At 38.2% G+C, this 55,404-nt stretch carries 75 protein-coding genes and 1 riboswitch (1 of these 76 cut by a window edge); of the genes, 10 read left to right on the forward strand and 65 right to left on the reverse strand.

What is annotated here, in order from left to right:
- Positions 1-318: 318 nt before the first annotated feature.
- From C9J29_RS24895 to C9J29_RS04335, 50 genes are all read right to left on the reverse strand, one after another.
- Positions 319-447 (reverse strand): CD1375 family protein, encoded by a 129-nt coding sequence (locus C9J29_RS24895; protein ID WP_255319024.1) that lies wholly within the window; start codon positions 445-447, stop codon positions 319-321.
- Entirely contained in the window at positions 447-782 is a 336-nt protein-coding gene (locus C9J29_RS04110) for a hypothetical protein (protein ID WP_107921660.1), read from the reverse strand. The genes C9J29_RS24895 and C9J29_RS04110 overlap by 1 nt, the downstream gene beginning before the upstream one ends.
- 50 nt (positions 783-832) lie before the next feature.
- Positions 833-2,245, reverse strand: coding sequence for a glycine-rich domain-containing protein (locus C9J29_RS24095; RefSeq protein ID WP_128472311.1), 1,413 nt, complete (start codon positions 2,243-2,245; stop codon positions 833-835).
- Positions 2,245-3,063: a putative phage tail protein gene (locus C9J29_RS04120; protein ID WP_107921662.1), complete on the reverse strand. Its 819-nt coding sequence runs from the start codon at positions 3,061-3,063 to the stop codon at positions 2,245-2,247. The genes C9J29_RS24095 and C9J29_RS04120 overlap by 1 nt, the downstream gene beginning before the upstream one ends.
- 10 nt (positions 3,064-3,073) lie before the next feature.
- A complete protein-coding gene (locus C9J29_RS04125) occupies positions 3,074-3,421 on the reverse strand; it encodes a phage tail fiber protein (RefSeq protein ID WP_107921663.1) in 348 nt (115 codons plus the stop codon).
- The gene (locus C9J29_RS04130; protein WP_107921664.1) at positions 3,418-4,458 is read right to left on the reverse strand and encodes a baseplate J/gp47 family protein; all 1,041 of its coding nucleotides are present in this window, start codon (positions 4,456-4,458) and stop codon (positions 3,418-3,420) included. The genes C9J29_RS04125 and C9J29_RS04130 overlap by 4 nt, the downstream gene beginning before the upstream one ends.
- Positions 4,459-4,905 (reverse strand): DUF2634 domain-containing protein, encoded by a 447-nt coding sequence (locus C9J29_RS04135; protein WP_107921665.1) that lies wholly within the window; start codon positions 4,903-4,905, stop codon positions 4,459-4,461.
- Positions 4,895-5,176 carry a DUF2577 family protein gene (locus C9J29_RS04140; protein WP_107921666.1) on the reverse strand — a complete coding sequence of 94 codons (282 nt, stop codon included), beginning with the start codon at positions 5,174-5,176 and terminating at the stop codon, positions 4,895-4,897. Before C9J29_RS04140 ends, C9J29_RS04135 begins: the two co-directional genes overlap by 11 nt.
- Positions 5,177-6,154 carry an XkdQ/YqbQ family protein gene (locus C9J29_RS04145; RefSeq protein WP_107921667.1) on the reverse strand — a complete coding sequence of 326 codons (978 nt, stop codon included), beginning with the start codon at positions 6,152-6,154 and terminating at the stop codon, positions 5,177-5,179.
- Positions 6,154-6,576, reverse strand: coding sequence for a hypothetical protein (locus tag C9J29_RS04150; protein WP_107921668.1), 423 nt, complete (start codon positions 6,574-6,576; stop codon positions 6,154-6,156). The genes C9J29_RS04145 and C9J29_RS04150 overlap by 1 nt, the downstream gene beginning before the upstream one ends.
- Before the next feature lie 13 nt (positions 6,577-6,589).
- Positions 6,590-8,614 carry a phage tail tape measure protein gene (locus C9J29_RS04155; protein ID WP_107921669.1) on the reverse strand — a complete coding sequence of 675 codons (2,025 nt, stop codon included), beginning with the start codon at positions 8,612-8,614 and terminating at the stop codon, positions 6,590-6,592.
- 208 nt (positions 8,615-8,822) lie between these two features.
- A complete protein-coding gene (locus C9J29_RS04165) occupies positions 8,823-9,215 on the reverse strand; it encodes a phage tail assembly chaperone (RefSeq protein WP_107921671.1) in 393 nt (130 codons plus the stop codon).
- 24 nt (positions 9,216-9,239) lie between these two features.
- Positions 9,240-9,677, reverse strand: coding sequence for a phage tail tube protein (locus C9J29_RS04170; protein ID WP_107921672.1), 438 nt, complete (start codon positions 9,675-9,677; stop codon positions 9,240-9,242).
- Between the two features lie 12 nt (positions 9,678-9,689).
- The gene (locus C9J29_RS04175) at positions 9,690-10,745 is read right to left on the reverse strand and encodes a phage tail sheath subtilisin-like domain-containing protein (RefSeq protein WP_107921673.1); all 1,056 of its coding nucleotides are present in this window, start codon (positions 10,743-10,745) and stop codon (positions 9,690-9,692) included.
- 3 nt (positions 10,746-10,748) lie between these two features.
- The gene (locus tag C9J29_RS04180; protein WP_107921674.1) at positions 10,749-11,228 is read right to left on the reverse strand and encodes a phage tail terminator family protein; all 480 of its coding nucleotides are present in this window, start codon (positions 11,226-11,228) and stop codon (positions 10,749-10,751) included.
- A complete protein-coding gene (locus tag C9J29_RS04185; protein ID WP_107921675.1) occupies positions 11,225-11,653 on the reverse strand; it encodes an HK97 gp10 family phage protein in 429 nt (142 codons plus the stop codon). The genes C9J29_RS04180 and C9J29_RS04185 overlap by 4 nt, the downstream gene beginning before the upstream one ends.
- A complete protein-coding gene (locus C9J29_RS04190; protein WP_107921676.1) occupies positions 11,650-11,979 on the reverse strand; it encodes a phage head closure protein in 330 nt (109 codons plus the stop codon). The genes C9J29_RS04185 and C9J29_RS04190 overlap by 4 nt, the downstream gene beginning before the upstream one ends.
- 9 nt (positions 11,980-11,988) lie before the next feature.
- Positions 11,989-12,279 carry a head-tail connector protein gene (locus tag C9J29_RS04195; protein ID WP_107921677.1) on the reverse strand — a complete coding sequence of 97 codons (291 nt, stop codon included), beginning with the start codon at positions 12,277-12,279 and terminating at the stop codon, positions 11,989-11,991.
- A complete protein-coding gene (locus C9J29_RS24180; RefSeq protein WP_164908756.1) occupies positions 12,269-12,424 on the reverse strand; it encodes a hypothetical protein in 156 nt (51 codons plus the stop codon). The genes C9J29_RS04195 and C9J29_RS24180 overlap by 11 nt, the downstream gene beginning before the upstream one ends.
- 37 nt (positions 12,425-12,461) lie before the next feature.
- A complete protein-coding gene (locus C9J29_RS04200) occupies positions 12,462-13,631 on the reverse strand; it encodes a phage major capsid protein (RefSeq protein WP_107921678.1) in 1,170 nt (389 codons plus the stop codon).
- 1 nt (position 13,632) lies between these two features.
- Entirely contained in the window at positions 13,633-14,238 is a 606-nt protein-coding gene (locus C9J29_RS04205; protein ID WP_107921679.1) for an HK97 family phage prohead protease, read from the reverse strand.
- Positions 14,228-15,481 carry a phage portal protein gene (locus C9J29_RS04210; protein ID WP_107921680.1) on the reverse strand — a complete coding sequence of 418 codons (1,254 nt, stop codon included), beginning with the start codon at positions 15,479-15,481 and terminating at the stop codon, positions 14,228-14,230. Before C9J29_RS04210 ends, C9J29_RS04205 begins: the two co-directional genes overlap by 11 nt.
- Positions 15,482-15,493: 12 nt before the next feature.
- Entirely contained in the window at positions 15,494-17,173 is a 1,680-nt protein-coding gene (locus tag C9J29_RS04215; RefSeq protein ID WP_107921681.1) for a terminase large subunit, read from the reverse strand.
- Positions 17,170-17,631, reverse strand: a complete 462-nt coding sequence (locus tag C9J29_RS04220) for a P27 family phage terminase small subunit (protein ID WP_107921682.1) — start codon at positions 17,629-17,631, stop codon at positions 17,170-17,172. The genes C9J29_RS04215 and C9J29_RS04220 overlap by 4 nt, the downstream gene beginning before the upstream one ends.
- Before the next feature lie 75 nt (positions 17,632-17,706).
- Positions 17,707-18,117, reverse strand: coding sequence for an HNH endonuclease (locus tag C9J29_RS25050; protein WP_309545002.1), 411 nt, complete (start codon positions 18,115-18,117; stop codon positions 17,707-17,709).
- A gap of 55 nt (positions 18,118-18,172) precedes the next feature.
- Positions 18,173-19,462: a hypothetical protein gene (locus C9J29_RS04230; protein WP_107921684.1), complete on the reverse strand. Its 1,290-nt coding sequence runs from the start codon at positions 19,460-19,462 to the stop codon at positions 18,173-18,175.
- Positions 19,463-20,029: 567 nt separating this feature from the next.
- Positions 20,030-20,431, reverse strand: a complete 402-nt coding sequence (locus C9J29_RS04235; protein ID WP_107921685.1) for a DUF1492 domain-containing protein — start codon at positions 20,429-20,431, stop codon at positions 20,030-20,032.
- Positions 20,432-20,462: 31 nt separating this feature from the next.
- Entirely contained in the window at positions 20,463-21,437 is a 975-nt protein-coding gene (locus C9J29_RS04240) for a DNA cytosine methyltransferase (RefSeq protein ID WP_107921686.1), read from the reverse strand.
- A gap of 31 nt (positions 21,438-21,468) precedes the next feature.
- Complete coding sequence (locus C9J29_RS04245) at positions 21,469-21,819, reverse strand: hypothetical protein (protein WP_107921687.1); 351 nt, start codon at positions 21,817-21,819, stop codon at positions 21,469-21,471.
- Positions 21,816-22,034 (reverse strand): hypothetical protein, encoded by a 219-nt coding sequence (locus C9J29_RS04250; RefSeq protein WP_107921688.1) that lies wholly within the window; start codon positions 22,032-22,034, stop codon positions 21,816-21,818. Before C9J29_RS04250 ends, C9J29_RS04245 begins: the two co-directional genes overlap by 4 nt.
- Positions 22,031-22,237: a hypothetical protein gene (locus C9J29_RS04255; protein WP_107921689.1), complete on the reverse strand. Its 207-nt coding sequence runs from the start codon at positions 22,235-22,237 to the stop codon at positions 22,031-22,033. The genes C9J29_RS04250 and C9J29_RS04255 overlap by 4 nt, the downstream gene beginning before the upstream one ends.
- Before the next feature lie 71 nt (positions 22,238-22,308).
- Positions 22,309-22,584, reverse strand: a complete 276-nt coding sequence (locus tag C9J29_RS04260) for a hypothetical protein (protein ID WP_107921690.1) — start codon at positions 22,582-22,584, stop codon at positions 22,309-22,311.
- A 2-nt stretch (positions 22,585-22,586) separates the two neighbouring features.
- Positions 22,587-23,153 carry a DUF1064 domain-containing protein gene (locus C9J29_RS04265; protein ID WP_107921691.1) on the reverse strand — a complete coding sequence of 189 codons (567 nt, stop codon included), beginning with the start codon at positions 23,151-23,153 and terminating at the stop codon, positions 22,587-22,589.
- A 13-nt stretch (positions 23,154-23,166) separates the two neighbouring features.
- Positions 23,167-23,673, reverse strand: coding sequence for a single-stranded DNA-binding protein (ssb, locus tag C9J29_RS04270; protein WP_107921692.1), 507 nt, complete (start codon positions 23,671-23,673; stop codon positions 23,167-23,169).
- Complete coding sequence (locus C9J29_RS04275; protein ID WP_107921693.1) at positions 23,670-24,065, reverse strand: YopX family protein; 396 nt, start codon at positions 24,063-24,065, stop codon at positions 23,670-23,672. The genes ssb and C9J29_RS04275 overlap by 4 nt, the downstream gene beginning before the upstream one ends.
- Complete coding sequence (locus C9J29_RS24185; RefSeq protein ID WP_164908755.1) at positions 24,052-24,207, reverse strand: hypothetical protein; 156 nt, start codon at positions 24,205-24,207, stop codon at positions 24,052-24,054. The genes C9J29_RS04275 and C9J29_RS24185 overlap by 14 nt, the downstream gene beginning before the upstream one ends.
- 6 nt (positions 24,208-24,213) lie before the next feature.
- Positions 24,214-24,648: a hypothetical protein gene (locus C9J29_RS04280; protein WP_107921694.1), complete on the reverse strand. Its 435-nt coding sequence runs from the start codon at positions 24,646-24,648 to the stop codon at positions 24,214-24,216.
- Entirely contained in the window at positions 24,635-25,870 is a 1,236-nt protein-coding gene (locus tag C9J29_RS04285) for a replicative DNA helicase (RefSeq protein ID WP_107921695.1), read from the reverse strand. Before C9J29_RS04285 ends, C9J29_RS04280 begins: the two co-directional genes overlap by 14 nt.
- Positions 25,870-26,715 carry a phage replisome organizer N-terminal domain-containing protein gene (locus C9J29_RS04290; RefSeq protein WP_107921696.1) on the reverse strand — a complete coding sequence of 282 codons (846 nt, stop codon included), beginning with the start codon at positions 26,713-26,715 and terminating at the stop codon, positions 25,870-25,872. Before C9J29_RS04290 ends, C9J29_RS04285 begins: the two co-directional genes overlap by 1 nt.
- Positions 26,716-26,726: 11 nt before the next feature.
- A complete protein-coding gene (locus C9J29_RS04295; protein ID WP_237068738.1) occupies positions 26,727-27,527 on the reverse strand; it encodes a PD-(D/E)XK nuclease-like domain-containing protein in 801 nt (266 codons plus the stop codon).
- Complete coding sequence (locus C9J29_RS04300; RefSeq protein ID WP_201798420.1) at positions 27,496-28,368, reverse strand: hypothetical protein; 873 nt, start codon at positions 28,366-28,368, stop codon at positions 27,496-27,498. Before C9J29_RS04300 ends, C9J29_RS04295 begins: the two co-directional genes overlap by 32 nt.
- Positions 28,361-28,960 (reverse strand): hypothetical protein, encoded by a 600-nt coding sequence (locus C9J29_RS04305; RefSeq protein WP_107921697.1) that lies wholly within the window; start codon positions 28,958-28,960, stop codon positions 28,361-28,363. The genes C9J29_RS04300 and C9J29_RS04305 overlap by 8 nt, the downstream gene beginning before the upstream one ends.
- Before the next feature lie 189 nt (positions 28,961-29,149).
- Entirely contained in the window at positions 29,150-29,290 is a 141-nt protein-coding gene (locus C9J29_RS24190) for a hypothetical protein (protein WP_164908754.1), read from the reverse strand.
- Positions 29,287-29,475 (reverse strand): hypothetical protein, encoded by a 189-nt coding sequence (locus C9J29_RS04315; protein ID WP_107921699.1) that lies wholly within the window; start codon positions 29,473-29,475, stop codon positions 29,287-29,289. The genes C9J29_RS24190 and C9J29_RS04315 overlap by 4 nt, the downstream gene beginning before the upstream one ends.
- Positions 29,476-29,488: 13 nt before the next feature.
- Positions 29,489-29,638 (reverse strand): hypothetical protein, encoded by a 150-nt coding sequence (locus C9J29_RS24195; protein WP_164908753.1) that lies wholly within the window; start codon positions 29,636-29,638, stop codon positions 29,489-29,491.
- Positions 29,598-30,089 carry a hypothetical protein gene (locus tag C9J29_RS04320; protein ID WP_107921700.1) on the reverse strand — a complete coding sequence of 164 codons (492 nt, stop codon included), beginning with the start codon at positions 30,087-30,089 and terminating at the stop codon, positions 29,598-29,600. Before C9J29_RS04320 ends, C9J29_RS24195 begins: the two co-directional genes overlap by 41 nt.
- Positions 30,073-30,432 carry a hypothetical protein gene (locus tag C9J29_RS04325; protein WP_107921701.1) on the reverse strand — a complete coding sequence of 120 codons (360 nt, stop codon included), beginning with the start codon at positions 30,430-30,432 and terminating at the stop codon, positions 30,073-30,075. The genes C9J29_RS04320 and C9J29_RS04325 overlap by 17 nt, the downstream gene beginning before the upstream one ends.
- The gene (locus C9J29_RS24900) at positions 30,429-30,563 is read right to left on the reverse strand and encodes a hypothetical protein (protein WP_255319023.1); all 135 of its coding nucleotides are present in this window, start codon (positions 30,561-30,563) and stop codon (positions 30,429-30,431) included. Before C9J29_RS24900 ends, C9J29_RS04325 begins: the two co-directional genes overlap by 4 nt.
- Positions 30,560-30,745: a MerR family transcriptional regulator gene (locus C9J29_RS04330; protein WP_107921702.1), complete on the reverse strand. Its 186-nt coding sequence runs from the start codon at positions 30,743-30,745 to the stop codon at positions 30,560-30,562. Before C9J29_RS04330 ends, C9J29_RS24900 begins: the two co-directional genes overlap by 4 nt.
- Before the next feature lie 33 nt (positions 30,746-30,778).
- Positions 30,779-30,961 (reverse strand): helix-turn-helix domain-containing protein, encoded by a 183-nt coding sequence (locus C9J29_RS04335; RefSeq protein WP_107921703.1) that lies wholly within the window; start codon positions 30,959-30,961, stop codon positions 30,779-30,781.
- Positions 30,962-31,348: 387 nt separating this feature from the next.
- Here C9J29_RS04335 and C9J29_RS04340 point away from each other — a divergent pair, with 387 nt between their 5' ends.
- From C9J29_RS04340 to C9J29_RS04360, 4 genes are all read left to right on the forward strand, one after another.
- Positions 31,349-31,774 (forward strand): helix-turn-helix domain-containing protein, encoded by a 426-nt coding sequence (locus C9J29_RS04340; RefSeq protein WP_107921704.1) that lies wholly within the window; start codon positions 31,349-31,351, stop codon positions 31,772-31,774.
- Between the two features lie 18 nt (positions 31,775-31,792).
- Complete coding sequence (locus C9J29_RS04345) at positions 31,793-32,242, forward strand: ImmA/IrrE family metallo-endopeptidase (protein WP_107921705.1); 450 nt, start codon at positions 31,793-31,795, stop codon at positions 32,240-32,242.
- Between the two features lie 80 nt (positions 32,243-32,322).
- On the forward strand, positions 32,323-33,504 hold the full coding sequence (locus tag C9J29_RS04350) for a tyrosine-type recombinase/integrase (RefSeq protein WP_107921706.1): 1,182 nt from the start codon (positions 32,323-32,325) through the stop codon (positions 33,502-33,504).
- Between the two features lie 146 nt (positions 33,505-33,650).
- Positions 33,651-34,814 (forward strand): pyridoxal phosphate-dependent aminotransferase, encoded by a 1,164-nt coding sequence (locus C9J29_RS04360; RefSeq protein WP_107921708.1) that lies wholly within the window; start codon positions 33,651-33,653, stop codon positions 34,812-34,814.
- Positions 34,815-34,862: 48 nt separating this feature from the next.
- Here the strand turns inward: C9J29_RS04360 and C9J29_RS04365 are convergent, their stop codons facing one another.
- Entirely contained in the window at positions 34,863-35,366 is a 504-nt protein-coding gene (locus tag C9J29_RS04365) for a PPC domain-containing DNA-binding protein (protein WP_107921709.1), read from the reverse strand.
- A gap of 122 nt (positions 35,367-35,488) precedes the next feature.
- A riboswitch (SAM riboswitch) is annotated at positions 35,489-35,594 on the forward strand.
- An 88-nt stretch (positions 35,595-35,682) separates the two neighbouring features.
- On the opposite strand from C9J29_RS04365, the gene C9J29_RS04370 reads away from it, so the two are divergent.
- The 6 genes from C9J29_RS04370 to C9J29_RS04395 all read left to right on the forward strand — a co-directional run bounded on the left by C9J29_RS04370 (position 35,683) and on the right by C9J29_RS04395 (position 41,449).
- The gene (locus C9J29_RS04370) at positions 35,683-36,513 is read left to right on the forward strand and encodes a MetQ/NlpA family ABC transporter substrate-binding protein (RefSeq protein ID WP_089985975.1); all 831 of its coding nucleotides are present in this window, start codon (positions 35,683-35,685) and stop codon (positions 36,511-36,513) included.
- A gap of 94 nt (positions 36,514-36,607) precedes the next feature.
- Positions 36,608-37,633 (forward strand): methionine ABC transporter ATP-binding protein, encoded by a 1,026-nt coding sequence (locus tag C9J29_RS04375; RefSeq protein WP_008176093.1) that lies wholly within the window; start codon positions 36,608-36,610, stop codon positions 37,631-37,633.
- On the forward strand, positions 37,626-38,288 hold the full coding sequence (locus C9J29_RS04380; RefSeq protein WP_008176095.1) for a methionine ABC transporter permease: 663 nt from the start codon (positions 37,626-37,628) through the stop codon (positions 38,286-38,288). The genes C9J29_RS04375 and C9J29_RS04380 overlap by 8 nt, the downstream gene beginning before the upstream one ends.
- Positions 38,289-38,301: 13 nt before the next feature.
- Complete coding sequence (locus C9J29_RS04385; protein ID WP_008176097.1) at positions 38,302-39,081, forward strand: enoyl-CoA hydratase/isomerase family protein; 780 nt, start codon at positions 38,302-38,304, stop codon at positions 39,079-39,081.
- A gap of 14 nt (positions 39,082-39,095) precedes the next feature.
- Complete coding sequence (locus tag C9J29_RS04390; protein WP_043990080.1) at positions 39,096-40,256, forward strand: alpha-hydroxy acid oxidase; 1,161 nt, start codon at positions 39,096-39,098, stop codon at positions 40,254-40,256.
- Positions 40,253-41,449, forward strand: coding sequence for a CaiB/BaiF CoA transferase family protein (locus C9J29_RS04395; RefSeq protein WP_008176101.1), 1,197 nt, complete (start codon positions 40,253-40,255; stop codon positions 41,447-41,449). Before C9J29_RS04390 ends, C9J29_RS04395 begins: the two co-directional genes overlap by 4 nt.
- A gap of 346 nt (positions 41,450-41,795) precedes the next feature.
- Here C9J29_RS04395 and C9J29_RS04405 read toward each other — a convergent pair whose 3' ends face one another.
- The 14 genes from C9J29_RS04405 to C9J29_RS04470 all read right to left on the reverse strand — a co-directional run.
- Positions 41,796-42,995, reverse strand: coding sequence for a glycine C-acetyltransferase (locus C9J29_RS04405; protein ID WP_170844100.1), 1,200 nt, complete (start codon positions 42,993-42,995; stop codon positions 41,796-41,798).
- 58 nt (positions 42,996-43,053) lie between these two features.
- On the reverse strand, positions 43,054-44,130 hold the full coding sequence (locus C9J29_RS04410; RefSeq protein ID WP_008176106.1) for a hypothetical protein: 1,077 nt from the start codon (positions 44,128-44,130) through the stop codon (positions 43,054-43,056).
- A 101-nt stretch (positions 44,131-44,231) separates the two neighbouring features.
- Entirely contained in the window at positions 44,232-44,867 is a 636-nt protein-coding gene (locus C9J29_RS04415; RefSeq protein WP_089985972.1) for a YczE/YyaS/YitT family protein, read from the reverse strand.
- A 131-nt stretch (positions 44,868-44,998) separates the two neighbouring features.
- Positions 44,999-45,490, reverse strand: a complete 492-nt coding sequence (gene ybaK / locus C9J29_RS04420; protein ID WP_008176110.1) for a Cys-tRNA(Pro) deacylase — start codon at positions 45,488-45,490, stop codon at positions 44,999-45,001.
- Between the two features lie 24 nt (positions 45,491-45,514).
- Positions 45,515-46,240 carry a hypothetical protein gene (locus C9J29_RS04425; protein ID WP_043990083.1) on the reverse strand — a complete coding sequence of 242 codons (726 nt, stop codon included), beginning with the start codon at positions 46,238-46,240 and terminating at the stop codon, positions 45,515-45,517.
- 325 nt (positions 46,241-46,565) lie between these two features.
- Positions 46,566-47,132 (reverse strand): VanZ family protein, encoded by a 567-nt coding sequence (locus C9J29_RS04430; protein WP_237068739.1) that lies wholly within the window; start codon positions 47,130-47,132, stop codon positions 46,566-46,568.
- A 131-nt stretch (positions 47,133-47,263) separates the two neighbouring features.
- Positions 47,264-48,802 (reverse strand): acyl-CoA carboxylase subunit beta, encoded by a 1,539-nt coding sequence (locus C9J29_RS04435; RefSeq protein ID WP_089985970.1) that lies wholly within the window; start codon positions 48,800-48,802, stop codon positions 47,264-47,266.
- A 139-nt stretch (positions 48,803-48,941) separates the two neighbouring features.
- The gene (locus C9J29_RS04440; RefSeq protein ID WP_090002456.1) at positions 48,942-49,724 is read right to left on the reverse strand and encodes an enoyl-CoA hydratase; all 783 of its coding nucleotides are present in this window, start codon (positions 49,722-49,724) and stop codon (positions 48,942-48,944) included.
- Positions 49,721-50,638 carry a hydroxymethylglutaryl-CoA lyase gene (locus tag C9J29_RS04445; protein WP_107921711.1) on the reverse strand — a complete coding sequence of 306 codons (918 nt, stop codon included), beginning with the start codon at positions 50,636-50,638 and terminating at the stop codon, positions 49,721-49,723. Before C9J29_RS04445 ends, C9J29_RS04440 begins: the two co-directional genes overlap by 4 nt.
- A gap of 59 nt (positions 50,639-50,697) precedes the next feature.
- Entirely contained in the window at positions 50,698-50,865 is a 168-nt protein-coding gene (locus C9J29_RS04450) for a biotin/lipoyl-containing protein (protein ID WP_107921712.1), read from the reverse strand.
- 71 nt (positions 50,866-50,936) lie between these two features.
- Positions 50,937-52,295 carry an acetyl-CoA carboxylase biotin carboxylase subunit gene (locus tag C9J29_RS04455; protein ID WP_008176123.1) on the reverse strand — a complete coding sequence of 453 codons (1,359 nt, stop codon included), beginning with the start codon at positions 52,293-52,295 and terminating at the stop codon, positions 50,937-50,939.
- 15 nt (positions 52,296-52,310) lie between these two features.
- Positions 52,311-53,945 carry an AMP-binding protein gene (locus C9J29_RS04460; protein WP_096363475.1) on the reverse strand — a complete coding sequence of 545 codons (1,635 nt, stop codon included), beginning with the start codon at positions 53,943-53,945 and terminating at the stop codon, positions 52,311-52,313.
- Positions 53,946-54,092: 147 nt separating this feature from the next.
- Positions 54,093-55,235, reverse strand: coding sequence for an acyl-CoA dehydrogenase (locus tag C9J29_RS04465; RefSeq protein ID WP_008176128.1), 1,143 nt, complete (start codon positions 55,233-55,235; stop codon positions 54,093-54,095).
- A 120-nt stretch (positions 55,236-55,355) separates the two neighbouring features.
- A protein-coding gene (locus tag C9J29_RS04470) for a TetR/AcrR family transcriptional regulator (protein WP_043990086.1) crosses the window boundary here: on the reverse strand, positions 55,356-55,404 show its 3' portion. 569 nt of this gene lie beyond the right edge of the window; only the last 49 of its 618 coding nucleotides appear in the window; its start codon lies beyond the right edge, outside the window — the gene reads right to left on this strand; the stop codon is at positions 55,356-55,358.

Consider the following 55,404-nt stretch of genomic DNA (forward strand, 5'->3'; position numbering starts at 1 on the left):
AAGGCATAAAAAATAGCACTGCTCGCACAGTGCATTTCTTCAGTCTTGTTGTATTGCACTATTAGCATCAAAATTGAATTATCCCTGTAAACTTAAGAAGAATACAGTTAAAAAACTAATTTGCGCTATTTTCATGTGCATTGGTATATCTTTATCAAAGGCTACAGCCCCTAATATAAATAACATTGTTAAATTAGTTAATATATTATTCACCTCCTTTCTGCTTTGTATATATTAATAATACATAAACAAAAATTATTAGTGAACATCACGCCTGCTTGACCTTGCTTTACCTATATTTTAACAATAAAAATAACGCTAGCTTAATGCTGCGTCTACTTGTTTTTCATTATCGAGTAATGCTCGAACGGCTTCTCGCCAAAGTAACGGCACCTGGTCAACTGTTCGCAAATTCATTTTAATTAAATCCCAATATAGTTTGGCCATTATAAAACCTCCTTAGATGCTACTAATTCCGCCACTTCCGCAATAGCTAATTGATTTTCTATTTTGTCTTGCTGTTGTGCCTCTGCTGATTCAGCTATAGCTAACTTCAATTGTTGTGTTTCCTCTTGTAAGAGTTCTAATGCTGTTTTAGGAATATCAGTGTACTCATAATATAACAACTTTGTTTCTTTGTCGTAAAACATTTCGTGCGTTTTACCTGGTATGTTTTCCGGTTGCGGAAAAGTACTCATGTCATATTCGACCGCAATTTCTCCGAACGAAAACGCGGCTACTACTTTGACTTTCGTTGCTTCTGTATTTTCAATGATAATCATGTTGTGTCCTCCTTTTTTGTGCCCGCTATACATTTATTTTAGGGAGTAAGTTACCACGATAAGATAACGAGACCGTCTGCGCCTTTACCGCCATTAATAGTGCCCGTTGAGTTAGTATTACCTCCCGCGCCTCCTGCACCTGCTCGCGAACCTGCGGCTATGGTACTTACACCGTTGCTTCCCGATCCTCCATTCCCTGCGCCTCCGCGTCCACCATTCCACATTGCATATGTTTGAAGCGCGGGATTTCCAGACTCATAATAAGCGCCACCTTGAGAACTTTGACCTGGACTTAGACCAGGGGCGCAATCACTAGGGGATGTACCACCCGCACCACCCCACATACTAATGGTGTAACATCCGAAACCACCCTCGAAAGACCGCTGTAGTGTGGATGCGTAAGCGATGGTTAGGGCTTGTGATTTACTAATCCACGGCATTGGTACGCCACTTGTTATACCGCCTGTAGTTCCTGTTGCTTCAAACAAACCACCATAACCACCATAACCGCCGCCGTCGGCTCTACCACCCGTCCCGCCTCCTCCAGCGTGTGCATAAAAGTTTTGAGATTGAGCACCTAGTATGGACGTAGTGCCTCCGGCTGAACCTGGACTGGCTGTAAAACCACTAGTGAGAACCCCGTTCCCGCCAGCTCCGCCAGCTCCTACATTGACAGTTAATGTTTGACCAGGTTTAACCCACAACAATATTTCTTTGAAACCGCCACTTCCACCGCCACCGCCGCCATACTTGTCACTGTGTTGCGCTCCGCCACCGCCACCACCAGCGCCCCACATTTTAGCTAAAATACGCGTTACACCTTGTGGAACAGTGAAAGTATAACTACCAGCTGTGTTAAACTCTCGGTAAGACTGTGTGCCTATCTCCCCGCTTTCACTTTGTAATAGAAAATTTCCGTTGTTTGGCAGTATTCGGACGGTAACATACTGATTATAAGGGAACTCGCCAGGTGTCCATGAAGCTGACCCGTTAGTTTTGACGATGTGGCGATTCCCTAGACCGTTAACATTAATTGTTACTTGACCGTTAGCATTAGCACCTAAAGAGTTATAGAAAGTGACGCATAACCCGCTTTTGTAGGATGTAATATCAGCATTAATTGTGGCTGTGATATTGTTAACCGTGCCCCCTACGGCTGTCGCATAGTAGTTATGGCTAGTAATATCGTCCTTATGGGTTTTCAAAGCCGTGTCAATAGCTGCAGTCTGCTGATCCGTATACTCTTTAGCATTTGTTTCAACATCATTAACCGTTTGTTTAATCTCATTAATCGCCCCTGCTAGCGTCTTATCATTTGTTTCTAAATCAGGAATCGATGCACTTCCCTCCTGCAATTCACTTACTGCAGTGTCCAATACATCCATGTTGTCGTTTAGATCCTGGACATTTATGCTGTCTGTTAAATCAGGCTTTTTTAAATTTAATTTTGGCGTAAGTTGCATCAAATCACCTCATCCCATATTTTTATATTTTCCCAAGTTATTTTACTTACATCTTCCCAAGTGCGGTCACTTACAAAGCCCCACGTATTGAAAGAATACACATAGTTAAACTGCAAATGAGCAGGAACAATAATATCAATCGCCTGCATTAATCCTTCTATGTTGTCAGGTATACCCCTAGTACCAACGAAACGTATCTCGTAAACTCCTGGCGTATCTGTTGCGTTTACCTCTACTTCCCCATTGCTATAAGCAGCTGCTACAGCTTTAATAGTTGCTTTAGTAGTTTGGTCAAAGCTCGCCCTATTACGTGAAATAATTTGCTCTCTACGTTGGTCATAACGTAATGAGCTATTTGGTTTAATACCAAGATCACGTTCATAGATTGGTAAGGCTTCAATAGCTGTGTCCACAAAAAGGTTACGCTCGGCTATTTCTAGCTGTTGTTCAGTGTTTCGGAACTCTTTATCATCTGAGGTTAAAACAGCCCTGAAAATCGTTGATTTACGCTCATACAGTGGTAAATGCTTAATCATGTCCGTGAAATAATCTCGCGTTGAAACAACAATACTTGTAATCATTTCTGTTTGTGTCTGCATGATGATAGGTGATTGTACTACTTTAACACCTTGCGGCTGCAGCTCTGTTATAACTTCATTCAGGGAATTACCTGACGTTGCCACGGTTACGCCTTGTGTCTGTAACTCTGTTTCTGTAATCATCAGGGCAAGTCTAAAGCATTCCCATTGGTGAGCTTTCAGCGCACCCCAGGTAAAGACTGCAGCTTGACCCCATTCTGATTGTGGTATAGCGTGCATAGTTACTCACCTACTTCAAACGAACAATCAAATAGTTTTTAGGTATCTTGTATTGGCTTGATACATCGATATTCTTTGTAAATTCGGCTTGCGATTTAAACAGCAAATTGCCACCTGTTTTTGCGTCAAAAATGCCGATGTGTGAAATATCTCCCCACGACTCTGTAGCAATAGGAAATAAAATATCTATGTTATTAGAAGTTTGACCATCTGTGGGTGTTGCAAATATCCCTTGCTGTCTCGCATAACTCGCTGTGTTTACTTCAACATCATTGTTAAAGAGGGCTACATATACTGTTGTTGTCCTTAAATTGTCCGTAAGAACTTTATTTTTCAAATAGACTGTCATGTGATTCATTCATTAACACCTCCCATTACTGGCACCCCATCATCAGGAATAACCACATTAGCAGTTGATCCATTGATTAATAAATCCTGATAATCTAATACGCCCTCGCTATCGATAACTTCACTACCTGTTTTTGCATAGCTAACATAGGATGCTTTAAAAGCAATTTCTTTTAGATATTCAATCATATTTTCCTTTATATATTGCTTAACAATTGGTTCGGTGTATCCATCCGCTAAACTCAAAGAAGCTGAAATATTAATTGGTACACCAATAGCTGCTATAACGTTTAAATCTTCTACCCCAAAAGGCATTTGCTCTAATATATGGTCATATACTTTTTGCACTAATTCATCATTAGCAGGTAATTTATTCGCATCGATTACAACTACTTTCATTGATAGTGGGCCATTGTAGCGAGGGAATATCTTTGCATCACCAACGCCTGTCACTTCTAAGGCCCATTCACGATAATGATATTTGTTGCCTGCCTTACCTGGGCGCTGCAGCTTGTCATAATATCGTTGGCGTAAATCGTTATCCGTTTCCGCATCATAGCCATCCACAACAGGCTCAGGATTGTACACATTGATTAAGCCAGGAATCGATACAGGGAAGTGTTTAATTGTATTAGCTGGCACATTCCCTATTTGGCCAAACTCGTTACACTGTATTCTGACATGAGCTAATCCACTTTCATTAAGTGTTACTTCTTCAATTACTGTAAATAAAATGGTGTCAGTACCTACTATTTCGCCAGTTCTTACAATCGTTCCAGCTGCACCCGATACTATGACAGTCGTTGTCGCTTGCGTGGCCAACTTTCGGCTTTGTCCTGTTCGTTGATATACGGTACGTGTTAATTCATCACCTGTTAATTTTTCAACGTCCAATTTATCTTGTACTTCCGCAATCATCTTTTGCTGATTTGCAAACTCAACAGCTGCAGGCTTTGTTACATCATAAATAAACTCCCCTTTTGCCTTGTCGTACTCGTCATTAATGCCGGACATCATGCGATCATGAATAAGTTTTTCATCTTCCATTTAAGCCGCCACCCCCTTTAACTGTTCATCCATATCAAATGCCCCTTCTACAGTAACGACTCTAAATTTTATCCGCATCCATTTTCCATCACGCTCAAATTGCCACTCTTGTACTTCTTGAATGTGCGTATGTTCCAATAATGCTGCAGTAACTTCTCGTTTGATTTCTGCCTCTATAAAAGCGCGCGGCAAGCTAGAACCTATTAAATCGTCCAGTGTTGCACCGTAATTTTCATCTTTATAAATCCTGAATCGAAAGCGCTCAGTCTTTAAGACTTTTATGATCCATTGCTTTAATGTTTCAAGACCATGAATGGCAACCATCTTCCCATTACGAATCACAAAGTCGCCTTTATCAAAGTCATATAAAAAAGACTTACCTAGTGGTGGCAAGTCCGTTTCGTTTTCCTGTGTATTAAATTCTAGTTCTGTAATCTTAGGTAACATCAAACTTCACCGCCTTATCGATCACAAAATACATTTGTTCATCAGCTGTTGGAATTAAAATAACTTCATCACCATTTATCAAGCCTTTAGTAACAACCGTTTCAGTAAATATTAATTGTTCATTATCTAAAGTGATTGTTTCGTTTAACTGTATATTCGTGTTAGGCGGAGGCGCAATGACTTTTCCAGTTGTCATAGATTTAGCGGCATTTGCTGTTGTGGGATCTTGGCCACCTTTAATAAGAATAGCTAGTTCCGTCAAAGCATCCATTTACTTCACCTCTAAACTAGGTTTCATGGTATGAATCCCATTGCTGATTGTATGAAGCACGTCTTTAATAAGAAAAGTGCCCTTAATGCCTGTCACTGGTTCTTCTAATTTAAACAGTCGGCCAGCTCTGAAATTATCGTTTCCCATTAATTCTACGCTGTTTTCTTCTACAACTTTTGATAATTGTTTTAACTCATTTTCGGCTACCTTAGCAGCACTCTTTTTTTCTTTCTGATCCAGTTTCACGACTTTCTGCAGACGACCGTATTTGTTGACCATTTTCGTGTCTGACTTCTGCAAAACTACTTTGTCATTATTTCCAACGACCTGAATCGTATTAATCATGTCGACAATGCTACGCTTTTTAGAAGGTTTCATAATAACCGAATTAATATCGTAGGATGTGCCACCGCCAAAGAGTTGAAAGGTTCCAGTAACCACTACATTATTTTGCTTTTCAATGTATAGTTTGCCCTGGCGCATTTCCATGAGATATTTCACGCCTAACGATTGCTCTGCAGCCGTTAGAATTTCTTTGATAATCTCACTTACTTTTTTCTCGTTAAAGATTTTTGAAATGGATTTAGGGATTGAAACAATATTACCAATTGGCACGTTAAAATCTTTCAGGATTTTCTTGATACATGCGTCTGCAGATAGTTTTTTAAATTGATATACAGCTGTGGATTTATTTAAGTAAAAGGCATAATCAAACCCAATGTAAGCGATAGGTGAAGTGCCACTTTTTAGCTCGTCTACAATAATTACGCGTGTGATCTCTTTACCATTATTAAGTAAAACTACCATATCCCCTATGTCACAAGGATTCTTAGGAAAATGTTTCGTATCATTGAACGCAATACTAAAATTTAGTTCGTCTCCTAGTTCATCAATGTTACTACGCCAGGTTAAGGTACCTATCATTGGTGTAATATTTATCTTGGTATCACCCTTGATTAACCATAATTCGTGGGCCATCATTTCACCTTCTTTTTATTGAGATTAATAAACTTAAACTCAGATAAAGCGAGCGTATAATAAACATCACCTGATCCATCTTGCACGCCTGCCTCAAAGTTATCGATGACAACAGGTATATTAATGGGTGTATTCGTAATGATTAATCGAATCGGGACTCGTCTATCAATCCATGATTGGATGATTTCATAATACTCCCACCCCAAATATTTGTTGTTCCGTGAAAATGGGTATGCCTTAGACGGAAAGAAAGAGTCAAATGCCAATGACTTCAACCCTCTTTGACCAATCAATTTAATATCGCCTTGATTAATAGTCGTATAGGTTTCATGATTTAGAGGACTTGCTATCTTAAATTCTGACGGTACGATAGGAAGTTGAATAACCTGTTCACGATTATTGATACTTAAAAATATGTCCATCTATTCAACCCCCTTATAAATTGGCGTATCTTAATTTAAGTAACGGTACTACTTCATTAACTACTTCCATTGCTGTAATACCTTTAGCGTTTAAGTTCTGAATGATTATATTTACACCGCCACTATTTGCAGGTGTAGCCTGTGAAGTACTTCCCCCAGGTGTTGGACTTGCTACCGCAACAGGTGAAGGCTGCACCATTTGATCCACATTATCTATTGATCCACCAGCTGCACGAATCCTTTCAGATTGTCGAGCCGGAATGACCATTTCATCCTTATGCAGTTCAGCTATGTAACCATCATAGGGCACACGATCTAAACCGCTGGCATGTGATCCCGAAATGAATTTACCTACAGAACCTGCAGCCTTTCCAATAGCACCACCAATTTTTGAAACCCATTCAGGCGGTTGAAAGCTTAGGATTGCATTTTTAAAGCTGATAAACTTGTCATACAATCCCTTAAAAAAGCCTGTAACAGGCTGTATTTTTTGAGCAGCCCAATCATAAATGCCTCCGAATACTTCTTTTGTCGTGGCCCACAACTCGCCTGCTTTTGCCTTAACCGTATCCCAATTTCGATATAACAAGACACCTGCCGCAACTACTGCAGCTATGCCGATAACTACCCAAGTCAAAGGACTGGCAAGCATGGCCGTATTCATGGCCCACTGTCCGGCTGTCGCTAGGCCCATTGCTGTTTTAAAACCCTGGACCATAGTTGTAACAGTTGAAATGACTTTCAATGTCCCCATTCCTGCTGCCACAATCCCTGCAGCTGTACCAACACCAATAAGCGTTTCTTTAATAGGTCCCCAATTTTCTCTTACTGTATTGCCAAATTCAAAGGCTTTTTGTACAATCCCTTGAATTTTAGGAACCAATTCATCAGCTTTTTGTGCAACGCCCTGTAAAAACTCTTGTGCTCCTGCACCGTTTACAACATCGGCTATTCCTACCTGCAATTCTCGCCATGATGAAATTAGCCTGTTTTTTAGACTTCCTTCCACTTTGGCGGCCGCTGAATCTGTCGCTCCTTCAAAATCCTTCATGGCGTCTTTTGAACCAAGCATTGCATACATGGCCCCTGCTTCGAGGTCTTCCCATTTTGTACCGAATAGTGAAACAGCTAATTGATTGGCTGTTACCTGGTCATCCATTCCTTTTAACTCGGCTGTAACAGCACTCGCAACCTCGGCTACAGTCGCTTCGCCACGGTTAAAACTTTCCCAAAGGTCAAATGTCGATTTACTCATGGCTGAGAATGTTTCATCCGTTGACTTCGAGCCATCTTTAACCCTGATCTGAAACTCTTTCATGACGTCATTTACGTAATCCAGGTTATAAACGCCAGCTTTCGCGCCTCGTTCCATAATGCCGAAATATTCTTCTGCACTATAGCCCATTGTCCCAAATAACGATGAATACTCAGCTACATTGTCAAACATTTCATTAGAGAAGTTTAATCCTCGTTGACCACCTGCAGTAAATAAGTCGAACGCCTTATCTGCTGAGATTCCAAAGGCCTCCATCATATTGTTTGTGCCGCGAGTGACCTCGTTCACATCACCATCAAACGTTTTTGCTAGCAACATTGCATTAGAAGTGACTTTGCCAAGTTCCCCATTATCAATATTTTTCATATTTTGTCTTACACGCGCTAATGAATTTGTGACTTCATCGATGTTTTCCCCATAACCTTTGCTAAAAACTTCTTTAGCTGCATTTCCGTACACGCCCATTTGTTCTGCAGTTGCGCCAGTCTGAGCCTGTAACATATCCAGCGAGCTACCCATATCCAAGACGGTTTTACCGACACTTGCCCCAAATGCCGCAACTCCTGCAGTACCTAAAGCCGCTGCACCAGCACCAACCGTTTTAAAAATCCTTGTTGCACCTTGTCCAAAGCGTTGAATATGGTTCCCCACTCTTGTGATACCTCGGCCGAAATCATCAGCTCGATCACTAGCACGTCTTAAATTGCTAGAAAAATCACGGTCTTGCAAGGTAAGAACTGCAGATATAACCCTGTTTCCCAATTCCTCACCGCCTTTACAAAAGAAAAAAGCTAGAACGGTATTGTAATCAACGCTCCAGCTTTCATATATTTGTTTCTTTCTTCTAATTCCTTATCCATACTCGCTGTCATAAATAGCTTTTCATCATAAGGTAAATTTAACAGTTCATCAAGTTTACGGCCTTTTTGAGTGTAGTGATGAAGAAAATAAAAATCATCATCACTATCAATTAGTTTTTTATCGCTTTAACGCCGCCTTTTTTGTATCCTGCAAGCTCGAAAGCAACCTCTGACAATTGAGCAATCTCACCAGGTTCAAAGATTTTAGAAACAACATCAGTAGGCAATGTGCCTCCGTATGCCTTTTGTAATTCAGGATCTTTTAAATCAGGTTCCACCATTGTGTTATAGACCATGTATTCGTCTGCGTCTGTATCGTTGTTTTCGTCTCGCGTCATTTTCATTGTATCTACACATAAAGATTTTTCAGGTTTACGCAATACAACTTCAACGCCTAAACGCTCTACAATCACTGTCTCAGTGACATCGTCCTTTACCTGGTATTTTTCTTTTTCCTTTAATAAATCCGTAACTGATAATCTTTTAATAGTTTTTTTAGACATTTATGTTTCCTCCGTTATATTTATTTAGGCGCCAATTAAATCAATTGGATCATAGTCCGCAAAGTTAAATGGTAATTCTTCTGAACCAATTGTTTTTTGTGCAAATTGCATTAACATGAATTCATTGAAAGTTACTTCTTTGATAGCTATACGCTCAGAACCGAAAGCGTCAGGATCGGCAAGTTTACCCACAAGACTAACCTCAGGTACCTTACCCTTTTTAACATCAACCGCTAATAACTTCGCTCCTCGGCTATAAACCTTTTTCACTTTCAAAGAGCCTTCGCCTGTCCAACCTGTCATTTTTTTGTGTGTGGCTGGATCTTCTGCCATGTTTACATCTTCGTAATCAATAGAAACTTTAGCTTCGAACTCCTCAACATCTAGCCATTTTTCATTGTTTACCCACACGCTGCCATAAGTACCGTTGATCACTTGATTAGGTTTGAATTTTTTACTCATCTGTTCCCCTCCTTAAATCGCAATATCTAAATCTAAGTCCTCCATAGCGTCAACGATTTTAACTTTTCCACCTAAATATACGTTGCGCTTAAAGGTTCTTTCCTTCACTTTTTGATCGTCCCAATCAGATGTATCAACACCGATTTTCTCCCATGCGGCACGTTGTTTTTTCACATCAACTTCTGCTAAATTATCGAATTTAGGATCTAGTATTTCTTGATCTCCTAAGCCTGAAAAATAAACATTAATAGACTGTAAAAATAGTACCTGGTTATCATAGGTATTGTTTAATTTACCGATGTAATATTTATCAAAGGTTGTCCGAATATCGTCTTTCATCATGTCCTGTACCTCCATGATACGGATTGATTTAAAGTCTTCCGTTTTCACCCCTGTAAGTGTCGTTAAACTATTTACACCGCGTCCAATTTTAATGACTTCTCCGTCATTAATAAGAATTAGTTCGCCTTTATCAACAGCTTCATCAGGATCTTCAATTTCTGTAATACTATCGATTTCGGGTAGCTCGTAATAAGTGGATGAACGAGTAAATGGCACACCTGCTAAAATGCCAGCAATTCGGCATGTATATTCAGATGTTGTGTACTCTTTTTCTTTTACCTTGATTCCTGTAGTTGTGAAATTTATAATCCCTTCATGATCCGCTAAGGTGTTAGGTAATACTGCTTTGAAAGTCTTTTTCTCCACACGTTTTTTCTTGATCCAAGATTCAATAGCAGCTGTATCAGCGTCCTTAATGCCTGGAATGGCCAAGTAATTAAAGCGTTTATTATTTAGGCGTTGCAATGCGTCAGTGTAATTCTCTGCAGTTGTTGGCAATCGCTCAATAATTACTTTGCTTGGTGTTCCGATAAATGTTTTTTGAATGTAATCCAGGTTTGCCCGAGACCATTCATTTGTTTTTACTTCATCAAAGCTTTTGTAAATCACTGTATCAGCTGTCTGCACTTCATCTTTTAAGATCAAAGCAACTATTCCTAGCTGGCTACGCGTGATAACCGTATCGGCTTTACCAATAAACTCAATATTAATTTGCGGTAGGCCCATTGTTTAATCCCCTTCCTCAACCAATTCGCCCATAAGCTCAATTGGATATTTTTCATAAAAATCTTTGCCATTTTTTATTTCATCTTCGAAACCAACGTCTTCATTTTCATATTCACGACCATCAAAGAATTGAAGATCAAATTCAAACTGCAGCACGCCATCTATTTCATCAAAATTCGGTTCGTTTATATCTAAATGGCGATCCTCAATTGTGAATTTAAGATCAAATAGATTACCTAGTGTTTCCTGAACATCTAATAACTCAATCGAGTAATCATTTTCATCTTTAGGAAAATAAAAAATGCGAACCGTACAAGCCCTTTCAACTTGTGTCAAATGGCCTTCACGCTTCACATTATCTAATTCCACTTTGAATGATGGCCGTGTAAAACCTTCATTTGCTGCTTTACTTGAAACATCCATATCAAAATTTGATTGTAACTTTTTATTGATTGTTGTTTTTATCTGTTTAAATGTAATCATAGTTTCTTTTTCCTCAACAATTCATCTAGCCATTTCACGGTTTCAACTTCAATATCGCCTGAGGTTTCAAATTCTCTCATACCTTTGTCCAATGGTTTTTTACCTGGAACAAATTCACCCGTCCTATTGCCATCATGGTCTACCATCCAATGACCATCCTCCACCAAATGGGCGTGTGGTGATGAATTATAAACACGTACAACTAAATTGCCATTATAGCCGACAAAGACTTTTCCTCGTTTCCACTTCTTGTGGTACCTACCTGTTTTCTTTTTAACTAGGCTACGAGATTTCTTAGCTACGGTAGTCCTGGCTTTCGAGCCTATTTTACGCATTAGTTTTGGTGCCTCATTAGGTAAATCCTTTGTTGCAACATCAAATAAATCCTTTTGAAAGTCGGTTAAACCGTTCATTTGAATGCTCACTTCAACACCTCCTGAACAAAGATTTCAAGCGTTTCATTCTTAAAATAAGGATTGAGAACATATTTGATTTCAAACTCATGATCCTTATATTTGATACGCATATCCTTTGTAATGTCTTTGCCAGCGTTATATCGAACAATAATTTTATGTGTAACATTCGTTAGGATCGTATCAGCTACTTGCTTTTGTAGCGAGCCAGTTTGCGGAATGATTGCAGCCCATATTTTTTTTACAGGTAGAAACTTATAAATGGTTTCTTCCAGTTCATTTTTCGCCTTTTGATTAGTGAGGATTTCTATTCTGTGTCTTAAGTCTCCAGGATTCATCATCTCACCTCAAAGTAAATTAATAGAGTGCATATCTAAAATGGATTGAACAACCTTATTTACGTTGTTATCCTTCACTGTAAAGATACGATTTTCATACATTTCATTTGCAAGTACAAAAACAGCAATTGAAATATCCTCTTTGGTGTCTAACTGTTCATCTGATAACCCTGTATAGCCTTTTATATAGGCATTTACAGCCGATAGAATAAGCGTAAAAGTTGAAAGGATTTCCGTATCTGTTTCATCTTCTCGCGCATATTTAGCCAGCTCACCTGGCGTAATTTCACTAACCTGCATCGGTTTTCACCTGCTTTTTCGTAACAACTTCCTCGACATGGCCAGCCTGTAACAAGTCCTCTGCAACTTCTTTCGATAACACTTTCACTTCATCTTTAGACATTGTGACCCTACCCGAAAAGCTTACAAGTGCTTTTACTTTCATCCTGTCACCCCCAATAAAAAAACGTAGAGTATAGCCCCTACGCTGATTTCATAACTAATTTAGAGATTTTTTGAGCATTTTCAACCTTAGCATCAATTTCAATCCAGCCAACAACTCCAATAGCATGTTGAGTTGAATATTTTTCACGGAGGATTTCAATAGAAACATTTTCAGCAAGTTTAACCGCTAGACCTGACATATCACCATAGAAAATAGCCGTTTTACCTGCCTCCATTCCTGGCATATTATCAGATGTATACACATCTTTACCTAATAAAGTATAGCCCCAACGTGCGGTAGCATCTTTGTTTAACAGGTAGTTACCTTGTCCATCTTTCAATTTACGAATAGCTTTACGCGTTGTTTTGTTCATAATCCAAATTGCATTGCCCTGGAAAGCGTCAGGTACTTCTTCTTGCACATCAATTAATTCATCAGCTGTTAAAACTGTTGCAGCTGCTGCTGTCACACTTTGCGTAACTGTTGAAAGCCCTGTTACCTTGTTAGGTGTACCATTTAACAATTGGTTTTCAATCCATTTAGCAATTGATTCAGCCATTTTTCCAACTACAAATGATACAAGATCAAACTGTGAATTATTAACGAGTGATTTAGATATTTTACTTAATGCGCCTGCTAAGAAACCTTTTAACTCAATTGAACCAAACTTACCGCTAGTAGATTCCAATTCCGCAAATTCATCAGCATATCCCATTTCAATTGTTCCTGCAGATTCATCATAGTATGGAATACTTAATGTGCCGCCTACATTATAGCGAGTTGCCAATTGATAAACTGGTGAAATATCGTATACCTTTTGAATGATCTTGTTGGCAATGCTAGAAGGAATTACGGCCCCATTTGCACCTACTGTTAAATTAACATCTGCTCGTTCCTCCACTAAACCACGAATGTAGTTATCGAAAGCGCGCGTTTCAGCTTCTTCTGGTGTTCGTTGTTCAGCTTGTTTAGCAGGTTCTTTTTTATCTAAAGAACGTGCTTCATCCAATGCTGTGATCGTTTTATCAAGTCCAGCGATTTCTTTTTTGATTTCATCAAAACGATTTGATTCCTGGTCAGTTAGTGCGCGAGTTTCTTCTTTCGCACCCTTTAGTAAATTGTCCATTTCATCTAATAAATTGTTGCGCTGCTCCACTAGTGATGGCATAGATCGCTTTTCAATAAATTTCTTAATATCTTTTTTCATGTTAGTTTCCACCTTTCAATTTTAAAAGCTCAATTTGTTTTTCAAACAATGAGTAATCAATTTCTTTATTAGATCGCGTTTCTTCTGATCGATTTTCAATCTCGGCTTTAAAATCAGCACCGCGAGTTTCAGAAATCGCTTGTTCTTCTCCGCGAGCTTCGATTGAAGTAGCTACATAAGCTGGCGTTATATCTAAAATAGATACCTCCAAAAGCTCGATGTCTTCAAGCGTTCGTTTCTGAATGCCGTCTTCTCCGTCTTCCCACAATGGCTTATTATCAACAAAGCCAAATGACCAACCTTTAAGCTCGCCATCTTTTGCTTTTTGAATGATTTTTTCATCAGATACATGAGCAATAGCACGTAAACCGATGTTATCTTCATACAATTGCAAATTGCCCTCTTGTAATGATCCAAGCTTACGGTTTTTGTCGTGATTGAATAATAGATCAACATTTTCAGCCTTATCTAAAGCTCTTTCGAAGGTTTTAGCACGGATTTTTTCTTTAAAACGTCCTCTTGGTGAAGGTAAAACGCGACTTTCGCGCTCAACAGCATTTACATAGCCATCTAGTAATACTTGATTTCCTCTAATTTCAATCCTCAACTTCTTCACCTCCCTTCTCGGATACCTGGCCACCTTCTGAAATATCAGCGGTTTTATTGGTATTTGGCGTATAAATTGTCTTTGTTTTTGGATCATATAAGACATCTTGCAAGCCCAGCTTAATGAAATCTAAACCAAGTGGTGGTTGATCTTCTAAATAACGAACCTCGTCAATCTGCATCCAGCCAGTTTTAATAGCAATTTCATAAGCTTTATAGCGTTTTTCAATGTCACCTTTGATTAGCTCTTTCATATCAAAAGCAAAATAAAAAGACTGCTCTTTTTCCGATGGAAGAAGCAAGTCCTTGTTCAATGCCGTTTCAATTGCTCGAATAATCGGCAGTATGCAATTTTTAATAAAGTTTGTATGCACTTCTTCATTGGCTGAGCCATCCAAAATGCTATCAGGTACTTTAAAGAGTTTGTTTATTTCGCTTGAATTGGTCTTTTTGTTTTCATTCAGTTGCATTTCAACCGATGTACTCGACGCCTCTTTGAAATCTAAGCCATTATTTAATACAACAATATTTTCTGTATTGTTCTTGTATAAATTGTTCCAGGCTGTTTTTAATTCCGTAATTGCATCCTTTGACAATCGGCCCAATGACTTTAAGAAACCTTTTTTATTACCGCCAGTCTTCACAAGTGATTCCTCAAAAATAAGCGTATTGTACGCAACCGATAAAATCTTATTGTGATCCTTAATAATGCCATTGCCTGTTACACCGTCTTTTGAATTTCGAGCAATCTTTATAAATTCAAACTCCCGATAGTTCACTCCATTGACGGAAATATCATAGCTTTTAAATATTGGATCAATACCAACTAGCACAGATACATTTCGATTTTCTACATAGTGAACACTTTCGACATTGTTTCTTTTTCGATTGATATATGCATATCCTGCACCTTCCAACAAGTAATCAGTTACTAGGGCCTTTTTAAATTGGAAGCCATCTAGTGTGTCGTATGTCTCGTCATTCAGCAAAATAATTCGTCTATCTTCATCCACTTCTTCGACTTTACCGCTGGTTTCTTTGTGTAATTTGATAGGTAAAGTTGCAATAATATCCGAAATTAAATCTACACAGGTGCCAACGCTAGGTATACTTAGCGCTTCTTCCTTTGTTAAAACTGCACTTGTTAAACCTGCTTGCAGCAATAATTCATCCATTCCACTTTCTCGAAACTCCTGAATACGTTTATAATCACGCCATTCGCGCCACTCTTTTATTAATCCCACAATCTCACCTCCTTAAATGACTTGTGCGCCCCAATCAGCATCAGGATTAAAGATGACATCATGCTGCAGTAAATAGATTGCATTGATTAAACTTACAACCATATCGACCTTGCCTGTTGATTTTTTCTTATTCACATAAATATTTTTATTAGTGTCCTCAGTGACTTTGGCATTTTGGAAGTTTTCCTCCAACAAATCATTTTCAGTGTAGTGAAATTCTTTGTTCATAATCTTCTCGCGTAATAGCTTAGTAGCTGGATGTAATACGCTTGAATGCTGTTTTACTTCCACCGTGACTAAACCCTCTTTTTCTAGTTTCTGAGCAGTAGAAAGGCAGTTATAACGGTCATACGCTACGCCCATTACAAACACGTTGAATTTTTCTTCAACCTCCAAAATCATTTGTTCGATAAAGCCATAATCAACAGTCATATCACCACAAGAAAAACATTTCCCTGACTTAATGTGATCGTAGTAATTAATCTTTTCCACTCGGTTTTTATCAGGAATACGCTCAGTCGGTACAAACGCGTAGGAATCAGCATATATTTGCATGTCTTCCTCTGTCACCATCGAAAATGAACAGTTATCATTCGTCATGGCCAAGTCTAAACCTAACCAAACTTGACGACCCGACCAATCGAAATTATCCATTTTACATTTCCGCAAGTCTTCCACATTTACATACGCTTCACCACTATTAGAAGGTAAAAAGTGATTCATATGTTTACAAAGATATTCTTCACGTTCTGAGGGCTTTTCTATGGCTGATTTACGGCTGTCTCTTATCTCGTTATAGTTTTCCTCAACTCTCAATGGATTCGCTTGTAATAGCCCTGTATCGTCCCATAAATGCTCGTCCTCAGCATAATAAAGCAGTGCAAACATGCGATCATCTTCAATAAATCCATTAAAGACTTTCTTTGCATACGCCAATTCTTCCAGCATGATCGATTTATCCTCAGCGTAGGCCGTTGTTAATTTAAAACGTAATGGATTTTTAACGTTTAATTGCCCCGATTTCATGGCATTTATATTCTTGTAATCTTTAAACGCGCCAACTTCATCAGCTATAAAAGCAGATGGACGGATTGAGTTATTTCTATTCGCCTCTGCAGTACGTGCCTGGTAAAAACTATTTGTTAAAGTACATACAATTTTTCCACTTAACGTTTTTGGAATCACAAAGTATTTAGCAACGCCTGGGCTGGCCATGATAATTTGTGTCATAGCCTTTTTAACTTCACCTGCAAGCTCACGGTCCAAACAGATAGAATAAAACTCCGAATAATCATCCTCTGTAAGCATTAAGATGATTATGATTAAGGCACAAATGAACGTCTTCGCATTCTTACGAGGAATAAACAACGTAATATCACGGTACCTAAACTTTTCTTTATCGTTTTTAAAGCGCCATCCGAAAATGTTGACAAGAAAAAAAGCCTGGAATCCTTCCAAGCCTTCTAATATTGTTTTTCCTGCAACGCCTAAACCTGTAGCAAAGTTAAGTAATTCTAATAGACCCTCTATCTTTTCTATTTCTTCCATATCGAAATAGTAATCAAAATCGTCCTCATACTGCTTTTCTAAATCCTTTAGGAACCAATTACACTGAATAATGACCTCTTTTGTTGTAATTTCTTTGCCTTTTACAACTCTTTCAGCGTATTTTACAGCCTTTTCGTATATCATTTCTTACCACCACGCAATACTTTTAACAGTTGATCATCTTCTTCAACTCGAACTTGGAAATTAATATTACCTAGCTTTGCTCGACTTTGTGGCGACAGACTTAATTCATTACAGCAACGGAAAAACTCTTTTGAATACTTATCTTTAGCACTCAGTAAGTTACGATCTAAAAGCCTTTCAATATCTCTGTTAATAATTCGTTCAATTTGTTGCACTCGGTCAATGGCTACCGCACAGGTACTTAGAATATAAATATCGAGGTTCCCAAGAATCCCACTTGCTTGTAACTCCTTCACAATGAAATTGAAAATTTTCTTTTGCCTTGCATTCAGGTGTGTAGGAGGCAAGATTTCATCGGCAGCACCTTTTAATTTGTCCTCTGTTTGAGTACGAATAGCGATTTCTTCTTTCGTTAAATTCTTGCTCATTGTTTTCACACTTTTAGATGGTCTAGCCAATTTCCTCACCTCCTTAAAAATTTTCATTTAGGGAATTTTTTTAGAACAAATGGGGGCAGTCGGTGTACAGGAATTTCACGTTTTTTCACCAAATACCTGGGGGGTACTCTCCAAAATAATATTTTTTAATTCTTTTGCAGGTATTGTTCCCTTCTCTGCAAGCTCATGATGGTAACGACACAATGAAATAAGGTTGTCATCCTCTAGCCTCTTGTCCCATGCATTAGCTATAGGCTCTATGTGATGCACCTCTAAGTCTGTGAAGTTATATTGCATCTGAGTATTGTATAAGTTGTGTAAGCACACCTGGCATAGATGTTTGTCACGATCAGCTATGTGCGCTCGCTTATTCTTCCATGCCCTTGACCATCTGAATCTATCAATGTATGTGGTCTGCTTTGTAGCTGCCGGCTTAGATGCACACCATTGACCACGTTTATGAATACCACCACAATAAGCACAACTCTTTAACAATGTACTCACCACCTTTTAGCTATAATAAAAAGCCACACCTTGTTAGATGTGACTTTCCGTTTAAATATTAATTAATCATTCCAATACTCTCAACATCTTGCAAGTATTCATTCACTCTTGAATCTTCCCTCATATATTTAAATATTGGCCATTCTCCCAATGCTTCTGTATCTAGTGAATCAGGGTTGTGACCTAAAATTTCAAAAAATTTGTCCGAGTTTTCTAATAAAGATAATTTTGCAAGCTCATAATGAGTTTGCAATCCGCTTACATCGCATTTTTTTACAGATTCTTCAATCTCCTTAAAATTCCCGAGTTCCTTCTCACATAGCCATATGTTCATCTGTGTAATAATTTTATTGGCGTGGTTGTCAGCTTCTGCATGTAAAAACTCATAAATAAATTTAGCAAACTCCCAATCATGTTCTTTCATTGAATCAAAAGCTTTTCCCATTATATAATCATATGCATCGTCATGGCCATTTTTATCGAACACTTTCCATGCTTCCAATAATAGTATCACTCCGAAAATTTTAACATTGTTAACAGCCTTAATTAAATAATCCTCAGAAATAGAAAGTCGCTGTCCTTTAGCTACATCTTGCGAGTATTCTTTTGAAACTTTATTTAGATATACGTTGTTTATTATTCCATCGTTATGCACAAATAAGTTTCTTCTACTATAAGCTTCATTAATCACTTCTGTAAAAAAATCTATTTTTTTTGTATTAACTCCTGCTTTATTTAAGTAAAAAACCCAACTTTTGAAACCTCCATACATTATATCGATAACTTCATTTTCAATTAAATGATCCAACGCCTCATCTATACTCTCAAAATCCATAAGATCTTTATATTTGATAGTTTTTTCTTTAGGATTAAAGGCGTTTGGAAATTTAGATAATCTCAACTTTATAATATTTGATATTAAATTTTCAAAGTATATCATTAAGCTAGTTAATGAGTTCCTAAATAGTAATTCTTGTTGTCTTGTAACTAAATCAGCCATCTTCATTACTTCCCCTACTTCTCTTTCCATTTGAGAATTAGAGATCTTAAAGTGGACTTCTGGAGTGTCTTTATATTCAACTTCTTTTGTAAAAATATTTACTCCTTTATCAGCAAATTTTTCATTTGCCTTATTAATTATCTGAATATCATATTCTCCTTCACTTATATCTTTTGTTAATTGTACAACATCGCTTATAAGCTCCGTTGCAGCATTGGTAAACTCATTATTCTTAAGGGATCTGCTCCTATAGTTAATATTCATTAATTCGTCTTGAACCTTAATAAAAAGTTCTAAGGCTTTTAAATTTTGTATAAAATTATGAAATTCAGTTTGTAATTTTGCCAATTCAATTTCCCCTTTGCTATATAAAATACAGGTAAATAAATTAATCTGTAGAGAATACATCAAAACTAAAGTACTATAATAGTACAAGTATCACCAATTATATTAACCTATATTTTATACAATCTCAAACACATATTTACAGCAAAATACAAAAAGTTGTAATGTTACTATCTTTAACAAATATTTTAAATTCTCATGAGTATTTTTACTTGGCATATGTCTCTAAATTGCCTTAATCAAAGTCCATACACCCTAAAAACAGAGTTCTATATCGCATTCTACATTGGAATATTTTGCGATTTTCCTATTCTGCATTAATAACACACCCTCCTACCAATAGATTATAGGTGGTGATAATCACTTATTGTTTGATATATTGTGTGATAGTACTCATAAGAATAAAAGACCGCACTATTTTGTACGGCCTTTAATGCTTGTTTCCGACATACACGTACAAGCAACGTGTTTATTTTGTAATGCTTATTTTTGTTAACGCATTTCCGTGCGCTTTTTGATACTACTATCATATAACGGATATTCAATGGTTTCTATTCAGATAACTTGGTGTCAGTAAAGTGAAAGTTTTATTTCATGTGCAAATCGAATCATTTTAGCTATTTCAGCATGTTTCTTATATATGTAGCTGGCACTATAGTTTAATTCCTCTGCGATGTCTTCCAGTGTTAGGCCATCCACATACTTTAATCGTAGGATTTTATGATCTAATCCTTTGAATTTACTAATCAGCTTTATGAAGTTTTCTCGTTCTTTCTCTTTTATTTGCAATTCATTTTTAATACGTTCAATTCGTTCTTCTAGCTTGGCACCATCTGATTCAGCAGTTAATTTAACTCCTATCAGATCTCCTTCTACCCAGCGCTTTAATTCCCTCTGTGATTGTTCGAGATTAAATTCAAGATAGGCAATATCGTCTTCTATTCGTTGGTAATCTCGCAACCATTCGTACATGTGCAGCACCTACCTTGTTTGTTTATTTCTTTTAAAGAAACTTCTTTCCAATTGCCTCAATTACGTTTACCGTTACGCTATTCCCAGCTTGCTTGTACAACTGACTATCCGAGTTTACAGCCGTAGCTCTATCGAATGCCCAATCAGGGAAACCTTGCAATCTCCAACATTCGCGCGGTGTCAATTTGCGAATTCGATCTTGCTTTAAAAGAAGGTTGTCCTTTTGTACAGTTGTAAGTGTATTAGATATATTTTTGTTGTTTATCTCTGCTCTTTGAGATGTCGAACCATCTTCGTCATATCTACCTCTTAAAGCAAGTATTTTAGGTTCCCTATTTCCACCTTGCATAGTAGTGAGTGTAGGACATAACCCTGATTCTTTATAAACTCGTCTAATAGATTCATTTCCCTTTATGTCTAGCAATCCAACGAGTTCAAGATTGTTTGGCATGCTTCTTTCGATAGGAAATACTTTTCGGGTACTTCTTCCTCTAAGATGTCCGACAATGAACACCCTTTCTCGATTCTGTGGGACTCCGAAATCTCTAGAGTTGAGTAACTGCCATTCCAGATTATACCCGATTGCATCCAGTTCAATTTGGGCTTTAAGGAAATCCCATCCTCTATTAACTGAGAAAAAATTTTTAACGTTTTCAACGAGTAAGTAGGAAGGCATTTTTTCGGAATCCCACTCTTTGATTTGGCGTAATCGCTTAGTGACTGCAAAAAACAAAGAGGATTTTTTTCCATCAAAGCCTTTTTGTTCTCCTGCCGCTGACAAGTCTTGGCAAGGAAATCCGAATGTCCAACAGTCGGCTCTTGGTATGTCTCTATAGTCAATTGTTGTGATGTCATGCCATGTCCACTCTCCTTCTGTATTGTGTATAGCCTCGTAACTTTTTCTTGCAAATTTATCCCACTCAACATAGCCGACACATTCATGTCCTGCTTGTTCAAGTCCTAGTCTAAATCCTCCTATACCAGCAAATAGGTCTAAAAACCTCATATTCTCACCCTCTTGTGACTTCACGTTTTTTCTATCTCGCAATATTGTTTTTCCGTTTCCATTTGCTCAATGTTGAAGCACTAACATTAAAAATGGCGGCTATTTCTTTATCTTTTTTCTTTTGCTTTTTATATTCATGGTATTGGGATTTCGTAATCACAAGAGTTACATCAGGTTTACGGTTTTTAGGTTTGGCATCAGCACCGGAAACTGTTAAGCGTTTATTTGATAAGTGAAGTAACATCTTCCCATACTCTGCTATTTCCTTACAGTTCGCACAGTTAGAAGTTTCTTCGGCTGAAAAACAATTACATTTTGACTGCAGAGCATCAATTTTCTTTAATATCTCATTACGCTTTTGTTGTATTTCGGACTTCTTCATATAACCCAAACCTCCTTTGTAATCCATCCCTCATGTTTGTACTTTTGCACCCATTTATATTTATACGGCATGATAACACTTGCCTCACATCCATCAACCGTCATTGTCATTTCAATGTATCGCTTGTAAGGATTAGACTCGGCTTTCCATAGTTGTCCTTGCGCTTGCTTCTTTTGTCCAGGCTGGATAATAGGAATACCATTCCGTATATTCATTTCTTAAAGCCACCTGCAACCTGGCTAGGCTTCAACATAATTACACGTTTTGGAAATCCGTATTTCTTCTTTACTTCATCCCTAGTCATGTCATGTTCAAGCCTGCAATGGACTTTTGTAATAACTTGGCCAATATGATTGCAGCCCTCTACTGGACATTTTAGAAGCTCGTTCCCTTTCGAACTCCATGAGGAATTTACCATTTTCTCCACCTTCTTCGCTGTTTTTGGGTATAAAAAAGAGAGCCTCAGAAAATAGGCCCTCTATTCACTTTTTATTCAGTCTCAGTAGACTGCTGATCGACTTCATCCATGCTCATTTGGCCATCAGGTGCATCGCTACCCTCGGGCTTCTTACCTTCCATTACTTCTTTAGGCGTACCATATTGGTATGTTAAATCAACCAGGAAGTATTGACCGTACTTGTTATATTTCTCGCTAATTTTATTCATGATTAGCGCTTCATTTTCTTTAGCTTCTGTCACAATTTCCTCTGCTTCTTCGCGAGTATCTGCATACCATTGTTCTTTTTGATTTAGTTGTTTTTTCATCGTTATTTCCCCTTTTCGATTTTACGTTTTTTTCGTGCTTCTTTTAGATCTTCATGTGTGATCCAACCACCATCAATATTGGAATAAGTTAAGAGAATCAATTCGAATGGATAGCGATATTCAAAAAGTTTTTTCTTAATGTTAAAATCTTTGGTTGGCTGCCCTTTAATATCGATTACTTCTATTCGTCCATCAGGGTAATGTACTTCGAAATCAGCCCTATAAATAATTGGCCTAACTTTTACACCTTTTTTTGTGTAGCCATCAAATATGGTGTAATTCTTTTGCATTATGAAATCGTATATTACCCCTTTTTTCTGCAAATCTATTAGATGATCGTAATAATCTCGTTCCATTTTGCTATCAAACTTAATTCCATCATGCTCAACCTTTTTGTTATTGTACTTATTGCGTTTTTCTTTAACAGGTTCAACATGAATGATGTGTTTGATTGTCCCGATGGTATGTCTAGCTTTGATTCGTGCTTTTTCTTGATCCTCAGCATCTACAAACATTTCTTTATTTCCAGGTACTTTTTTATCGATGTACCTCACTAAAAACTTTTTCATTTACAGCACCTCGTCAGAATGGAAGATCGTCTTCATCTACTTCAATCGGGCCTTTGCTATTTGCAAAAGGATCTTCGTCTACCCTTGTATAATTTGGCTGTGTGTTTTGAGGCCCTCTGTGCCCTCCTGAGCCGTTTTGAGAACCTGCCCCTCTATTTGTATCAGAACGTGCGTTCGAATCGTTCTGAGCGCCTTCTGAGCCGTTTTTATGCTCTAAGAATTGAATGCTATCGGCTACAACGTCTGTAGTGTATACACGCTTGCCATCCTGACCTTCATAACTTCCTGTTTGAATACGGCCCTCAACGCCTATTAAATTACCTTTTCGCTGAAAGTTTGCTAGATTCTCGGCCTGTTTTCTCCAAGCAACACACTGAATGAAATCGGCTTGCTGTTCACCTTCACTTTTGAAAGCACGATTTACAGCTAATGTGAAGCGACATGATGCAATACCGTTTGGTGTATATCGTAATTCAGGATCTTTAGTTAGGCGGCCAACTAATACGACTCGGTTAATCATGCTGTTCCCTCCAATAGTTCAGGATTTTCGTAAATGTTGCCTATGATTTCTAATTCTTCATCATTTACTAAACCTTCGTATAAATCGTGACCACAATTATTCTCTTCGACCATCCACATACCACAACTGAAAACGACTTTACCGACAATGATTTTATCCTCTGCATGTCCACCTGTTCTTAATGAGTTAAAATCGTTGTATTCAACAATATCCCCCTCATAAATCTCCTTGCCGTTCTTGTCCTTTAAGCCTGTTAATTGCATAAAAGTAATATCCTCTTGCGGTTCCGTTAAAATCGTATACATTGCATAAGATTCTTGATCCATATCCACCAAATCTTCATGCGAAAGCATTTTATTTTCCATCCAAGCACGAAACTTAATCTCTCTCATGATGTTCCCCCAATCCGTTCAAAGCGATATTATGAATTTTTTCGTATGCTGGGTTCATATCGATTAAACCTTTTGTAATCTCTACGATTTCTTTAAGCGCTGCTTGTTGTTTAATCAGCGTTTCATTTGTATTTTCAGACATGCGCCTCTATCCTTTCGTGAAAATCATTGCTGTGGCTGGAAAGACTAACGTTTCATCCTTCACCTGGCGTAATGATTTATTTTTTTGTTGCTCAGGAAACCAAAAGCTCATATCTATCTTGTTTGATATGTCGAATATCTTTGTTGGGATTCTCCCAAGCTCTGCATAGACATGTCCTTTTGCTGATTCTTCGCTTTGAGCAAAAATGATAATGTGTTCTCTATTACCAAGTGGGACCGAATAAGTCTTGATTGTTTGCAAATTCAATTCATTGCGTTCTCTCATTCGCTTCACTTCTTCATGGTTTACTAGATTCCAATTGATGTTGTTGGCCCGATCAGTTCCCTTTACGACATTGTTTTTTATGAGCCAGTAGATTGAGTAGGCTAGTAGTTCATCATCACACTTGATTGCTTCAAGTAGTAGCTCATTGAACGTCACTCACTACACCTGTCCATCTGTTGAATTTAGAATTTACTGTACCGACTTCCCCTTCACGATTTTTAGCTATGATGATCTCTAGCGAATCGTCTTCATCATTTTTTGAGTAATAAGCATCACGGTACAAGAAGACTACAACGTCAGCGTCTTCCTCAATACTTCCTGATTCACGTAAATCTGAAAGCATCGGCCGTTTATCAGGGCGCTTTTCTACACCACGCGATAATTGGGCCAGTGAGATAACAGGGCAATTAAATTCTTTTCCAATTGCCTTTAATGCCTTAGATATTTCTGAGATCGATAAATGCATGCTTTTTGATTCATCCGATGGCTTAATAAGCGTTAAATAATCGATGAAAATAATTAGCTGTTTATCAGGATTCTGATTCCGTATTTTCCTGATCTTCATTCGCATTTCTGAAATGGTTTGTCCACTCTTGTCAAAAATTTCAACATTCGTTTTAGAAACCTGAGCAATTACTTTCATCCAGGACTCTTTTTGGCCCTCTGTTAAACGCTCATATAAGTTTTTCATTTTGTTACGGTTGTAATTGCCTGTAGAAGCTATCATGCGATCTCTTAATTTTGCTGCAGACATTTCTAAACTAAAGACAATTGGTAAACAGCCTTGCCAGCCTGCTTGCTTCACACAATGCAACATGAAATCTGTTTTCCCCATCGATGGCCTTGCAGCTACAATAATTAAATCTGTATTCTGCCAGCCGTTTGTCGCGGTCTGTAATGCTTCTAAGCCTGTAGGGATTCCCTTTGTACCTTGCATTGGCTTCCAGGGATCTTCTGCAACCTGCATAACTAGTTCGTTAATGCTGTTGTGATCGTCCGTGTTGTTTGATACCAGGCTGTTTAATTCATTCGTAATTTTTTCAAGTGGCCAGTTTTCATGTTTGGCTACTTCTAAGATGTTGTACTTTTCACGCTCACGCCATTTATCTAGTAAGATGCCAACATAACTATCAAACTTTTCTTCATTTGCGAGATTTTGAATTTTATTAAGCTTTCCAGCTCCACCGAAATCTTCGGGCCTACCTTGTGTCAACATGGTTATTAAGTCAACAACCTGACCTTTAGCGTTCAACTCTTTCATGGCCTGCAATACATTGCGATTCTCTGCATACTGGAAATAGCTTGGCTTTAAATCTGTATCAGTTAGCAAGTGAGGAAACTTTAACAATGTTCCTAATACGGCTTCTTCTGTAAGCATTAACCTTCACCTCTCGATAAATCTGCATTAATTGGCTTGTACATTGTTGTTTGTATAGGGCCTTGATTTTGTAATGGTGATGTAGGAGCAAACTTGCTTTGCTCATTTAGGTATCCTTCAAATTTAGTTCCGAATAATGTCTCAGGACGTAAATACACGGACATTTTAGGATCTGCTAACCATTGAGCTGTTTTAATATCGATTACCTGTTTGAAATCATCTAAAGTGAACTTCTCTTTAAATCTAGCTTTGATTAATGTTTGTGTTTTCTGAGATGTATGTTTAAATTTCTTATTAGCTTTTTTGTTTAGATAATCGATTATTTCTTTGTAAGGGATAGAGTCGGGTTTGTTGCCCGACAATATATATTCTTTATCTATATCTTTATCTATATCTGTACCGTCACGTGACGTCACGGCAACGTCACTATTTTCGGATGGCATTTCTAAGGATAATTGCTTCTTTCTTTCCCTATATTCCTTGTTACGCTTTGCATTTAATTCTCTTACACGCTCCATACCATCAATGTTTTGGTGCTTCTCCCAATTAGCGATTAATACAACCTCTTGCTCATTGATTTCAAGCATCTTGTAACGCTGCAGTATTTGAATTGCATACCTAACCTTTTCTAAAGGTCTGTTAAAGATGATCGCCATTTCCTCAATGTTCATCGGGATATTTTCACTTAGCATAATAAAGCCGTTATAGTTTGCCTTACCTGCATAAGTGAGTAGCTTTATCCAAATTATGAGGATCGTATCACCTTCGGGCATTCGTTCAATAAGCTTGATTTTCTCGTTATCGAACATGTCAGTTTTTATTTTTATCCAAGTAATGTCTGCCATCTTGGTATCACCTACTTCAAAAGAAACTCTATTTCAAATGTGTTGTTTAATTGCTTTGTAGCTCTACAGTATTCACATACTTCACATCGTTTCGGCTCCTGCTTGCCTAATTTAGCGGCTATAATGCCTGGCAAATATTCCTTAACATATTCCAATTCAAATTCAAATCGGCTTTGGTCAAAGTGCAAAATTGCTTTATCAGGCGGTGTTTCCTTTGTGACTGCCACAATGTAAGGTGTGTAATAAGCGCCAGTATTTTGGTAGATTATTTCACGATAAATCGCCATCTGTAGCACGTAATCAAAGGCTTCAACGAACGAAACGTACTTACTATACTTGTCGCTCCAATAACGCTTGCTAAGGCTCTGAGTTGTCTTTAAATCAGTGAATGTTTTACGGCCATGATTAATTGCATCGACTTTGACTTTCCAAAGGACACCGAACAGCTCACCTGTGAAAATAACCTCTTTGTCACCTTCTAGGGCAAACATTGCGAATCGGTCATTTTTTATAGCTTGTATCATGGAATCAGCTTGCTTAAAATCAGCGTATTTCCCACCTCGCGTATTGAAAATAATGCCTCTGTTTGCCTCGACATATTCGTCAAAAACAAGGTCGCTTTCAAATGCTGAATGCGTATAAGAACCTACTGTCAAAGCAAGGGATGAAGTACGTTCATACTTGCCCTCTAGCTCCGCAATTACACTAGCCTCACACTCTATTGCACTCTTAAATTGTGAAACTGACATATAGTACTGATTGGCTTCGCTAGAATGGTAATTATTCTTGTTCAGCTGGAACGGTGTTTTCATCTGACTTCACCTCGCCCTGCTCTTTGTTGAAGTCTGCAGCTAGTCCGCTTGATTGTTGCTTGCCAATCTCCTTGTCAAACCAATCTTCAACTTTAGACATTTTATCTTTTAACGAATTACGAATACTTGTTAGTTGTGCAAGGTCAAATTCACTAAATGAACTAGCGTTATATCCAAAGCGGTCTTCGATCATTTCTTGTGTTACACCGTAATTTTCTTTGAAGTGACTTAATGCACCACTTATTCGATCTTTCAACGGTTTATCAGATTGGCCAGCTAATGTTAAACGGCATTGTTCTACTGCCATTTCAACAACATCACCAGGGATTACACCTAAAATACATGCTCTTAATCTTCTAGCGCCATCACTAGCCACACGCTCATAAATATCCCTCGGTTCAGTTAATTTAGTTAAACTACCTCGCGCACTTCGTACATGCTTTACTGTGAAGACTTTTTCCTGACGTACATTTGTTTCAAGGTCCCAACAATAAGCTTTTGCAACTGATTCACCGTCTCGCTGTTCAAGCTCCTGGATACCATAAGATAGGTTCCCCCAATTTTGAGCCAATACCTCAGCTAATCGAATGGAAGGCCCCTCAACTTTGGATGATCCACGCTTATACGCATAAGTAGCTGTAGTTGCTAAAGACGGACGTTTACAAGCGTCTTGAATACGTTTTTCAGATTCAAAATAGTTGCGTGGGAACTGCTTTGCTAAGAAGATTGCTCCCTTTACTTCTTCCATTTCGCGAGAAGCACTTGATTGAGCTAATACGCTTTGCTGATCCATAGTCGGTTGTGACTGGACATTATTGAATTGAGTTGTTAAGTCATTCATTGCTGCTCACCTCGCATTCGATTGTGTTGTGTAGATTTTGTAGAAGTTGAGGGATATTTAAGCGTTTCAACATATCTGCATTTAATTGTTGTTGTAAATTAGCTTCAAGGTTACTAATTAGCGTTTTTTCTGCTTTTGTTTTAGCTTCACGGATCATATCAGCTACTTTTTCATTAAGCTCTTTTGCGATATAACCTTGTGTTAAATATTCAACGATTGAATACTTAGCATCATCTCGATAACTCGGTTTCTCTCCATGCTTTGTAAGTGTTTTTTCTGCAACAGCTTTTTCAAACTGTTTACCCATATACTCTGATAAAGACATGTATTCTACATTTGAACCCCATGAACTCGTTTTATAAGGAATTTTGATATTCGCAATATTGTCTGTCATGATTTTTGATATGAAATCATCTGCCATAGAATTTACTTTTTCAGTGATTACAGAAGAAAGTTGTTGTTCCATTTTTTCTTCTAACTTGTTTGTTAAACGGTTTTGTATACCTGAAATGATCTTTCGTTGAATTTCTTCATCCAACGTCATTTCTTCATCTAACCAATCTAATTCAACTTCGATATTAAACTTTGCCATTACAATTCCTCCTGTGGTACACTACCAGTGTCATATATTTTTTACGCTCGCCATTGGTTGCGCCCTTTGACGAGTTTTTTTGTGCCCTAATTTGGGCATTTTGCGCGTCCTCGATGTCTTGCCAGTAATCTGATTCACGATCATATTCTTCGGCATGTGAATAACCTATACGCATGGAATCACCTACTTTTATTTTTTTCTATAGACAACCATGATGTACTCACCGTCATTGTTCATAGCTATTTTCACATCGATAACCTCTACAGAATCGTGATACTCTGCTAACCATTCGTTAATTCCATTTTCATCATTGCAATAAACTTGTATCATGACTTTTTCACCTCTCTATGAATTTCAGCTAATGCATGAAAAGTATTTTGCTTGGCTGCAGTCATCATTTCAAAAACCTGGTGTGGTGTATATCCTTCGTCTTCGACTAATCTTGCCATTCCAGCTACAATTGTTTGCAGTCCTAAGCTAGTACTCAATTTTTGTTTAAATTCTTGTGAATCCATAAACTATCCCCCTTCATGATTGAGCTGCACGTTTTAGCGCAAGTGTTTTTAGCAAAGATGTGTATAAGGCATCTTCTAGCGGTTGTCCCTCGACTTTGGTAACACCGAACTTCTGCAGTTGTTCAATTACTGCTTTGCGTTTCAATTGCTTCACAATTGCCATTTAAGAAATAGCCCTCCGCGTATGCTTTAGCTTCTTCTACCGTGTCTAACATTCCAAAGACTCTTTGCTGAGCAAATTTGTATTCGCTTTGCTTTTCTATCAATTTTTCACCTAATTTTTCAAATGGGTATTCTACCTCTGTCTCTCCCAAATCCACTAATAAAGCATCCAATTTACGTTGTTCTGTTATCAGCGATTGCTCCAAATGAAGTATTAGTTTGTTGCGTTCTTCTATGATCCTTGCCTCTACTTCGGGATATTCCAAAGCACCTTCCAAGTTTTCTATTGCAACGTGTGGTGATGTATCGTATTGGCTGCGCTCTTTATCGATGTATCGAGCTTCACGGCCGTTTTCGTCTTTTGCGTATACAGAAAGCAGCTGTCCTGTTTCTGCACGATGAATTGATAGAACTGATAATTTAGTACCTTTTACGTTAATTACTACTTGCATTTTGGTTCCCCCTATACTTTTCAATTAATGCGAACAATTCATCATGGAAGTTTTGAATTTGTTCATCCTCTTTCTGTGCCAACTCTTGGATCCTAGCAACATTAAAAGCGAGTCGAAATGTTGCATATAATCCCTGCTGATTGTTGTACCAATGACCACAGCCATTGTTGAAGTCGCCACGCATCTTTTCCTCTATCTGACTACGTACTGTTGTCCAGCCTTTTGATTGTGGAATACGGCCTTTTAAATCATTCAGAACTTCTTCTCTGACTTGATCTTTAACATCTTTCAAAAATGCCTTATACTGTTGGTCATTTGCGAACTTTAGAACAATATCACTCACTGTTCTAACCTCCCATAGATTAATAGATTTATTTTTTTACGTGATGCAACAGCTTTATTCATTGCGTTGCTGATTAAAACTAAACGTTGCTCAATTGGTAACGCCAACCACTCAGCTACTTTGATTTTCATTTACTGTCGCCTCCAAGCCAGCTATCAATTTCATCCAAATCAAAAAGTAATACACCTGGTGCGGGTTTATTGAATGGAATATTTTTAGAACGCATTAAGTTGTAAATTGTAGTTTTTCCTATGGGACAATTAATAGATTGTAAATACTCTACCAACGCCACTACTCCACGCACTTTTCGCATTTCGTTACTCCTTTCGGAAATGTATTGTTTTAATTAAATATCTAGGATTTTTCTTATATGTTTGATATGTTCCTGAGCTTTCGGTCCATCTTTTCTGCCACGAATAATGTCAGATAGATAAGCGCTCGAAATACCCACCAACTCAGCCAAGTTTTTTTGGCTCATATCTTTTTTCCATAATGCTGATTTCACTTGCACTCCTAAATCTTCTTTCATCTCTTAACCTCCTTGAAAAGCCTGACGTTGCTACCGCCATAATTAAGCTATAAGTCCGAATGTTTTATACCGTCATTGGCTCGGTATCACAGCGCTTTGCTTAATTGGAAAAAATAAGCTAAATAAATTGCTAATCTTGTTGACCTAAAATGACTTTTTTGCTATTATAAACCCATAGCTAAATAAGACTTCTAAAAAGCCTTTAAACCAACATTTAAACCGTTCCCCAACGCCAAAATGTGTTATGATAGGTCGTCTTTTTTGTACTCTTTTTAGCCAATAAATTAGCTTATGAACACAGTATAATGACTTTATAGTTAGTTGTCAATATATCAATGACTAAAAAGTTAATATTGTTTCGATAAGCCTTGCGAAAGGTTGATATAAGTGAGTTTAGTAAGAAGGATAAAACTATTAAGTGATGAAAGAAAAGTAACTTTTGCAGAAGTAGAGAGAGAAATAGGTATCTCAAATGGTCAAATAAGAAGATGGGATAACGTATCACCTAAAAGTGAAACATTGCAAAAAGTTGCAGACTACTTTGATGTAAGTACAGATTATTTATTAGGACGCACAGATAAAAAACGTTATTACGATTTGACTGATAAAGATGAACTTGCTATTCAAAGAGAACTCAAAAAGATAATAGACGGTGATGATGTAGATAATGCATTCGCTGCCTTTGATGGAAGAATATTAGATGAATTGGATGATGAAGATAGAGAGTTATTAATAGCATCTTGGGAAAATACCCTACGATTAACTAAACGTATGGCAAAGCAGAAATTTACACCTAATAAATATAGAGATTAAAGCGCGGTGGTGTTTTTGATGGATATTAAAATAATTATAGAGCAAATTGTTGAAAAATATGGAACAACTAACCCTTTTAAGTTAGCTGATCTGCTAGGAATAGTTATTGTATTTGAGCCATTAGGGTCTATTTACGGCTATTATAGTAGATCTCACCGCACAAAAGTAATTCATATCAACGAGAACCTCCCACATAACAAACAGTTTTCAACGTGCGCTCATGAATTAGGACATGCTGTATTACATCCAAACGAAAATACTGCATTTTTAAAAAAGAACACTCTACTTTCTACTGAAAAAATAGAAATAGAAGCCAATACATTTGCTGTTGAGTTATTACTACCTGATGAATTATTTACTGACCAAATATTTTCGGGTTTTACCATCTATGATGCTATAGAAGAAAAGGGCGTTCCTATTGAGCTACTTTCTTTAAAAAGAGTAGATGGTAAAAAAATTTTATCCTAAAAAAGAACATACATTCCCTTTAAGGTGGTGGTTTTTATGTGAAGTATTGCTGCAATGCAATTAATGAAAGGAGCGTAAATATGGCCAGTTTTATCGTTTTGGAACCTGCTAAAAGTGGGAAACCACGTATTAAAATAACTGTTGAACTTGGGTACGATGAAGAAACAGGTAAACGTATCAGGAAGTATAAAACAGTTACTTTAAACAGTCTGTCTGATCGTGCTATTAAGAAAGCTATCACGGAATTTGAAATCAACGTTTCAAAAATGGATATTGAGCAAATAACCGAAAGCATTACCTTTAAAGAATTTCGTAATCGTTGGATGGACAATTATGTAAGATTGGATCTATCACCTGCTACAAAGTCACACTATTTAAGAACTCTAAATACTGGAACGTTTGATAAATTCGACAATATGAAGATGAAAAAAATAAAGAAATTTCATGTTGTGGAATACTTCTCTGAGGAAAAGAAAGAAGGAAGAAGAAATTTAAGTAACAAATTCAGCATATTAAAAAGCATATTTGCTAAAGCCGTTGAATGGGAAATCATAAATGAAAATCCAATGAGTGGTATAAAGGCACCTCATGTGGAGCCAAGAAAAAAGGAATTAGAATTTTATGATTCACACCAATTAGCTCAAATGCTAGATGCAATTAATAATCTGAATTTAAAATATCGTGTAATTTACAAATTGGCTTGTTTAGTCGGATTAAGAGAATCAGAAATAGCAGCTATTCGATTAGAAAAAATTAATTTCGTAAATAACACAATTTTGATTGATCAAGCTTTAAAATATGATACTGAGGGAAAATCCGAATTAATTTTAGGACCAACTAAAAATAAAAAACCTAGAATTGTAAACGTTCCTGAAAAGTTCATGGATGAAATTAAAGAACAAGTACATGCTCAAAAAAAATTAAAAATTAAATCAGGTCATGCTTGGAAACCAATGAAAGACAATGATGATAAGGATATTGACTTTTTGGTCTCTTCACAACTTGTATTAGGGTACCCTATCCTTCCCTCGTCAATTAGTTCAACATGGCATAGACACTCTAAAAAGCTTGGATTACCTAAGTTGAATTTCCATGCATTAAGACATTCTTGTGCATCTTACCTCTTAAGCAATGATGCTAATTTTAAAATTATTCAAGAACAATTAGGACACAGTGATGTAGGATTAACAATGAATACCTATAGCCACTTGACTAAAGAAGATAAACGAACAGCGATAGAGTTATTTAATAAAATACTGTAATCTAGTCGCTTATTGGTCGCCTGTGGTTTTTTAGAGTATTTCAATCCTTTGTCTATAAAGGGTCTAGACAATTAACAAAAAAAGTACTACTATTTGCTTCATATTCTTCAATAATAATTATTATATTCTGAAAAAGGTGATCATGCATGGAATTCTCTAAAAAACTACAGCAATTACCCACTCAATTTTTTGCAGCGCTTGTCCAAAAAGTAAACAATGCCCTGGAAGAGGGTCGTGATGTGATTAATCTCGGGCAAGGAAATCCCGACCAACCTACGCCTACTCATATCATTCAAGCATTGCAGGAAGCAGCTAAAAATCCTCAAAACCACAAATATTCACCTTTTCGTGGTATCGCCGAATTACGTCAAGCGGCTGCCGACTTTTATAAACGGGAATATGATGTGGAGATTGATCCTGATACTGAAGTAGCGATTCTTGGTGGCACAAAAATTGGTCTTGTTGAGCTACCTTTGGCTGTGTTAAATCCAGGCGATACTATGCTATTACCAGACCCGGGCTATCCAGACTACTTATCTGGTGTTGTATTAGGTGATGTTAATTTTGAAGTGATGCCACTTTTTGCTGAAAATAATTTCTTACCTGATTATGATGCCCTATCTAAAGAAGTTAAGGAGAAAGCAAAGTTACTTTACTTAAATTACCCAAATAATCCTACGGGTGGTACAGCTACACTTGAATTTTTTGAAGAAACCATTCGTTTTGCTAAAGAGCATAATATCATCGTATCACATGATTTTGCTTATGGTGCAATTGGATTTGATGGCAATAAACCTATTAGTTTCTTACAGGCCAATGGTGCAAAAGAAGTTGGAATCGAAATGTACACATTATCAAAGACTTATAATATGGCAGGTTGGCGCATAGGCTTTGCTGTTGGTAATGCTGATTTGATTGCCGCGATTAATCTTATTCAAGATCATTTGTTTTGTAGTCAATTTCCTGCTATTCAACAAGCAGCAGCTGTTGCCCTTACATCTTCACAGGAATGTGCAGATGAGCTAAGAGCTACCTATGAGCGTCGTCGAAATGTTCTAATCGAAGAAGCTCATAGAATCGGATGGCAAGTAACGGCACCAAAGGGCACCTTCTTTGCCTGGCTCTCTGTCCCATTAGGTTTTACTAGTGAACAATTTGCCGATATTTTGCTCGACAAAGCTGATATTGCGGTAGCCGCAGGAAATGGCTTTGGTCAATATGGGGAAGGCTATGTGCGCATTGGCTTGCTTGTAAGCGAGGAACGGTTACGAGAAGCCATGCATAGAATTGAGCAATTAAAATTATTTTAAACATGGAACAAAATGGAGTCCTGTAGCTTTCACTAGCTACAGGACTTACTATTTTTCAATTTTCCTTGGAAGATCTAACCCATGTTCTAATGGATAAAATTGTACGTGACCTGTTTCATCATCCAACTGACGTATATGCTGAATGCCTTGAACTTCTGCCAGCACTACATCTGCTGTTATGACGATATTTCCGCCCTTTATAAAATGACCGCCTGAAACCACTCCCCATTGATCGCTCATGGAACCATGGAAATGCGTTTCATATTGTGCATCACGCTTACAAACAACTCCTGAACCTTGGATAAACTCGAGTGGCCCCTCTTTCTCAACCACATCACTAAATCGAATTTTAATGTGGGAAGTTTCATCAGGTACTAAATAAACAAAGCTACTTTTTTGAAAACTACCAATACAACTAATAATGGTTGCTGATTCAATTTTATTCTCTTCACAAAGTGCCTCAATTCCTTCAATGATGTCTGTTCCCATGAGAAGACGTGCACTAATCACCTTACCAAATGAACCTATGCCATAATTAACTCTTACGGACAATCTTCTCCCTCCTTCACGACAAAATATTATAACAATATAAAAAATTTCAAAAATATTTATTGACTTACTATACCCTATAAATTATATTAGTTCTATCGGAAATACAAAAATATAATATGAATCTCTTATCAAGAGTAGCTGAGGGACTGGCCCTATGAAGCTCGGCAACCTCCTTTTATAAAGGAAGGTGCTAAATCCTGCAAACGAAATTCGTTTGATAGATAAGAGAGGACTTTTTTCATGAGCCTCTCTTAATTTATAAGAGAGTTTTTTTTATTTTCAAAAACCGATAAAACAATTTTTGGAGGTAGTTTTCATGAAGAAGAAAAATAAATTTTTAGTAGGTTTAGCAAGTCTTACATTAGTAGCAGCACTAGCGGGCTGTGGCTCTAAAGATGATAGCAAAGGAAAAGGCGAAGCTATCGATGAAAATAAAATTGTTGTGGGTGTCACTTCAGGACCTCATGAGCAAATTGCAGAGGTAGCTGCTAAAGTTGCAAAGGAAAAAGGTCTAGAAGTAGAACTAAAATCATTTTCTGATTATGTTTTACCAAATACATCCTTAGCAGAAGGAGATCTTGATGCAAACAGCTATCAGCATAAGCCTTTCCTCGATACATTTAATAAAGATCACGATACAGATTTAGTACCGGTTGGCAAAACAATTTTAAATCCAATGGGTATTTACTCTGAAAAATATAAATCATTGGATGATGTTCCTGAAGGCGCAACATTTGGCTTACCGAATGACCCAACAAATGGAGCGCGTGCTCTCTTTGTTTTACAAGAGGCAGGCTATATTAAATTAAAAGATGGAGCGGACTTAACAGCATCTGTTCGTGACGTGGAAGAAAACAAAAAGAATTTAAAATTCATAGAATTAGAAGCTGCACAAATTCCTAAGCAGCTTAGTGAAGTAGATGTAGCTGCTATTAATACTAACTTTGCGCTGGAAGCTGGCATTAATCCGCAAGAGGACTCTATTCTTTTAGAATCTACTGACTCTCCATATGTGAACTACATTGTCGTTCGTGCAGAAAATGAAAACGACCCAACAATTAAAAAGTTCATTGAGGCTTATCAATCTGATGAAGTACGCCAATTCATTGAAGAGGAATTCAAAGGTTCTGTAATCCCTAGCTGGTAATACGTGCGATAAGCTAAAGAATCTGCCAAATTTCCACTATGGAAACCACGCAGATTCTTGCTTTTTAGAAGTTAAGAAAGGAGCAATCAATCTGATGATTCAATTACAAAATATTTCAAAAGAATATAAGACAAAAAAAGGCAGTATTAAGGCTGTGGATGGAATCAATCTTCATGTAAAAAAAGGGCAAATTCATGGTGTAATTGGGTATAGTGGTGCCGGTAAAAGTACGCTGATTCGTTGTGTTAATTTACTAGAGCGTCCTTCAGCAGGCAAAGTCTTGATTGACAATGTGGATATTACTACCCTTTCACTTCATGACTTACGTCAAACACGACAAAAGATTGGTATGATTTTCCAACATTTTAATCTCTTAAAGACAGCAACTGTTTATAACAATATTGCAGTTCCCTTAAAGCTACTTGGTTATAACGAAACAGAAGTCAAAAATCGTGTGGCTAAATATGCCGAAATTGTAGGTTTAACAGAAAAGCTAGATAGCTACCCTAATCAGCTTTCAGGTGGACAAAAGCAACGTGTCGCAATTGCACGCGCTCTAGCGCAAGAGCCAGAAATTTTACTTAGTGATGAAGCAACAAGTGCGCTTGATCCTGAGACTACAGAGGCTATTCTTGAACTATTGTTAAAAATTAATCGTGAATTAGGAATTACAATCCTACTGATTACACATGAAATGAATGTCATTCAGAAAATTTGTGATGAGGTATCTGTTCTAGAGGCAGGGAAAGTAGTTGAATTTGGTACGGCTATTGAGCTCTTTGCAAAACCACAACACCCTACTACAAGAAAGTTCTTAAGTACTATTTCACAACGTAACTTAACTCCTTCTCTTATTGAGCAGTTAAATGTTTCAGGTAGCGTCATTCGTTTAACATTTCTTGGAGAAAGTACTGGTAAGCCATTATTAGCTGAAGTGAGCAAAGTATATGATGTACAACCAAACATTTTAACAGCCAATATTATTGAATTAAAAAACGGCATTGTTGGTAATATTGTGGTGCATTTAAACGGAGAGCCCAACATTGTTCAAAAGGCGCTAACCTATTTTGCAGAGAATGGCGTTACTGTGGAAGAGTTAGGAGGAGAGATCCATGAATAATTTCTTTAATGATTGGTCAGAGGTTATTGGCAAAGCAATTATCGAAACATTTCAAATGGTCGGAATTTCATTATTCTTTTCGATTTTAATTGGAATACCTTTAGGCCTTTTAATTGTTTTAACACGACCTGGTCAATCCTTTGAAAATAAATTTTTCTATCAATTTTTTAATCTAGTCATCAATATTATCCGTTCAGTGCCATTCATCATCTTACTATTCTTCATTTTACCTTTTACAAAGGTTATCGTCGGTACAACGATTGGCGTTAAAGGCGTTATTGTTCCGCTTGTAGTTTATACGGCTCCTTATATTGCACGACTGATGGAGTCAGCGCTTTTAGAAGTTGATTCGGGCGTTGTCGAAGCCTACACAGCTATGGGTATTAAACGTCGCCATATCATTTGGCATGTATTATTACGCGAAGCACGCCCATCCATTATTTTAGGCTTAACAATCGCTACAATTGGATTGATTGGCGCAACAGCAATGGCGGGAATGGTTGGTGCTGGTGGATTAGGTGACCTAGCTTACCGTTATGGTCATTTACGCTATGAGGTAGATGTCATGTATGCAACGGTGTTTATTTTAATCATCCTTGTACAAAGCATACAATCCATAGGTAACCGCATTTCAGCCAAATTGAAGAAAGACTAGGAGGAGGATATCCATGTCAACTGAGATTTATGTAGAAAAAAACGGCTATATCGCAACGCTAGTGTTAAACCGTCCTGACAAACGAAATTCTTTATCGAGGGCAATGTTCCAAGCGATCATAGACGAGCTAGAACAGTTACGTACAGATATGTCTATCAAGCTATTAATTGTGCGCGGTGTCAATGAAGTCGCCTTTTCCTCAGGTGCTGATATTAGTGAGTTTTTAGATATTCGTTATGCTGCGGATAATGCTAAAGCCTATAATGATCTAGCTTTAAAGGCTATTGATGCCCTCTATAAATTCCCACATCCTACGATTGCCATGATTCAGGGCTTAGCGATTGGCGGCGGCTTAGAGTTAGCCAATGCTTGTGACTTTAGATTGGCGACACCAAAGAGTAAGCTTGGCATTACCGCTGCCAACATTGGGATTGTCTATAATCTTGAAAGCACTAAACGTCTTATTAATATTGTTGGTGTCGCGAAGGCTAAAGAGATTTTATACACAGCAAACATTTTTACAGCAGAGGAAGGCAAAAGCATTGGTTTGATTACTGCCCTTCATGAGCCGCAGGAAATTGAAAATGCCACTATGCAATTTGCTGAGCATCTTTTAAGTAAATCATCTATTGCCAATGCAGGTAGTAAAAAAATAATTCAAGCTATCGTGGATGGAGAAAATGCAGAGAGTGATGAGCTGGCTCAATTGATTCTCGATTCATTTAGTTCTGATGATTATAACGAAGGTATTCAAGCTTTTTTAAATAAAAGAAAGCCTATTTTCAATAAATAAGTGAGGTAGTAACGATGACAAATACAACTGATGGTGACCTACTCTTAAAAAATATCACTGCCCAAGCCCCCTTCCCCATTTGCTTTGCTGATTTAGAAAAAGCAGTAGCGGAAAAAATTCCAGCTGGGCCATTCGGCTACATTCGCTCAGGTGCTGGCGGTGAACAAACATTACGTAATAATCGTTCAGCTTTTGAAAAATACTCCATTGTTCCCCGCTTCTTAAATGATGTTTCAAACGTTCATACAACCATTAATTTGTTCGGGAAAACATACCCAACGCCATTGCTCTTTGCCCCTGTCGGCATGAACGGAATGGTTCACGAGGAAGGTGAACTTGCCGCTGTACGCGCTGCCCAGCAATTAAATATGCCATATATTCAAAGCACAGTCTCCACCTATGCACTCGAAGATGTTGCCGAAGCTGCCCCTTCAGCAACAAAATGGTTTCAATTGTATTGGTCTACAAATGAAGAAATTGCATTTAGTATGGCCGCACGAGCAGAGTCAGCAGGCTTTGAAGCTATTGTTTTAACAGTCGATACAGTAATGCTTGGATGGCGAGAAGAAGATGTACGCAATCAATTTTCACCATTAAAGCTAGGCTACGCAAAAGGAAATTACATAAATGATCCTGTCTTTATGGCTTCTTTGCCTAATGATTCATTTGAATCGTATGTACAAGGCGTCTTGCAAAATGTCTTCCACCCTACACTCAATTGGGAACATGTTCGTGAATTAAAACGGCGTACAAATCTTCCTATATTACTAAAGGGAATTTTACATCCTGAAGATGCAAAGCTAGCCCTTGAAAATGGGATTGACGGTATTATCGTATCGAACCATGGCGGCCGACAATTAGATGGTGTTATTGGTTCACTTGATGCCCTTCCCCCCATCGTGAGTGCTGTCAATGGACAAATCCCTATTATTTTAGATAGTGGTGTATATCGCGGGATGGATGCCTTAAAAGCACTTGCTTTAGGAGCAGATGCTGTAGCAATTGGGCGTCCCTTCGTCTATGGCCTAGCCCTTGAGGGACAACAAGGTGCCGAAAAAGTAATGACAAATATCTATGATGAATTAAAGGTTTCCATTGCACTAGCAGGGACAACCTCCGTTGAAGGGTTACGTACGATTACATTAGTCAAAAATGATGGGACTGAGGTTAAATGAAACAGGCATTAGAGGGATTAAAAGTTGTTGATTTATCACAAGTATTAGCGGGCCCTTATTGCACAATGGTCTTAGCGGATATGGGCGCAGAAGTTATTAAAATCGAGAAATATCCAAATGGAGACGACACCCGAGCAATGGGCCCGTTCATTCATGAAGAAAGTCATATGTATATGATGGTTAATCGCAATAAAAAGGGTGTATGTCTAAATTTAAAAACGCCAGAGGGCTTGGCTTTATTCAAAGAGCTTATCCAATCTGTTGATGTGCTTGTGGAAAACTATAGACCAGGTGTTACGAAAAAGCTAGGGATTGATTATGATACTTTAAAAACCCTTAATCCTGGACTCATTTACTGCTCTATTTCTGGCTATGGACAAACGGGTCCTTATAGCCAGAAAGGTGGCTATGATATTATGGCACAGGGTCTAAGTGGCTTAATGCATATGACTGGTGAACCACAGGGCCGACCTGTAAAAGTTGGCTTTGCAGTCAATGATATTGCCGCTGCCCAAACGGCCTTACAATCTATTTTAATGGCCTATATTTATAAGCTGCGCAGTGGTGAGGGGCAATATATCGATGTTTCTTTAGTAGAGTCTGGGCTTGCTTGGACTGTTTGGGAGGCCGCTGCCTACTTTGGTCAGGGCGAATTACCCGAGCGAACAGGAACTGCCCATCGAGTTTCCGCACCGTATCAAGGCTTTAAAACACAGGATGACTATATTTTAATAGGTGCTGGCAATCAAAAGCTATGGGAAATTTTTGCGACAAAAGTTGTCAAACGACCTGATTGGTTAGACAATCCCCTCTTTATTACTAACTATTCACGTGCTCAGCATGTAAAGGCGTTAGAGGCAGAAATTGAAAGTGAATTAGCGAAACATCCAGCAACCTACTGGCTGGAGCTTTTAGATGAACACGGCGTACCTTCCAGCCCTATCTATTCCTATGACCAAACCTTAAATGATCCCCATATTTTAGAGCGTGGCATGGTCTTGTCCTATGACCATCCAACTGCTGGGCCCATGAGAACACTAGGTTTCCCAGCAAAATTCTCACACACGCCGGGTCAATTAACTAGTGCAGCGCCAACTTTAGGACAGCATAATGAAGAAATTTTGCAGGCATTAAACATCACTGATCATGAAGTCCAGCAGCTAAAAAAAGCGAATGTAATACGCTCAAAATAAGAAGCCCTTTATTTTGACGAGCTATCGATCACTTTGGGCGGGCTACCCGTCACTTTCCTTAGGCTATCCGCCACTTTGCCGCGCTATCCGTCACTCTGCTCTGGCTATCCGTCACTTTACTCTGGCTATCCGCCACTTTGCTCGCGCTATCCGTCACTCTGCTCGAGCTATCCGTCACTCTGCTCAGGCTATCCGGTATTTTGCCCGCGCTATCCGTCACTTTACTAAGGCTATCTGTCACTCTGCTCGAGCTATCCGTCACTTCATAGAATTTGATTGGAAAGAAGCACCCGTTTTTCATTGTAAGCAAAAAGGCTACTTCCACAACGGAGGTAGCCTTTTCGTATTATTGAATTACACCTAATTCACGACCAACTTTCTCGTAAATGGCTAACGCATCATCAAGCATTTCTTTTGTATGAGCTGCTGTTGGCATATTACGAACGCGACCTGTGCCTTTAGGAACGGTTGGGAATACGATTGATTTTGCATAAACGCCTTCTTCAAATAAGCGTTTTGAAAATTCTTGTGTCAGCTTTTCATCTCCAATAATACAAGGAGTAATTGGTGTTTCTGATTCACCAATATTAAAGCCAAGCTTCGCTAATCCCGCTTTTAAATAGTTACCATTATCCCACAGTTTATCGTGAAGCTCTGTAGAATCAATTAGCATTTGTACAGCAGCTGTAATGGCTGCCACATCACCTGGTGGTAAAGCTGTTGAGAACAAGAATGGACGTGAACGAACTTTTAACCAATCAATTAAGTTCTTCTTCCCAGCTACATAGCCACCCACGACACCAATTGCTTTTGATAGTGTACCAATTTGGAAATCAATCTCTTTTTCTAGTCCAAAGTGCTTCACAGTTCCTTTGCCTTTACCTGTTACACCTGAACCATGTGCATCATCAACATAAGTAATTAAATCAAATTCCTTGGCGATTTCCACAATTTCTGGCAATTTAGCAATATCGCCATCCATTGAGAATACACCATCCGTAATAACCATCACTTTATTGTATAATCCAGATTCTTTTGCCGCTTTTGCCTTAGCACGTAAATCATCCATATCTGAGTGATTAAACGGAATGATTTTCGCCTTTGATAAACGACAACCGTCAATAATAGAGGCATGGTTTAATTGATCAGAAAGAATTGCATCGTTTTTATCCATAACAGCAGAAATAGCTGCCATATTACAATTAAAGCCAGATTGATAAGAAATAGCTGCTTCTGTTCCTTTAAATTCAGCAAGCTTTTCCTCTAATTTAATGTGTAAGTCAAGCGTCCCGTTAATAGTACGTACAGCACCTGCTCCAACACCGTATTTTTCAATCGTTTCTTTGGCAATACGCTTTAATTCTTCATTAGTTGCTAAGCCTAGATAATTGTTAGAAGATAAGTTAACAAGATTTTTGCCACGTACCTGAATAATCGGGCCATTCGCACCCTCTACTGGATCAATTTCATTGTATAAGCCTTGTTCATGTAAGGCTTGTAGGTTTTCGTCTAAAAATGCATTCAATACTTTTGACAAGCGTATCATCCTTTCCTAGGAAAACAGTTCTAGCTCCTAGTTTAGCACAAGCAAGCCTTTAGCTAAATTATTTTGTTAATCTTTCGAATAATGACGCTGTTTTTTCTCGCCATAAAGAGGCGGATAGGCAATGATCCAATAAACGTCGCACTGTATATTCTGCTTCTGCATAACGCTTTGAATAGCCCATCGCATCTTGCATGGCTTCTTTATAGCGTTCTCGTACTTCCGCTATTGCTAATTCCGCCTCTTTCGTAAGCGCACAATGTTGTCCAATATCAAATATCTTATCGCCTAATCGACCATCCTGTGGATCAAAAATATGAGGTTCCGTACTATCAAAAATACAGAAATTTAGTTCTGGAATAATGACCATATCGACAGATCCTGCATCTAAGCCACACCATACAATTTGGGCATCCAGTCCTCTTGCATTCGCCTCATCTGCTAAGCCTTTCATCAAGGAGGATTTGCCCGTACCCGGTTTGCCTTTAATCATTAATCTTGTCGATATATTTTTTGTGATGCTTTCAACTGTATTTTCTGCCCCTCTAGGCGTTAACGTTCCAAGTAAACGATGTGTTCGTTCGCCCGTTTTATTTAAAACTATAGATTGGAAGACTTCCGATTTTAAATTTTCCACCTGTTCATTTAATGCCTGCCAATTCATACAGCTTTGCGTCACAACCTCCCAATCATCGTGGAGCTTGATAGCATGGTTTAGCTTGGCAATACATTTATCACGCCAAGCTGTACGTTCCTGTACTGCATTTGCCAGTTGCTCTCCAACTTTCTCAAGCTGAGCATCCTCCAAGCAATCATAAAAAGACATAACACGATGCTTCGTCCCAAGTAATGTTGGCTCTATATCCCATTCTGATGCCCAGACATACAGTCTATTACAACCCTTTACATAAACAGCCTCGACTACTTCCTCTAATAACGCGTGCTTAAACCATTCGACAGCAAAGCCTTGTTTAACATAAAAATAACCCAGCTCCTTCAACAGCTCTGATCCTTTAGATGTAGAGGCACCTTGTAAAAAATAAACTAGCTCCGCTTCCTCCATCATTTCTTTATATAAATGTTTCACACCTTGCCCAGTCAATGCGTGTCCAAAATAATACGTCACATTTCCGTTCAAATGTCGTTCCTCCTTTTGTTTCTGCCTTGCATTATATGAAGGAACACTAAAAAAGATGAAAAGCTACCCCTATCCTTAACAGATAAAAGTAGCTTTATAGTTTAATAAAAAGGTCTCATGTCTTCTATATGGCCAATACATTTCATTAATACTTTGCGGCAATAAGGTAATGAATATTGCACAATATATCCTGAGGTTAATGCAATTAATACTGTTCCTACTCCAACTGGCCCACCTAGTAGCCACCCTACAATGGTCACTAGAACTTCGATACCCATTCTCGCCGTTTTAATAGATCCGCCAAATTTTCCGACGAGTATCATCATTAATGTATCACGAGGGCCTGCTCCCATATTTGGAGCAATATACATACCACAGCCAAAGCTTAAGACAAATAAACCAATAATAAAATATGTAATTTGTAGACCATATACATCTGTTGAAGGCAATAACCAGTTAAATACATCGATGAATGAACCGATTAGTAGCATGTTCAGCCATGTACCTATTTTGGGCCATGTTCGTAAAACAATCGATGTTGATGCGACAATAAAAAGACCCGTTAATATAGACCATGTACCAATCGTTAATCCGAAGTTTTGAAATAATCCTACATGCAAGACATCCCAAGGACTTGTTCCAACTATTTTCCCTTTAATGGACATCGTAATTCCCAGTGACATCACAATCAAGCCACCAATAAAAAATGTCCAGCGCCACCCCATTATTTTGCGCATTTCCTAGCCCTCTCTCTATGTTTGATAATGCTCTTACTGTATCATATTTTCTGAAAATATCGTGAAATCGTGTTTATGAATGGAAGGATAAATGACCGTATTCTATGAAAATAAAAAACTACCCGATTTTACTAATGGGTAGTTGTAATTGGCGCAAGCTGGGCCTTTGTAATATTCTTCAAATCATTAAGCTGAACATGCATTTGCATGCCTATTTTTCCTGCACTTACAATGATACTGCCTTGTTGTTGAGCAGTTTCATCGATTACCGTAGGATATAATTTTTTCATGCCTACCGGCGAGCATCCACCACGGACATATCCTGTATAACTAAGTAAATCTTTTACAGGTAGCATATCAATCTTCTTTTCTCCAACTACCTTTGCGGCAGCCTTTAAATCCAGTTCGTCAGCCACTGGAATAACAAATACAAAGAGCTTGTGGGCACTTGCCCTTGCTACTAATGTTTTAAAAACACGAGCAACCGGCTGCCCAATTTTTTCGGCAACAGACACACCGTCCACTTGACCGTCGCCAATTTCATATTCAATCACATCGAATTTGATTTTTTGCTGCTCTAATAATCTTATCGCATTTGTTTTGGCATGCTTTGCCTTCGCCATAACCGTAATCTCCTATCTACAACATTAGGCTATCAAAGAGAACATAGAATCATTGCCTGGACGATAGCCATTTTTCGTCATTTGAACATGTGCTGCATACTTTTCAGTTGCCTGTTTGAAGGCTCTCAATTTTAAAGCAGCGTCATGGCTCTTACCGAAAATTGTATCTGCAAATGGGTCCAATTTCAATTCCTTTGAGAAACGTTCAGGAACCTTTACTGTAGTCACTTCATTGTCAAAAGGTTGGTTTTGTTCATCTATTGCGTCAACGGTAGAGTTGGCTTCATGTAAAATATGCTGAATTTGAGCATCCACGTTTTCTGCTAAACGTATATCTTGAGCAGAAGGCTTTGACGGTGATAATGCTGCATTTCGCACCTGCTCTAAAACCTGTAATGTATCATTCATATCTGGATTATTTACAACAGGTGATCCGTCATGATGACCAATTGCCCATTTATAAGCTTGCTCATGTGCATGAACATTCTTTGAAGTTTGCTGTAAATCTTCCATAATGGCCTGCTGTTGGGGTGTTACTACTTCTGCATCTTCTTGTTGTTGCTCATATAAATCTTGATCTGTGCGTCCTAATAGTAGGTTTTCAAGCTCAAGCAATAATGGATTTTTCTTTGGTTGAAAATACATTGCATTTTTTCGATATGCATCTCCCGCTTCTTTGCGCTGCAAGAACTTTTTTCGATTAAATGGTGATGATAATCTATCTTGCTCCATTGAATTATATATTTTCATAGTTTTCACCTCATCCTTCTATCTTCATATGCTATTTTGTTACTAGATATGAACATTTTTTATCACTATATCTATTCCTTCGAAACAGCTTCTGTACACTTATTATCGGAATTTTCATTATTAAATTCAAGTATAAATGACTACTAACCACCTAAAGGGGTACAAATTAATATCATTTTTAGATATAAATACCTAATTTCAAAGGATATATGCTTCAGTCCTTTAGTACTTTCATTTCGATTTCAATAAAATTTACTACCATTCGCACAAAATAAATAGTGTTAATAAATAAAAAAAACAGCCTCTATATAAACCGGCTGCTTTCCTATTTTTTCGGTGTAATCAATAGACCCTTATAAGCTAAATAACCGAGCCATGCACCAATAGTATTTAAAATTAAATCATCAATATCCGCAGATCCTACTGTAAAAATAAATTGGATCGTTTCCACACTAAGGCTGGCAAAAAAGCCTAAGCAAAGTATAACGCCTGCTTTGCGGAATCTCTTCGAGAGTAATGGCAGTAAAAAGCCCATAGGGGTGAAAATTAATAAATTACCAAGTAAGTTAATAATTATCGTATCCCAATTAAAATATTGAGAGTAGTTTATATAACGGAAAATCGTTTCAAAGGGTATAAAATTAGTAGTTAATCGCCAACTACTGTAATCAAACAGCCCTAAGTCACCGACGGAATAATCACCTTCCCATAACACAACGACTACATTAACTAAACGATCGATGACCAATTTATAAAAAGCCAAACAAGAATAGATGCTAAATAACATCCAACCCACTATTTTTATTGGTAAATAATATGTATCAATAACATCTCGATATGGTAATGGGAGCTTGGCATTACCTTGAACATCCGTTATGTTGTTTTTTGACATGCTAAACACCCGCTTCCCTTTATTCCTTCCCATATTTTAATATGCTCCTTAAGACCATGCAAGTAGCTGTTAACTATTTATCGACTAAAAAGGGCTGCCTCCTGAAAGAGAGACAGCCTTCCCATAAGTATTTATACTGGATTTACCCCATGCTTACGTTGTGAGAAAAGTAAGTATTTTGACATGTAAAGCTCTAAACGATTTTCAAGCACCTTCCGTAAATCATTTGGCTCAATTACATCATCAATAATTAATTCTGATGCTAATCGATACACATCAATTTCTTCTTGGTACTCTTTTCGTTTTTCAGCTATAAAGCTTGCTTGCTCCTCTTTCGGAAGCTCGGCAATTTTATTTGCATAAACTGCATTGACTGCAGCTTCTGGACCCATTACTGCAATTTGAGCATTTGATAATGCGATACAGCAGTCTGGCTCAAAGGCAGGACCAGCCATGGCATATAAGCCAGCACCATATGCTTTACGAACAATTACCGTTAGCTTTGGAACAGTTGCTTCACTCATTGCAAAGATCATTTTTGCGCCATGACGGATAATACCAGCTTTTTCGACCTGTGTGCCGATCATAAAGCCTGGAACATCCGCCAAGAATAGAAGGGGTATATTGAAAGCATCACAAAGAGAAATGAACTTGGCCGCTTTATCAGCAGAATCGTGGAATAATACGCCTCCCTTAACGCGAGGTTGATTCGCGATAATCCCTACTGATTGCCCCTTAATACGTGCAAGACCAGTAATTAATTCTGGTGCGAATAATTTCTTCACTTCACAAAACGAATCTTCATCAATGATACGTTCAATTAACTTATACATATCAAAAGGAACGTTTTGGTTTTGTGGTATCAATTCCTCAATCGATTTATCGAATGTAGCTGGTGGTTTAGGTGCCTCTACTTTGCACCGTTCTGCATAGTTATTAGGGAAATAGCCTAAATATTTACGAGCATAGGCAATGGCCTCTTGTTCTGTTTTGGCTAGCACATCTCCACAACCGGAAACTGAACAGTGCATTTTTGCGCCACCCATCGTTTCTAAATCTACTTTCTCTCCAATAACCATTTCAGCCATACGAGGAGATCCTAAATACATAGATGCGTTCCCTTCAACCATGACAACGATATCACAAAATGCAGGGATGTAGGCACCACCTGCCGCAGACGGTCCGAATAGTAGACAAATTTGTGGTACTTTACCTGATAACTTGACTTGGTTGTAGAAAATGCGACCCGCGCCCCTTCTACCTGGGAACATTTCTAGCTGATCTGTAATACGTGCACCTGCTGAATCAACTAAATATAGTAACGGACAGTTAAGTTTTTCTGCAGTTTCTTGAATACGGATCATCTTTTCAACCGTACGCTTTCCCCATGACCCTGCTTTAATCGTTGAGTCATTAGCTAAAACACAAACGGTACGACCATGAATTTTACCAATCCCTGTGACAACACCATCAGCAGGTAAATCGCCTGCCAAACAATTTGCATAAAGGCCATCCTCTGATTGAAGACCATCATCTAATAATAATTCAAGACGTTCACGTACAAATAGCTTCCCTTGCTGTGCATTTTTGTCATGATATTTTGGTAAACCACCAGAAAGAATTTTATCTTTCATTGTAGGTGGCGTGTTTTCTGTTGAAATATTGCTCATGTTTAATTCCTCCCTTTGCCCATTCAATTACGCCAAATTATTTTTTAGCGCCCCTATTCCCCTTTGTCAATGCGCCAAAAAATCAATGAGAATGCGCTTAGATTTCCGTCAGTGTGATTAATCTGATTGGATTCTTTCTTTATTTTCCTGAATATTGTGGTGCTCGCTTCTCTTGGAAGGCTAGTAGCCCCTCTAATCGGTCCTCTGTAGGGATCAGTGCACTATATGCAAGTGACTCAATTTTTAAACCGGTAGCTAAATCTACCTCAACACCCTGATTCATAGCCACTTTAGCCTGTACTAGCGATAATGGTGCATTTTTTGCCATTTCTAGAGCAAGCTGCTGTGCCCTTTCCATTATCTCATGTGCCTCATGAACATATTCAACGATGCCATAATTTTTAGCTTCCTCAGCATTTAAGCGACGCGCTGTATAAATTAATTCCTTTGCCTTCCCAAGACCAATTAGTCGAGGAAGTCGTTGCGTTCCTCCTGCCCCCGGAATAATACCGAGAGAGGTTTCAGTGAGACCTAACTTAACATGTGCTGCTGCGACACGTAAATCGCAAGCTAAAGCTAATTCTAGACCGCCACCAAAGGCTACTCCATTTAGCACCGCAATGACAGGCTGGGCGAGTGTCTCCACTTTTGCCACTGTGGCACCAATCAACTGTACGATTTGCTTCACTTGTCGATCGGACATACCTTTGCGTTCTTTTAAATCAGCCCCAGCACAGAATGCTTTTTCTCCAGCACCTGTTAGTAAGACTACTCGCACTGTCGGATCTCCGTTGATTTGATCAAGCGTATCAGATAGCTCTCGCAGTAACTGTACAGACATCGCGTTCGCAGCCTCTGGTCTTAAAAGGGTAATAAGTCCAATACTTCCCTCTAGTAATTCAAAGCGAACAAGTTGAGTCATAATGGATTCGCACTCCTTTCATTACGGACAATCGCCATTTGCTTTGAAGCTACAGCTTTGCCTAATTTCTGTTCAATAAAGAGTGCAGCCTCTAATATTTTTTGTCGATCTACACCGGTTTGAATGCCCATTTCATCAAATAAATATAATAAATCTTCGGTGGCTACATTACCTGAAGCCCCCTTGGCATATGGACAGCCCCCTAGACCGCCAAGCGCACTATCAAATTTGGTTACGCCCATCTCTAAAGATTTCATAATGTTAGCCAGCGCCGTGCCACGTGTATCATGAAAATGCATAGCAAAATTATTTGCGGAAAATCTTTTTAATAGTTCCTCTAAAAGATGCTCAACTTGAGTGGGTACACCAACGCCAATCGTGTCACCAAGTGAGATCTCTGTTACACCCATTTCCAATAATTTATCTGTAACACGCAGTACTTTATCAGGATGTATATATCCTTCATAGGGACAGCCAAGAACTGTGGAGATATAGCCTCGAACCTTTTTCTTTGACGCTTTAGCTCCTAATACTACTTCCTCTAAAATAGGAAATGTTTCGTCTATGGTTTTGTTAATATTACTTTGGTTATGACTTTCACTAGCAGACATAAATATACTTACTTCATCTACTTCAGCCTGTAACGCCCTTTCTAGCCCTCGCATATTAGGTACAAGTGCTGCATAAGTAATATCCTTGTTCCTTTTAATGGCTTGAAGAACCTCGACAGCATCCGCCAACTGTGGAATCCATTTCGGATGTACAAATGAAGTCACCTCGATGTAATTTAATCCAGTTTGGCTTAACAAATTCACTAATTGTATTTTATCTGCTGTTGTAATATGTGTTTTTTCATTTTGTAAACCATCACGGGGACCGACTTCTTTCATTACGACATGCTTAGGTAGCTGCATTAAGAGGCCTCCTCTTATTCAATTTCTAAAATATCATCATCAACGTTAATGAAATCTCCTTAATTGGCGATAATTTTTGTTACCACGCCATCTTCTTCTGCTGCAATCGGAATTTCCATTTTCATTGATTCTAAAATTGCTACATCTTGACCTGCCGTTACTTTCTCACCTTCTGCTACGACGATTTTCCATACTGTACCTGCCATGCTTGCTTTTACTGTTGCCATAATCATTCACTCCTACTTTTAAGTTAATTATGCATTCGCCCTCTCTATGAAGCGCGAATGCTCTTCAATACTTACTTTGACTCTGCTAATTGTGGTAAATAAAATTGTTCGACAAATTTTGTAGTCGTATAGCCTTTTAAAAACTGTTCATGTGTAACAGTTTTTAAAAGCATTGGAATATTCGTTTGAATACCCTCGACTTTATATGCTTTCAGTGCTTGGATTAATCTTTCACAGGCAATGTCCCTTGTTTCTCCCCACACTACCAATTTACTAATCATTGGATCATAAAATGGTGTAACTGCTGAACCTGTCTCTACACCACACTCATGTCGAACCCCTTCGCCTGTTGGTAATTCTAGAGCTGTGATTGTACCAGGAGACGGGAAAAATGTAGAAGGATTTTCAGCGTATATACGCACTTCAATCGCATGACCCTGTTTCGTAATACTTTCTTTTGTAAATGAAAGGGGTTGCTGTGCAGCGATTTTTAATTGCTCCTCTACTAAATCAAGTTTTGTAATTTCCTCTGTCACAGGATGCTCTACTTGTAATCTTGTATTCATTTCTAAGAAATAAAAGTTTTGATCCTCATCTACCAAATACTCAATCGTTCCAGCGTTGACATAGCCAATATGCTTCGCTGCCTTCACTGACGCTTCTAGCATCTTATCTCTTGTCTCCTGTGAAATAAATGGTGATGGTGCTTCTTCTACTACTTTTTGATTTCTTCGTTGAATCGAACATTCACGTTCAAATAACGGAACCACATTGCCTTGATGATCGGCAATAATTTGTACTTCAACATGGTGAGGGTTAGCAATAAATCTCTCCATGTACATCGTGCCATCACCGAAAAATGACTGTGCACGTTTTTGATTTCCCTCAAATGCTTTTACTAGTTCCTCTGCATTTTCAACAAGTTGCATACCGATACCGCCACCGCCTGCCGATGCCTTTAACATAATTGGATAGCCTAAACGTTCAGCGATTTCAGTAGCTTCTTCTGCATCCTTTACAGGTGTCTCTACACCCTCTACAATGGGAACACCTGCAGCTTTCATTGTTTTACGTGCCTCTAATTTACTTCCCATTGATGCAATAACATCAGCACTTGGTCCAATAAAAATTAGACCTTCCTCTTCACAGCGCTTTGCAAACTCTGTATTTTCTGATAGTAGTCCATAGCCAGGATGAACAGCCTCGACGCCATTTTCTAGTGCAATTTCTAGAATACGTTCTATATTTAAATAGCTTTGTGCTACAGGTGGTTTCCCTACACAGTGCGCCTCATCTGCATCCTTCACATGTAAGCTTTCAGCATCTGCCTCAGAATAAATAGCAACCGTATGAATATTTAGGCGCCTGCATGTTCTGATAATACGTCTAGCAATCTCCCCACGATTTGCAATTAATACTTTATTGAACATATTCACTGCCCCTCCTTATCTGACGGTCATGACAAAATCTTCTCGTAATTTATATTTTTGAACCTTTCCTGAAGCAGTCATTGGATAATGATCGATAAAGAAAATATGTTTTGGGATTTTATGTCTAGAGATTTTATCCCGACAATATTCTCGAATCTCCTCTTCTGTTGCCTGCTCACCTTCTCGTAAAATAATCCAAGCTGCCGCTTCCTCCCCATACACAGGATCAGGAACGCCAGCAACCTGAACATCTGATATTTTCGGATGTGTATAAAGAAACTCCTCCATTTCACGAGGATATAAATTTTCACCACCGCGAATAATCATATCTTTTAAACGACCGGTTACACGGACATAGCCCGCTTCATCCATCGTTGCCAAATCACCCGTATGCAGCCAGCCATCTTGATCAATGGCAAGATCGGTTTCCTCTTGGTTTTTATAGTAGCCTTTCATTACATGGTAGCCTCTTGTACATAGCTCGCCTTGTTCATTTGTAGGTGCTTCCTCATTTGTCCCAGGAACTACAATTTTCGCCTCTAAGTTTGGTAAGGCACGGCCAACCGTCTCCACCTTTAGTGCTAACGGGTCATCCGTTCTCGTTTGCGTAATAACTGGGGATGATTCTGTTTGACCATAGCAAATCGTAATATCTGTCATACCCATTTTCTCAATCACTGCTTTCATTACCTCTATCGGACAATTAGAGCCCGCCATGACTCCTGTCCGTAGAGTTGAAAGATTGAAAGACTCAAAATTCGGTAAATTAAGCTCACTAATGAACATCGTTGGTACGCCATGTAATGCTGTGCACTTTTCTTGCTGAACCGTCCTTAGCACCTCTTCAGGTGAAAATTCTTGTACTGGCACCATCGTTCCACCACTAGTTGTAATTGCTAATGTTCCAATAACACAGCCAAAACAATGGAAAAATGGAACAGGTATGCAGAGGCGATCCTCTGCTGTTAACCGCATACACTCTGCAATGTTGACCGCGTTGTTCACTAAGTTAAAATGTGTAAGCATCACACCTTTAGGAAAACCTGTTGTACCAGACGTATATTGAATATTAATCACATCATCATAATGAAGAGATTGCTCTCTTTGTTCTAATTGTTCCTCGGTCACCTGATCAGCCGCTGCTACTACATCGGACCAATTTAATACACCGGGATACTTAGTCTCGCCGATTAAAATAACATTTTTTAATAAAGGTAGTCGCTTTGATTGCAAATTACCTGGTTCACAATGTTCAAGCTCCGGACATAACTCTTGAAGTGTATGGATAAAAGAATGGTCTCGATAATTTTCAATTAAAAATATCGTTTTGGCATCAGACTGCTTTAATAGATACTCCAACTCACTAGCTCGATAATTAGTGTTTACCGTAACGATTGGAGCTCCCATTTTCCCTGTACCAAATTGAAGCTGTACCCACTCAGGAACATTGGTCGTCCATACAGCAATATGGTCTCCTTTTTCAATTCCTAAAGCCATTAAGCCCCTTGCTACCAATCGCGCTTGACGATTTAGCTGCTCATAAGTCATTCGGAAATTTCTATCAGCATAGACCAAAGCCTCGTTCTGCGGGTACTTTTTAGATTGTTCATCTAGCAATTGACCAATTGTTTGATACACAAGCTCTGCCATGAAGATCCCCCTTGTTTATGCTATTAAACTTCTTTCAGCAATGAGATGAATGCGGATTTAAGCTACTTTTCAGCAGGTGTCTCGGTATCAGAAAGAAGTGCTCTATGCAGCACAAAGCTGATCCCAGACACAATGAGTTGAAAATCATTAACAGCCAATTAAACGAGAAATAACAAGACGTTGAATTTCAGATGTTCCTTCACCAATTTCCATTAATTTAATATCACGTAAATGACGTTCTACATCGTATTCTTTCATATATCCAGAACCGCCATGAATTTGAATGGCTTGATTACACGTACGGAAGCCCATTTCAGAAGCAAATAATTTAGCCATTGCTGCTTCTTTACCAAATGGTTTCTTTTGATCTTTTAGCCATGCCGCTTTATGTACAAGCGTACGAGCAAGCTCTATTTCCATCGCCATATCTGCTAATTTAAATTGAATGGCCTGTAGCTTCGAAATAGGTGCACCAAATTGCTCGCGTTCTTTTGCGAACTTCAGTGCCTTCTCATAAGCCGCCTGTGCAATTCCGACAGAAAGAGCTGCAATTGAAATACGACCACCATCTAAAGTGTTTAAAAACTGGCTAAATCCTCGCTTTTCATCGCCTAATAGATTGGTTCTAGGAACGCGAACATTTTGTAAAACAATCTCACATGTATTAGAACCTCGGACACCCATTTTGTCGTAGTTACAATTAATCGTTACACCTGGAGTATTCGTTGGCACAATAATAGAAGAAATAATCTTTTTGCCATCCTCACGTTTACCAGTCACCGCAGTTACAATAATTTGTCGAGCGTATCCTGCATTGGTAATCCAGCATTTTTCTCCATTAATAACGTAATCATCTCCATCAATGACGGCTGTAGTGCGTGTACCGCCTGCATCTGAACCTGCATTAGGCTCTGTTAAACCGAATGATCCTAATGTCTCACCCTTTGCCAATGGAACAAGAAATTCCTGCTTTTGCTCCTCCGTACCAAAGTTGTAAATTGGCGAAGCTCCTAAGCTAACAGCAGCTGCATAACTTAAGCCCGTGCCCCCACATGCACGGCCAATTTCCTCTACAGCTAAAGCGTAGGACACCGTATCACCACCTGAGCCACCATATTCTTCAGGAAATGGGATACCCAATAAGCCTAGTTCTGCCATCTTTTTAAAGCTTTCTATTCTCATCGTCGATGTCTCATCAACCTCACGAGCATACGGTTTAATCTCTTTCTCAGCAAAATCACGTACCATGTCTCGAATCATCACTTGTTCTTTTGTTAATTCAAAATTCATCCCTAATCCCCCTAATGTCAAATTTGCCATAGTAGATTTAGCTCAAAGATAATTTACTTCAAGTAAATACCGACTAGTCGGTTTGTAAAAGCAAATAATAAAACCAGTGTTTTCTACTGGCTACCCCTTTATCATAAATTGCTTTGCTTCATCCATTGCTTGTTCTGTC

It is taken from the genome of Lysinibacillus fusiformis (assembly GCF_003049525.1).
Lineage (GTDB): Bacteria > Bacillota > Bacilli > Bacillales_A > Planococcaceae > Lysinibacillus > Lysinibacillus fusiformis.

Bases quoted from the DNA above. Each gene is read 5' to 3' on its own strand.
- C9J29_RS24895 (WP_255319024.1), bottom strand. From the start codon at position 447: ATGGCCAAACTATATTGGGATTTAATTAAAATGAATTTGCGAACAGTT.
- C9J29_RS04110 (WP_107921660.1), bottom strand. From the start codon at position 782: ATGATTATCATTGAAAATACAGAAGCAACGAAAGTCAAAGTAGTAGCC.
- C9J29_RS24095 (WP_128472311.1), bottom strand. From the start codon at position 2,245: ATGCAACTTACGCCAAAATTAAATTTAAAAAAGCCTGATTTAACAGAC.
- C9J29_RS04120 (WP_107921662.1), bottom strand. From the start codon at position 3,063: ATGCACGCTATACCACAATCAGAATGGGGTCAAGCTGCAGTCTTTACC.
- C9J29_RS04125 (WP_107921663.1), bottom strand. From the start codon at position 3,421: ATGAATCACATGACAGTCTATTTGAAAAATAAAGTTCTTACGGACAAT.
- C9J29_RS04130 (WP_107921664.1), bottom strand. From the start codon at position 4,458: ATGGAAGATGAAAAACTTATTCATGATCGCATGATGTCCGGCATTAAT.
- C9J29_RS04135 (WP_107921665.1), bottom strand. From the start codon at position 4,905: ATGTTACCTAAGATTACAGAACTAGAATTTAATACACAGGAAAACGAA.
- C9J29_RS04140 (WP_107921666.1), bottom strand. From the start codon at position 5,176: ATGGATGCTTTGACGGAACTAGCTATTCTTATTAAAGGTGGCCAAGAT.
- C9J29_RS04145 (WP_107921667.1), bottom strand. From the start codon at position 6,154: ATGGCCCACGAATTATGGTTAATCAAGGGTGATACCAAGATAAATATT.
- C9J29_RS04150 (WP_107921668.1), bottom strand. From the start codon at position 6,576: ATGGACATATTTTTAAGTATCAATAATCGTGAACAGGTTATTCAACTT.
- C9J29_RS04165 (WP_107921671.1), bottom strand. From the start codon at position 9,215: ATGTCTAAAAAAACTATTAAAAGATTATCAGTTACGGATTTATTAAAG.
- C9J29_RS04170 (WP_107921672.1), bottom strand. From the start codon at position 9,677: ATGAGTAAAAAATTCAAACCTAATCAAGTGATCAACGGTACTTATGGC.
- C9J29_RS04175 (WP_107921673.1), bottom strand. From the start codon at position 10,745: ATGGGCCTACCGCAAATTAATATTGAGTTTATTGGTAAAGCCGATACG.
- C9J29_RS04180 (WP_107921674.1), bottom strand. From the start codon at position 11,228: ATGATTACATTTAAACAGATAAAAACAACAATCAATAAAAAGTTACAA.
- C9J29_RS04190 (WP_107921676.1), bottom strand. From the start codon at position 11,979: ATGAATCCTGGAGACTTAAGACACAGAATAGAAATCCTCACTAATCAA.
- C9J29_RS04195 (WP_107921677.1), bottom strand. From the start codon at position 12,279: ATGCAGGTTAGTGAAATTACGCCAGGTGAGCTGGCTAAATATGCGCGA.
- C9J29_RS24180 (WP_164908756.1), bottom strand. From the start codon at position 12,424: ATGAAAGTAAAAGCACTTGTAAGCTTTTCGGGTAGGGTCACAATGTCT.
- C9J29_RS04200 (WP_107921678.1), bottom strand. From the start codon at position 13,631: ATGAAAAAAGATATTAAGAAATTTATTGAAAAGCGATCTATGCCATCA.
- C9J29_RS04215 (WP_107921681.1), bottom strand. From the start codon at position 17,173: ATGATATACGAAAAGGCTGTAAAATACGCTGAAAGAGTTGTAAAAGGC.
- C9J29_RS04235 (WP_107921685.1), bottom strand. From the start codon at position 20,431: ATGTACGAATGGTTGCGAGATTACCAACGAATAGAAGACGATATTGCC.
- C9J29_RS04240 (WP_107921686.1), bottom strand. From the start codon at position 21,437: ATGAGGTTTTTAGACCTATTTGCTGGTATAGGAGGATTTAGACTAGGA.
- C9J29_RS04245 (WP_107921687.1), bottom strand. From the start codon at position 21,819: ATGAAGAAGTCCGAAATACAACAAAAGCGTAATGAGATATTAAAGAAA.
- C9J29_RS04250 (WP_107921688.1), bottom strand. From the start codon at position 22,034: ATGAATATACGGAATGGTATTCCTATTATCCAGCCTGGACAAAAGAAG.
- C9J29_RS04255 (WP_107921689.1), bottom strand. From the start codon at position 22,237: ATGGTAAATTCCTCATGGAGTTCGAAAGGGAACGAGCTTCTAAAATGT.
- C9J29_RS04260 (WP_107921690.1), bottom strand. From the start codon at position 22,584: ATGAAAAAACAACTAAATCAAAAAGAACAATGGTATGCAGATACTCGC.
- C9J29_RS04265 (WP_107921691.1), bottom strand. From the start codon at position 23,153: ATGAAAAAGTTTTTAGTGAGGTACATCGATAAAAAAGTACCTGGAAAT.
- ssb (WP_107921692.1), bottom strand. From the start codon at position 23,673: ATGATTAACCGAGTCGTATTAGTTGGCCGCCTAACTAAAGATCCTGAA.
- C9J29_RS04275 (WP_107921693.1), bottom strand. From the start codon at position 24,065: ATGAGAGAGATTAAGTTTCGTGCTTGGATGGAAAATAAAATGCTTTCG.
- C9J29_RS24185 (WP_164908755.1), bottom strand. From the start codon at position 24,207: ATGTCTGAAAATACAAATGAAACGCTGATTAAACAACAAGCAGCGCTT.
- C9J29_RS04285 (WP_107921695.1), bottom strand. From the start codon at position 25,870: ATGCTTACAGAAGAAGCCGTATTAGGAACATTGTTAAAGTTTCCTCAC.
- C9J29_RS04290 (WP_107921696.1), bottom strand. From the start codon at position 26,715: ATGGCAGACATTACTTGGATAAAAATAAAAACTGACATGTTCGATAAC.
- C9J29_RS04295 (WP_237068738.1), bottom strand. From the start codon at position 27,527: ATGAAAACACCGTTCCAGCTGAACAAGAATAATTACCATTCTAGCGAA.
- C9J29_RS04300 (WP_201798420.1), bottom strand. From the start codon at position 28,368: ATGAATGACTTAACAACTCAATTCAATAATGTCCAGTCACAACCGACT.
- C9J29_RS04305 (WP_107921697.1), bottom strand. From the start codon at position 28,960: ATGGCAAAGTTTAATATCGAAGTTGAATTAGATTGGTTAGATGAAGAA.
- C9J29_RS24190 (WP_164908754.1), bottom strand. From the start codon at position 29,290: ATGATACAAGTTTATTGCAATGATGAAAATGGAATTAACGAATGGTTA.
- C9J29_RS04315 (WP_107921699.1), bottom strand. From the start codon at position 29,475: ATGGATTCACAAGAATTTAAACAAAAATTGAGTACTAGCTTAGGACTG.
- C9J29_RS24195 (WP_164908753.1), bottom strand. From the start codon at position 29,638: ATGGCAATTGTGAAGCAATTGAAACGCAAAGCAGTAATTGAACAACTG.
- C9J29_RS04320 (WP_107921700.1), bottom strand. From the start codon at position 30,089: ATGCAAGTAGTAATTAACGTAAAAGGTACTAAATTATCAGTTCTATCA.
- C9J29_RS24900 (WP_255319023.1), bottom strand. From the start codon at position 30,563: ATGAAAATCAAAGTAGCTGAGTGGTTGGCGTTACCAATTGAGCAACGT.
- C9J29_RS04330 (WP_107921702.1), bottom strand. From the start codon at position 30,745: ATGCGAAAAGTGCGTGGAGTAGTGGCGTTGGTAGAGTATTTACAATCT.
- C9J29_RS04335 (WP_107921703.1), bottom strand. From the start codon at position 30,961: ATGAAAGAAGATTTAGGAGTGCAAGTGAAATCAGCATTATGGAAAAAA.
- C9J29_RS04345 (WP_107921705.1), top strand. From the start codon at position 31,793: ATGGATATTAAAATAATTATAGAGCAAATTGTTGAAAAATATGGAACA.
- C9J29_RS04350 (WP_107921706.1), top strand. From the start codon at position 32,323: ATGGCCAGTTTTATCGTTTTGGAACCTGCTAAAAGTGGGAAACCACGT.
- C9J29_RS04360 (WP_107921708.1), top strand. From the start codon at position 33,651: ATGGAATTCTCTAAAAAACTACAGCAATTACCCACTCAATTTTTTGCA.
- C9J29_RS04370 (WP_089985975.1), top strand. From the start codon at position 35,683: ATGAAGAAGAAAAATAAATTTTTAGTAGGTTTAGCAAGTCTTACATTA.
- C9J29_RS04375 (WP_008176093.1), top strand. From the start codon at position 36,608: ATGATTCAATTACAAAATATTTCAAAAGAATATAAGACAAAAAAAGGC.
- C9J29_RS04380 (WP_008176095.1), top strand. From the start codon at position 37,626: ATGAATAATTTCTTTAATGATTGGTCAGAGGTTATTGGCAAAGCAATT.
- C9J29_RS04385 (WP_008176097.1), top strand. From the start codon at position 38,302: ATGTCAACTGAGATTTATGTAGAAAAAAACGGCTATATCGCAACGCTA.
- C9J29_RS04390 (WP_043990080.1), top strand. From the start codon at position 39,096: ATGACAAATACAACTGATGGTGACCTACTCTTAAAAAATATCACTGCC.
- C9J29_RS04395 (WP_008176101.1), top strand. From the start codon at position 40,253: ATGAAACAGGCATTAGAGGGATTAAAAGTTGTTGATTTATCACAAGTA.
- C9J29_RS04405 (WP_170844100.1), bottom strand. From the start codon at position 42,995: ATGATACGCTTGTCAAAAGTATTGAATGCATTTTTAGACGAAAACCTA.
- C9J29_RS04415 (WP_089985972.1), bottom strand. From the start codon at position 44,867: ATGCGCAAAATAATGGGGTGGCGCTGGACATTTTTTATTGGTGGCTTG.
- ybaK (WP_008176110.1), bottom strand. From the start codon at position 45,490: ATGGCGAAGGCAAAGCATGCCAAAACAAATGCGATAAGATTATTAGAG.
- C9J29_RS04425 (WP_043990083.1), bottom strand. From the start codon at position 46,240: ATGAAAATATATAATTCAATGGAGCAAGATAGATTATCATCACCATTT.
- C9J29_RS04430 (WP_237068739.1), bottom strand. From the start codon at position 47,132: ATGTCAAAAAACAACATAACGGATGTTCAAGGTAATGCCAAGCTCCCA.
- C9J29_RS04435 (WP_089985970.1), bottom strand. From the start codon at position 48,802: ATGAGCAATATTTCAACAGAAAACACGCCACCTACAATGAAAGATAAA.
- C9J29_RS04440 (WP_090002456.1), bottom strand. From the start codon at position 49,724: ATGACTCAACTTGTTCGCTTTGAATTACTAGAGGGAAGTATTGGACTT.
- C9J29_RS04445 (WP_107921711.1), bottom strand. From the start codon at position 50,638: ATGCAGCTACCTAAGCATGTCGTAATGAAAGAAGTCGGTCCCCGTGAT.
- C9J29_RS04450 (WP_107921712.1), bottom strand. From the start codon at position 50,865: ATGGCAACAGTAAAAGCAAGCATGGCAGGTACAGTATGGAAAATCGTC.
- C9J29_RS04455 (WP_008176123.1), bottom strand. From the start codon at position 52,295: ATGTTCAATAAAGTATTAATTGCAAATCGTGGGGAGATTGCTAGACGT.
- C9J29_RS04460 (WP_096363475.1), bottom strand. From the start codon at position 53,945: ATGGCAGAGCTTGTGTATCAAACAATTGGTCAATTGCTAGATGAACAA.
- C9J29_RS04465 (WP_008176128.1), bottom strand. From the start codon at position 55,235: ATGAATTTTGAATTAACAAAAGAACAAGTGATGATTCGAGACATGGTA.